The 57,671-nt window shown below is 61.2% G+C and carries 51 protein-coding genes and 1 pseudogene (1 of these 52 running past the window's edge); 39 read left to right on the top strand and 13 right to left on the bottom strand.

Translation table 11 applies throughout. From position 1 onward, the window contains the following. The 3 genes in view from HMPREF2792_RS04475 to HMPREF2792_RS04465 are tightly spaced (at most 50 nt apart) and all read right to left on the bottom strand, a layout consistent with a single transcriptional unit that may run on beyond the window. A protein-coding gene (locus tag HMPREF2792_RS04475; protein WP_070531175.1) for a molybdopterin molybdotransferase MoeA crosses the window boundary here: on the bottom strand, positions 1-138 show its 5' end (the start). Its footprint begins 1,080 nt before the window's first position; the window shows 138 of its 1,218 coding nt (coding positions 1-138); the start codon lies at positions 136-138; its stop codon lies beyond the left edge, outside the window. A gap of 10 nt (positions 139-148) precedes the next feature. Next, positions 149-1,282, bottom strand: coding sequence for a GTP 3',8-cyclase MoaA (gene moaA, locus HMPREF2792_RS04470; RefSeq protein ID WP_070531173.1), 1,134 nt, complete (start codon positions 1,280-1,282; stop codon positions 149-151). 50 nt (positions 1,283-1,332) lie between these two features. Next, positions 1,333-3,084 (bottom strand): long-chain fatty-acid--CoA ligase, encoded by a 1,752-nt coding sequence (locus tag HMPREF2792_RS04465; RefSeq protein ID WP_070531172.1) that lies wholly within the window; start codon positions 3,082-3,084, stop codon positions 1,333-1,335. A gap of 467 nt (positions 3,085-3,551) precedes the next feature. Here HMPREF2792_RS04465 and rho point away from each other — a divergent pair, with 467 nt between their 5' ends. From rho to HMPREF2792_RS04365, 21 genes are all read left to right on the top strand, one after another. Further along, positions 3,552-5,459 (top strand): transcription termination factor Rho, encoded by a 1,908-nt coding sequence (rho, locus tag HMPREF2792_RS04460; protein ID WP_070531170.1) that lies wholly within the window; start codon positions 3,552-3,554, stop codon positions 5,457-5,459. Further along, positions 5,459-6,535, top strand: coding sequence for a peptide chain release factor 1 (gene prfA / locus HMPREF2792_RS04455; protein WP_046648926.1), 1,077 nt, complete (start codon positions 5,459-5,461; stop codon positions 6,533-6,535). Before rho ends, prfA begins: the two co-directional genes overlap by 1 nt. Before the next feature lie 24 nt (positions 6,536-6,559). Continuing rightward, entirely contained in the window at positions 6,560-7,459 is a 900-nt protein-coding gene (gene prmC / locus HMPREF2792_RS04450) for a peptide chain release factor N(5)-glutamine methyltransferase (protein WP_070531168.1), read from the top strand. A gap of 54 nt (positions 7,460-7,513) precedes the next feature. Next, positions 7,514-8,191 carry an L-threonylcarbamoyladenylate synthase gene (locus HMPREF2792_RS04445; protein WP_046648928.1) on the top strand — a complete coding sequence of 226 codons (678 nt, stop codon included), beginning with the start codon at positions 7,514-7,516 and terminating at the stop codon, positions 8,189-8,191. Between the two features lie 10 nt (positions 8,192-8,201). Continuing rightward, the gene (locus tag HMPREF2792_RS04440) at positions 8,202-9,377 is read left to right on the top strand and encodes an MraY family glycosyltransferase (RefSeq protein ID WP_070525174.1); all 1,176 of its coding nucleotides are present in this window, start codon (positions 8,202-8,204) and stop codon (positions 9,375-9,377) included. Positions 9,378-9,393: 16 nt separating this feature from the next. Then, complete coding sequence (locus tag HMPREF2792_RS04435; RefSeq protein WP_070525176.1) at positions 9,394-9,828, top strand: Cg1360 family ATP-synthase-associated protein; 435 nt, start codon at positions 9,394-9,396, stop codon at positions 9,826-9,828. Between the two features lie 447 nt (positions 9,829-10,275). After that, complete coding sequence (gene atpB, locus HMPREF2792_RS04430; protein ID WP_070525178.1) at positions 10,276-11,088, top strand: F0F1 ATP synthase subunit A; 813 nt, start codon at positions 10,276-10,278, stop codon at positions 11,086-11,088. Positions 11,089-11,187: 99 nt separating this feature from the next. Then, on the top strand, positions 11,188-11,430 hold the full coding sequence (locus HMPREF2792_RS04425) for an ATP synthase F0 subunit C (RefSeq protein WP_010187073.1): 243 nt from the start codon (positions 11,188-11,190) through the stop codon (positions 11,428-11,430). A 45-nt stretch (positions 11,431-11,475) separates the two neighbouring features. Beyond that, on the top strand, positions 11,476-12,048 hold the full coding sequence (locus tag HMPREF2792_RS04420; protein ID WP_046648931.1) for a F0F1 ATP synthase subunit B: 573 nt from the start codon (positions 11,476-11,478) through the stop codon (positions 12,046-12,048). Positions 12,049-12,054: 6 nt separating this feature from the next. After that, a complete protein-coding gene (locus HMPREF2792_RS04415) occupies positions 12,055-12,870 on the top strand; it encodes a F0F1 ATP synthase subunit delta (protein ID WP_046648932.1) in 816 nt (271 codons plus the stop codon). Between the two features lie 60 nt (positions 12,871-12,930). Next, positions 12,931-14,571, top strand: a complete 1,641-nt coding sequence (gene atpA / locus HMPREF2792_RS04410) for a F0F1 ATP synthase subunit alpha (RefSeq protein ID WP_070528750.1) — start codon at positions 12,931-12,933, stop codon at positions 14,569-14,571. 56 nt (positions 14,572-14,627) lie between these two features. Continuing rightward, positions 14,628-15,611: a F0F1 ATP synthase subunit gamma gene (locus tag HMPREF2792_RS04405; RefSeq protein ID WP_070531166.1), complete on the top strand. Its 984-nt coding sequence runs from the start codon at positions 14,628-14,630 to the stop codon at positions 15,609-15,611. Between the two features lie 3 nt (positions 15,612-15,614). After that, on the top strand, positions 15,615-17,063 hold the full coding sequence (gene atpD / locus HMPREF2792_RS04400; RefSeq protein ID WP_046648934.1) for a F0F1 ATP synthase subunit beta: 1,449 nt from the start codon (positions 15,615-15,617) through the stop codon (positions 17,061-17,063). 10 nt (positions 17,064-17,073) lie between these two features. Continuing rightward, entirely contained in the window at positions 17,074-17,442 is a 369-nt protein-coding gene (locus HMPREF2792_RS04395) for a F0F1 ATP synthase subunit epsilon (protein WP_046648936.1), read from the top strand. A 197-nt stretch (positions 17,443-17,639) separates the two neighbouring features. After that, positions 17,640-18,125: a DUF2550 domain-containing protein gene (locus HMPREF2792_RS04390; protein ID WP_070531163.1), complete on the top strand. Its 486-nt coding sequence runs from the start codon at positions 17,640-17,642 to the stop codon at positions 18,123-18,125. A 23-nt stretch (positions 18,126-18,148) separates the two neighbouring features. After that, positions 18,149-18,841 (top strand): endonuclease NucS, encoded by a 693-nt coding sequence (gene nucS / locus HMPREF2792_RS04385; RefSeq protein ID WP_010187052.1) that lies wholly within the window; start codon positions 18,149-18,151, stop codon positions 18,839-18,841. Beyond that, positions 18,841-19,125, top strand: coding sequence for a hypothetical protein (locus HMPREF2792_RS13260; RefSeq protein WP_083303765.1), 285 nt, complete (start codon positions 18,841-18,843; stop codon positions 19,123-19,125). Before nucS ends, HMPREF2792_RS13260 begins: the two co-directional genes overlap by 1 nt. Before the next feature lie 10 nt (positions 19,126-19,135). Beyond that, positions 19,136-19,444: a thiamine-binding protein gene (locus tag HMPREF2792_RS04380; protein WP_070531162.1), complete on the top strand. Its 309-nt coding sequence runs from the start codon at positions 19,136-19,138 to the stop codon at positions 19,442-19,444. After that, positions 19,441-20,370, top strand: coding sequence for a tetratricopeptide repeat protein (locus HMPREF2792_RS04375; protein ID WP_070531161.1), 930 nt, complete (start codon positions 19,441-19,443; stop codon positions 20,368-20,370). Before HMPREF2792_RS04380 ends, HMPREF2792_RS04375 begins: the two co-directional genes overlap by 4 nt. A gap of 205 nt (positions 20,371-20,575) precedes the next feature. After that, positions 20,576-22,153, top strand: a complete 1,578-nt coding sequence (locus HMPREF2792_RS04370) for a peptide ABC transporter substrate-binding protein (protein ID WP_070531158.1) — start codon at positions 20,576-20,578, stop codon at positions 22,151-22,153. Between the two features lie 47 nt (positions 22,154-22,200). Continuing rightward, a complete protein-coding gene (locus HMPREF2792_RS04365; RefSeq protein ID WP_070531156.1) occupies positions 22,201-22,599 on the top strand; it encodes an arsenate reductase/protein-tyrosine-phosphatase family protein in 399 nt (132 codons plus the stop codon). 91 nt (positions 22,600-22,690) lie between these two features. On the opposite strand, the gene glgB is transcribed toward HMPREF2792_RS04365, so the two are convergent. Together glgB and HMPREF2792_RS04355 are read right to left on the bottom strand one after the other, a co-directional pair. Further along, positions 22,691-24,811 (bottom strand): 1,4-alpha-glucan branching protein GlgB, encoded by a 2,121-nt coding sequence (gene glgB, locus HMPREF2792_RS04360; RefSeq protein WP_070531154.1) that lies wholly within the window; start codon positions 24,809-24,811, stop codon positions 22,691-22,693. 106 nt (positions 24,812-24,917) lie between these two features. Further along, entirely contained in the window at positions 24,918-26,924 is a 2,007-nt protein-coding gene (locus HMPREF2792_RS04355) for a maltotransferase domain-containing protein (RefSeq protein WP_070531152.1), read from the bottom strand. Positions 26,925-27,056: 132 nt separating this feature from the next. Between HMPREF2792_RS04355 and HMPREF2792_RS04350 the strand changes: the two genes are divergently transcribed. From HMPREF2792_RS04350 to HMPREF2792_RS04300, 11 genes and pseudogenes are all read left to right on the top strand, one after another. Next, positions 27,057-27,854 carry an ABC transporter ATP-binding protein gene (locus HMPREF2792_RS04350; protein WP_369821990.1) on the top strand — a complete coding sequence of 266 codons (798 nt, stop codon included), beginning with the start codon at positions 27,057-27,059 and terminating at the stop codon, positions 27,852-27,854. 50 nt (positions 27,855-27,904) lie between these two features. Beyond that, the gene (locus tag HMPREF2792_RS04345) at positions 27,905-28,732 is read left to right on the top strand and encodes an NUDIX hydrolase (RefSeq protein WP_070531149.1); all 828 of its coding nucleotides are present in this window, start codon (positions 27,905-27,907) and stop codon (positions 28,730-28,732) included. 11 nt (positions 28,733-28,743) lie between these two features. Continuing rightward, positions 28,744-29,895, top strand: a complete 1,152-nt coding sequence (locus HMPREF2792_RS04340) for a THUMP-like domain-containing protein (RefSeq protein ID WP_070531148.1) — start codon at positions 28,744-28,746, stop codon at positions 29,893-29,895. Between the two features lie 34 nt (positions 29,896-29,929). Next, positions 29,930-30,730 (top strand): electron transfer flavoprotein subunit beta/FixA family protein, encoded by an 801-nt coding sequence (locus HMPREF2792_RS04335; protein ID WP_070531147.1) that lies wholly within the window; start codon positions 29,930-29,932, stop codon positions 30,728-30,730. 12 nt (positions 30,731-30,742) lie between these two features. Continuing rightward, complete coding sequence (locus tag HMPREF2792_RS04330; RefSeq protein ID WP_070531146.1) at positions 30,743-31,702, top strand: electron transfer flavoprotein subunit alpha/FixB family protein; 960 nt, start codon at positions 30,743-30,745, stop codon at positions 31,700-31,702. Continuing rightward, entirely contained in the window at positions 31,702-32,838 is a 1,137-nt protein-coding gene (locus HMPREF2792_RS04325) for a cysteine desulfurase family protein (protein ID WP_070531145.1), read from the top strand. Before HMPREF2792_RS04330 ends, HMPREF2792_RS04325 begins: the two co-directional genes overlap by 1 nt. 90 nt (positions 32,839-32,928) lie before the next feature. Next, positions 32,929-34,182, top strand: a complete 1,254-nt coding sequence (locus tag HMPREF2792_RS04320; protein WP_070531144.1) for an alpha/beta hydrolase — start codon at positions 32,929-32,931, stop codon at positions 34,180-34,182. Then, entirely contained in the window at positions 34,163-36,571 is a 2,409-nt protein-coding gene (locus tag HMPREF2792_RS04315; RefSeq protein WP_070531143.1) for a bifunctional lysylphosphatidylglycerol flippase/synthetase MprF, read from the top strand. The genes HMPREF2792_RS04320 and HMPREF2792_RS04315 overlap by 20 nt, the downstream gene beginning before the upstream one ends. A gap of 86 nt (positions 36,572-36,657) precedes the next feature. Next, positions 36,658-41,683: pseudogene (locus HMPREF2792_RS04310) on the top strand (DEAD/DEAH box helicase). 205 nt (positions 41,684-41,888) lie between these two features. Continuing rightward, a complete protein-coding gene (locus tag HMPREF2792_RS04305) occupies positions 41,889-42,341 on the top strand; it encodes a Panacea domain-containing protein (protein ID WP_070531141.1) in 453 nt (150 codons plus the stop codon). A gap of 735 nt (positions 42,342-43,076) precedes the next feature. Beyond that, positions 43,077-44,231 carry a glycoside hydrolase family 25 protein gene (locus HMPREF2792_RS04300; RefSeq protein WP_070531264.1) on the top strand — a complete coding sequence of 385 codons (1,155 nt, stop codon included), beginning with the start codon at positions 43,077-43,079 and terminating at the stop codon, positions 44,229-44,231. Here the strand turns inward: HMPREF2792_RS04300 and HMPREF2792_RS04295 are convergent. Beyond that, a complete protein-coding gene (locus HMPREF2792_RS04295; RefSeq protein WP_070531139.1) occupies positions 44,228-45,070 on the bottom strand; it encodes a spermidine synthase in 843 nt (280 codons plus the stop codon). The genes HMPREF2792_RS04300 and HMPREF2792_RS04295 overlap by 4 nt on opposite strands. Positions 45,071-45,172: 102 nt before the next feature. On the opposite strand from HMPREF2792_RS04295, the gene mnmA reads away from it, so the two are divergent. Together mnmA and HMPREF2792_RS04285 are read left to right on the top strand one after the other, a co-directional pair. Further along, positions 45,173-46,258, top strand: a complete 1,086-nt coding sequence (gene mnmA, locus HMPREF2792_RS04290; RefSeq protein ID WP_070531137.1) for a tRNA 2-thiouridine(34) synthase MnmA — start codon at positions 45,173-45,175, stop codon at positions 46,256-46,258. Beyond that, positions 46,259-47,167, top strand: a complete 909-nt coding sequence (locus HMPREF2792_RS04285; protein ID WP_070531135.1) for a uroporphyrinogen decarboxylase/cobalamine-independent methonine synthase family protein — start codon at positions 46,259-46,261, stop codon at positions 47,165-47,167. On the opposite strand, the gene HMPREF2792_RS04280 is transcribed toward HMPREF2792_RS04285, so the two are convergent. From HMPREF2792_RS04280 to HMPREF2792_RS04255, 6 genes are all read right to left on the bottom strand, one after another. Next, entirely contained in the window at positions 47,164-48,294 is a 1,131-nt protein-coding gene (locus HMPREF2792_RS04280; protein WP_070531133.1) for an ATP-binding protein, read from the bottom strand. The two genes, HMPREF2792_RS04285 and HMPREF2792_RS04280, sit on opposite strands and share 4 nt — an antisense overlap. 108 nt (positions 48,295-48,402) lie before the next feature. After that, positions 48,403-48,666: a FitA-like ribbon-helix-helix domain-containing protein gene (locus HMPREF2792_RS04275; RefSeq protein ID WP_070531131.1), complete on the bottom strand. Its 264-nt coding sequence runs from the start codon at positions 48,664-48,666 to the stop codon at positions 48,403-48,405. Positions 48,667-48,670: 4 nt separating this feature from the next. After that, on the bottom strand, positions 48,671-48,955 hold the full coding sequence (locus tag HMPREF2792_RS04270; protein WP_070531130.1) for a hypothetical protein: 285 nt from the start codon (positions 48,953-48,955) through the stop codon (positions 48,671-48,673). A gap of 9 nt (positions 48,956-48,964) precedes the next feature. Further along, on the bottom strand, positions 48,965-49,963 hold the full coding sequence (locus tag HMPREF2792_RS04265) for a serine hydrolase domain-containing protein (RefSeq protein ID WP_070531129.1): 999 nt from the start codon (positions 49,961-49,963) through the stop codon (positions 48,965-48,967). Further along, complete coding sequence (locus HMPREF2792_RS04260) at positions 49,963-50,478, bottom strand: ArsR/SmtB family transcription factor (protein ID WP_070531128.1); 516 nt, start codon at positions 50,476-50,478, stop codon at positions 49,963-49,965. The genes HMPREF2792_RS04265 and HMPREF2792_RS04260 overlap by 1 nt, the downstream gene beginning before the upstream one ends. A 63-nt stretch (positions 50,479-50,541) precedes the next feature. Beyond that, on the bottom strand, positions 50,542-51,213 hold the full coding sequence (locus HMPREF2792_RS04255) for a 3'-5' exonuclease (RefSeq protein WP_070531261.1): 672 nt from the start codon (positions 51,211-51,213) through the stop codon (positions 50,542-50,544). Between the two features lie 127 nt (positions 51,214-51,340). Here HMPREF2792_RS04255 and ligA point away from each other — a divergent pair, with 127 nt between their 5' ends. The 3 genes from ligA to HMPREF2792_RS04240 are packed head-to-tail and all read left to right on the top strand — an operon-like array spanning position 51,341 to position 54,887. Beyond that, positions 51,341-53,365, top strand: a complete 2,025-nt coding sequence (gene ligA, locus HMPREF2792_RS04250) for an NAD-dependent DNA ligase LigA (protein ID WP_070531126.1) — start codon at positions 51,341-51,343, stop codon at positions 53,363-53,365. After that, complete coding sequence (locus HMPREF2792_RS04245; RefSeq protein WP_070531125.1) at positions 53,362-54,132, top strand: HAD family hydrolase; 771 nt, start codon at positions 53,362-53,364, stop codon at positions 54,130-54,132. Before ligA ends, HMPREF2792_RS04245 begins: the two co-directional genes overlap by 4 nt. Continuing rightward, complete coding sequence (locus HMPREF2792_RS04240) at positions 54,129-54,887, top strand: HAD-IIB family hydrolase (RefSeq protein WP_070531124.1); 759 nt, start codon at positions 54,129-54,131, stop codon at positions 54,885-54,887. The genes HMPREF2792_RS04245 and HMPREF2792_RS04240 overlap by 4 nt, the downstream gene beginning before the upstream one ends. Here HMPREF2792_RS04240 and HMPREF2792_RS04235 read toward each other — a convergent pair. Beyond that, the gene (locus HMPREF2792_RS04235; protein WP_070525255.1) at positions 54,884-55,543 is read right to left on the bottom strand and encodes an ACT domain-containing protein; all 660 of its coding nucleotides are present in this window, start codon (positions 55,541-55,543) and stop codon (positions 54,884-54,886) included. The genes HMPREF2792_RS04240 and HMPREF2792_RS04235 overlap by 4 nt on opposite strands. Positions 55,544-55,744: 201 nt before the next feature. Between HMPREF2792_RS04235 and gatC the strand changes: the two genes are divergently transcribed. Then, positions 55,745-56,047 carry an Asp-tRNA(Asn)/Glu-tRNA(Gln) amidotransferase subunit GatC gene (gene gatC, locus HMPREF2792_RS04230; protein WP_070525257.1) on the top strand — a complete coding sequence of 101 codons (303 nt, stop codon included), beginning with the start codon at positions 55,745-55,747 and terminating at the stop codon, positions 56,045-56,047. 2 nt (positions 56,048-56,049) lie between these two features. Continuing rightward, positions 56,050-57,534: an Asp-tRNA(Asn)/Glu-tRNA(Gln) amidotransferase subunit GatA gene (gene gatA, locus HMPREF2792_RS04225; RefSeq protein ID WP_070531123.1), complete on the top strand. Its 1,485-nt coding sequence runs from the start codon at positions 56,050-56,052 to the stop codon at positions 57,532-57,534. The last annotated feature ends 137 nt before the right edge of the window (positions 57,535-57,671 follow it).

Below are 57,671 nucleotides of genomic sequence, written 5' to 3'. Positions count from 1 at the left end.
GGGAAGACGGGCGAAGAGTGGCTTGGCCAGAACGCGGCCTTGTACAAGGGGAGCGCGCTCAGCAGGCAGGGCGCGAATCAATGCGTGGAGGCGGTCGAAATACTCCTCGATGCTTAAGTCAGTGCCAGTGCTTGTCATTGCACCCAATCTAGCCGCCGATGGCGGACATCGGGCGATCGGGCTGGAGGAATCCTTCATCATCCACACCATGGCCCGGCAGCTTCTTCCACATTTCGCCCGCCCACGCGGCGGCGAGTTCCGCGTCGCTAGCGCCGCTGCGCAACAAGTCCCGCAAGGACGTCTCCGAGTTGCCGAACAAGCAATTACGCACAGCGCCGTCCGCAGTGAGTCGCGTGCGGTCGCAATTGCCGCAGAAAGGCCTTGTCACGGATGCGATGACGCCGATTCGGCCTACCTGTATTAAGCCATCGCGCGCTTGCGCGGTCCACAGTGCGGCGGGGGCGGAGCCTCGGGGCTTCTGCACAGGCGTGAGCTCGAATTCTTCTCCCAAACGAGCCAAAATATCTTCTGCGGTGACCATCCGGGAGCGTTCCCATTCTTCGCGCGGACCTAGTGGCATCTGTTCGATGAAGCGCAGCTGCGCGCCTCGCTCGAGGCAGTAGCGTGCCAAGGGGACGATGTCCTCTTCATTTACTCCGGGCATAACTACGGCATTAACTTTGACCGTGCCCAGACGCCCTTCGCGGTGGGCGGTTGTGGAGGCTTCGATGGCGGCGAAGACATCGCCGAGCCTGTCGCGCCGGGTGAGGCGGGCGTAAAGCTCAGGATCAATGGTGTCTAGGGAGATATTGACGCGGTCCAGCCCCGCCTCAATGAGACCGTCCAGGCGGCGGGGGAGTCCCAAGCCATTGGTCGTCAGTGCGGTGGCGGGGGCCAACTTTTCGTCTGTGCGTAGCTGTGTGGTGGCGGCGATAATCTTCTCTAGCGACTTGCGCAGCAAAGGTTCGCCGCCGGTAAAGCGCACCTGGCGAATGCCCAAATGGGTTACGGCAATCCTGATGAGGCGGATGGTCTCGTCGTCGCTGAGCGTCTGTGCAGTGGGCATCCACTCGAGGCCCTCGGCGGGCATGCAATAAGTGCAGCGGAGGTTGCAGCGATCGGTCAGCGAGACTCGAAGGTCGCGCGCTTGGCGTCCATAACGGTCGAGCAAGTCACGGCGACCATCGCTTAACGCAGGCGGGAGGTCCGGAGGCGTTGCGTCGGCCCCGCCGCGGGTGGTCCCGCGCGGGGAGGGCGTAGGCAGAAAGACGCGATCAGACATTAACCACACTTTAGCCGGAGTAATAGCAGATCTATAGTCGCACGGCCCCTCTACTGCGTGGCGCCCTCTTCGGTATCGAGGCGCTGCGCCTCGCCCGGGCCCTTCAGCCGGATGATGTTATAGGCGCCCTCGGCAAGATGGGCACGAAGATCCTTCTTGTCGAACTTGCCCACCGAGGTCTTGTCGATGGACTTCACGAAGGTCCAGTACTCCGGCAGCATCCACGATGGAAGCTCAGAGCGCATCCCGTCACGCAGGCGCTCGGCGGTCTCAATCGTGGGGCTGATATCCGCCGCAAGAACGGTCACAGCTAGTGGGCGTTCGACCCACTGCTTGTCGGGGTAGCCAATGACGGCGCATTCGAGCACCACCGGGTTGGCCATGATGAGGTTTTCCAACTGGACGGAGTAGATCCACTCGCCGCCGGACCGGATGACATCGCGCGCGCGATCCTCCACGGTGAGGAAGCCATCCTCGTTGACGTATCCGACGTCACCAGTGCGCAGCCAGCCGTCGGCCGTGAACTTGGCGGCGGCGTCTTCGACGTCCTTCCCGCGGAATTCGTGGGCGGCGCCGCCGTCCTCTGAGGTGGGCGAGTGATAGTAGGAGCCGGTCACCAGGTTGCCGCGCACCTGGATCTCGCCGGCATTACGGTCCGTGGTGTTGACCACGTGGCCGTCATTGACCACCCGGTATTCCAGGGAGGAGGGGAAGCGCCCCTGGGAAATGCGGTAGGCCCACCGGGCCTCACCCGAAGCACCTGAGGGCGGGCGCGCCACGGTACCCACCGTGGTGGTTTCCGCCATGCCCCACACGTGAACCACGTCCACGCCATAGCGCTCCTCCCAGCTCTTGATGAGCTGCGGCGGAACGGGCGATCCGCCGGCGAAAATCTCCGTCAGCGTCATGCGCTCCGGCGGATTCTTGAGGTAGTGCACGAAGAGCTGAATCCAGATGGTGGGCACGCCATGCGCCACGCGTGGGGAGGTGGCGGCGATGATCTTGGCCAGGGTAGCGGGGGAGACGTCGGCGTCGGGAAGCACCAGCGGCGTGCCCGTCATCCACGCCGCAAAGGGAACGCCCCAGCTCAACACGTGATAGATGGGGATGCAGCACAAGAAGGTCTCACCATGGGTCACGCACAGGGAGTCGGAAGAACGCAACTGCATCCCCTCCAAAAACAGGGCGCGGTGCGAGTAGAGCACACCTTTCGGCGCGCCGGTGGTGCCAGTGGAGTAGCACAGGGCGGCAGCGGTGTGCTCATCCAACACCGGCCAGTTGTACACGGTGGAGCGCCCATCCAGAAGCTGTTCGTAGCTATAAACCTCAACGTTGCCCGGCAGTGGGGTGCTGGGCTTGTCGACGCCCGTGAATACCACCGCGCGCACGCACTCCACTCCGTCTAATACGCGGGCGAGCTGCTCCGCTAACCGGGCATCTGCGACGATGACGCGAACCTCGGCGTGGTTGATGATGTGCCGGATCTGGTCATTCATGAGCTGCTTGTTGAGCGGCGTAAACACCGCTCCCTTGCAGGCCGTGCCGAAAAGCACTTCGAGGTGTTCGGCGCAATTCCACATCAGGGAGCCCACGCGTTCATCACCAGTGATGCCGAGCGTGTCATGCAGAGCGTGGGCGAAAGCGGCGGCGCGTGCACCGATATCGGCGAAGGTCGTCTCTTCGCGTTCGTTGCCGGGATTGGCGCTGTGCCACGTTACTACCTGAGTTTGGCCGTGGACGGAGGAGCCGTACTCCAGGATGCGGGTGAGGGACAGCGGGATATCCTGCATTGTGGAGAGCATGCGCACCACTTTAGCCGTGTCAGTGTGAGCGCGGTGGATGGATGCGGTATAGTTGTTCGCGACTGGCGGGGAAAGCCTTCCTCGCACCTCCGAGCTCCCTCCACGGTGCGCACACCTGCGGTGAAAAACTCACGGCAGTCCAACGGTGCGCGCGGCAATGAGAGGGTAGAGATACGCTCGCAGTCGCCTTCTTAAAATATCTCCCCGCGATTGACCCGCGGCCGCTTCCTTGAGTTCTTTTCGGAGTTCTGCAAGGAGTTCTTCACGTTCTGCTCCGCAGGGCCGGAGAGGGGGGAGAGCCAAAGAAAACCACCGCCCACGGGGATCGCGGTTGCGTGAACTCGCTGGTGGCGGCGGACCATCTCAATTACACACTGGCTTCCAACGCCCACGTGGAGCGGCACCACGCACAGTGCGGGTGCGGCTGAACAGACGGCGCGCGTTGGTGAAGCGACGAAAGGATATCCGTGAGCGATACGGACAAGACCGCAGCACAGGATCTCGCGTCCCTGAAGCTGCCGGAATTGCGCAAGCTGGCTGCGGAGCGCGGACTTCGCGGCGTCTCCGGACTGCGCAAGGGGGATCTCATCACCGCACTGACCACCGGCCAGGTGCCGGCGCGCGGCGCGAAGGCCGCTGCCCAGGCGGAGCCCAAGAAGGACGAACAGCCGCGCCGCGCTACCCGCAAGGCTTCTCGCCCTGCCGGCGCCGCAGACCAGGAGTCCGAGCAGCCGGAGCAGGATAAGAAGCGCAAGCAGGACCAGCCGAAGCAGCAGAATGATGAAGCTGCCAAATCTGACAAGGCTGATAAGTCCGAGCACAACGACGGTAACGACGAGCACCGCTATGAGTCCCGCTCCCAGGCTCGCCGCGCCCGCCGCAACCGCGCCCGCCGCCAGGAGCGCGAGGCCCGCGAAGAGGCCAAGGGTAACGGCAATGGGAACAACAACGGTGCCGAGGCCAATAACGGCAAGTCCGAGGACAACCAGTCCCGCGGTGGAAACAACTCCGATAACGGTGATCGCGGCAACGGTGGCAATAACGGGGGCGGCCACAACAATAACCGCCGCGACAACCACCGCAACGACGATGACAACAACGGCGGCGGCCGCCGAAACCGCCGTAACCGCCGTAACCGCCGCGGGCGTGACCGTGATGGTGGCGGCAATGGCGGCAACGATCTGCAGATCCGCGAGGGCGATGAAGTACAGGTAGTCGGCGGCATCCTGGAGGTCGTGGACAACAACGTGGCCTTCCTGCGCACCACCGGCTACCGCGCGGCCAGCTCCGATGTCTTTGTCAACAACAACCTCGTGCGCCGCCTGGGTCTGCGCTCCGGCGACGCGCTGACCGGCAAGGTCAAGGTTTCTGGCCCGACCCACACCCACGGCAACGGCCGCAACCGCCGCAAGTACAACCAGCTGGTGGAGGTCGACACCGTCAACGGACTGGATCCGTCGACTGCGAAGGACCGCCCGGACTTCTCCAAGCTCACCCCGCTTTACCCGAACCAGCGCCTGCGCTTGGAGACGGACCCGAAGATCCTCACCACCCGCGTCATCGACCTCATCATGCCGATTGGTAAGGGCCAGCGCGCGCTGATCGTCTCCCCGCCGAAGGCCGGTAAGACGACGATCCTGCAAAACATCGCCAACGCCATCGCCACGAACAACCCGGAGTGCTACCTCATGGTGGTCCTCGTGGACGAGCGCCCCGAAGAGGTCACGGACATGCAGCGCAGCGTCAACGGTGAGGTCATCGCCTCCACCTTTGACCGCCCGCCGTCAGAGCACACCTCCGTGGCGGAGCTGGCCATCGAGCGCGCCAAGCGCCTGGTGGAGCAGGGCAAGGACGTCGTCGTCCTCCTCGATTCCATTACCCGCCTGGGCCGCGCCTACAACAACTCCTCCCCGGCTTCCGGTCGCATCCTGTCCGGTGGTGTGGACTCCAACGCCCTGTACCCGCCGAAGCGCTTCTTGGGTGCTGCCCGCAACATCGAAAACGGTGGCTCGCTGACCATCATCGCCACCGCGATGGTGGAAACCGGCTCCACCGGTGACACGGTCATCTTCGAGGAATTCAAGGGCACCGGCAACGCCGAGCTCAAGCTCGACCGCGCCATCTCCGAGCGCCGCATCTTCCCGGCCGTGGACGTCAACCCGTCCGGCACCCGCAAGGACGAACTCCTCCTGGTTCCGGAGGAGGCGCGCATCATGACCAAGCTGCGCCGCATCCTTTCCGGTCTGGATTCTTTTGCTGCCATCGATTTGCTGATCAAGCAGCTCAAGAAGACCCGCTCCAACGGCGAATTCCTCATGCAGGTGGCCTCGTCTGCGCCCATGGCGGCAGATATGGATGAGGAGGACTACAAATAATGTCGAACCAGGTTTCCCTCGTTGATGACATCGTCTCCGAGTACCAGGGCATCGAGATGCAGATGGCTGACCCGGACGTAGCCGGAGATCAGAAGCAGTTCCGCAAGCTGTCCAAGCGCTACGCTGAACTGCGCCCCATCGTTGCTGTCAACGATGAACTTGTCCAGGCCCGCCAAGACCTGGCCGACGCCAAAGAGATGGCCTATGAGGACCACGAGTTCCAGCCCGAGGTTGAGCGCCTCGAACCGCTCGTCGTGGAACTGGAGGAGAAGCTCGCGGATCTGCTTGCTCCGCGCGATGAGCAGGACTCTGAGGACATCATCATGGAGATCAAGGCCGGTGCCGGCGGCGAAGAGGCAGCACTTTTCGCTGGCGACCTAGCCCGCATGTACGAGCGCTTCGCCGACAAGGCCGGCTTCCAGTGGGAGGTCCTGGGCCTCAACGAGTCCGACCTCGGTGGCGTCAAAGACATGTCCATCTCCTTCAAATCCAAGACCCCGTCTCGTGATGGCGCGTGGAGCGTGTTCAAGTTTGAGGGCGGCGTGCACCGCGTGCAGCGCGTCCCGGTGACCGAGTCCCAGGGCCGCATCCAGACCTCCGCAGCCGGTGTGCTGGTCTACCCGGAGCCGGAAGAAGTCGAAGCAGTCAACATCGATGACAAGGACATCCGCGTCGACGTCTACCGCTCCTCCGGTAAGGGCGGCCAGGGCGTGAACACCACTGACTCCGCCGTGCGCATTACCCACCTGCCCACGGGCCTGGTGGTGACCTGTCAGAAGGAGCGCTCCCAGATCCAGAACAAGGCGCGCGCCCTGCAGGTGCTGCAAGCCCGCCTGGATCAAATGGAGCGCGAGGCACGCGAGGCCGAGGCCGGCGAGCAGCGTGCATCCCAGGTGCGCACCATGGACCGCTCCGAGCGCATCCGCACCTATAACTGGCCGGAGAACCGCATTACCGATCACCGCATCGGCTACAAGGCCAATAACCTCGACTCCGTTCTCAACGGCGACATGCACGACCTCATCGAGGCCCTGCAGGCCCAGGAGCGCGCCGAGCGCCTCGAGGCCGAGGGCTAGAAGGCTAAGGCACGGTTATTAGCGGTGACTTTTTACACCTATAGGGAGGCGCTTCGTGATGCCACGGAGCGCCTTCGCGCTGCCGGGGTGCCTTCACCCGAATGGGACGCGCGCCTGTTGGCCGCCCACCTCATCCACTGCGGGCACATGGACATCCCCCTCGACGAGCAACCGATCCCTGGGTTTGACGTGGCCTATGGAGCGTTGGTGGGGCGTCGTGAAGCGCGCGAACCACTCCAGCACATCTTGGGCGTGGCGTGGTTCGGTCCGCTCGAGCTTGAGGTCGGCCCGGGCGTGTTCATTCCACGCCCGGAAACGGAGGTGCTCGCCGACTGGGGAGTTAAATTTCTAACGAAATTTAACTCGTTGGAGTCGAAGGAATTTAACTCGTCGGAATCTCCCCGCGTCGTGGACTTGTGCGCTGGGTCCGGTGCGCTCGCGCTCTACGTTGCGCACTACGTGCCACAGGCCGAGGTGTGGGCGGTGGAGCTTGCCGACGCCTCCCTGGCCTACACCCGCCGCAACGCCGCAACCGCAGCGCACGGCGGGGCGGGAACCGTACACGTGGTCCAAGGGGATGTCACCGAGGCGGACCTCTTGCCGGAGCTGCACGGCACCGTTGACCTCGTGCTGACGAATCCGCCATACGTACCGGAGACCCCGGACCTGGAACCGGAGGTCTACCAGGATCCTCACGAGGCAGTGTTCGGGGGAGTAGATGGCATGGAAACCATCAACGCGATGATCCCGACCATCGCTGCGCTGCTGCGCCCCGGTGGCCGCGTGGGCATCGAGCACGACGACGACACCTCCCAACAGGTGCAGGAAGCCCTGCGCGCGCATGGAGGATTTAGCCACATCGAGGTGCTCAAGGATCTCACTGGCACCGCCCGCTTTGTCACGGCACAGCGGGGAGTACAGTAGATTGGTCGAAGATTGGTCGACAAGCCGACACGAACGGGATTAAAGGAGAGACCAATGCAGGGACAGATTTATAACTGTGCGGACGCCGCCGAGCGCGAAGAAGGAATGGCTCTTGCCGTCAAAGCAGCCAAGTCGGGGCGGCTTGTAGTGATGCCCACCGATACGCTCTACGGGCTGGGCTGCGATGCCTTTGATAACGACGCCGTGGCTAGCCTGCTGGCCACCAAGCACCGCGGCCCAGACATGCCGGTACCGGTGCTCGTGGGCTCCTGGGATACCGTCAAAGGCCTCGTCGCGTCGTTGGATGATACCGCCCAAACGCTGATCGAGGCCTTCTGGCCGGGCGGACTATCCATCGTCGTCCCGCAGGCGCCGTCGCTTCCCTGGAACTTGGGCGATACCCGCGGCACGGTGATGCTGCGCATGCCGCTGCACCCCATCGCCATCGAGCTTTTGCGTGAGGTCGGCCCCATGGCGGTGTCCTCCGCGAATATCTCTGGCCAAACCCCACCCACCACGGCGATTGCCGCCAAGCAGCAGCTGGGTAAGGCCGTCACCGTCTACCTCGACGGGGGAGAAGCAGAGGTAGGAAAGCCATCCACCATTATCGATCTGTCTGGCTCCCGCCCTTATCTTTTGCGCGAAGGCGCATTGAGCGCTGAGCAGATCGGAGAGGTCATCGGAGTATCCGCAGAGTCCTTGCGCACCCGCCCGAGCGCCCAATCCTCTTAAGGAGACATCAGTGGCTGGAACCGGAGTGCCGCTGCGCGAGCTAGCGTTGGTGATCTTTGTCGCGGCGGCGTTTACCTACCTCACCACCGGACTGGTGCGTACCTTCTTAGTGCGCAGCGGACAGGTGGCGGAGATTCGCCTGCGCGATAGTCACTCCCAGCCAACACCGCAGCTCGGCGGGGTGGCGATGTTCACGGGTTTTGCGGCCGCCGTCTATCTCGCAGGCCAGCTTCCAGCCTTGACTCGCGGCTTTATGCCCGTCACGCCTGAGATGAATGCTGTGCTGTGGTCAGCCGCAGCCATCGTCCTCGTGGGCGTGGTGGATGACTTGGTGGAGCTGAGCGCTCTGGTCAAGCTCATCGGTCAGCTCGTGGCCGCCGCCATCATGAGCGGGTTGGGGTTGACGTGGACGCTTCTCTTCCTGCCTTTTGGTGATGGAACTACGGTCATTTTGGACCAGGTCCAGGGGACACTCTTGACCACATTCTTCACCGTGTTGCTCATTAACGCCATCAACTTCGTCGACGGGCTCGACGGTTTGGCGGCCGGGCTGGGCATGATCGCCGGCGGCGCTATCTTGGTCTTCTCGCTGACGGTTCTGCACGACCAGGGCGGTGCAGTGTCCGCGTATCCGCCGGCGATTATCGCTGCCGCTCTTGTTGGCGTGTGTGCCGGGTTCCTCCCTCACAACTTTGAGCCCTCCCGCATCTTCATGGGGGATAGCGGTGCGATGCTGATTGGTTTGCTGCTCGCCGCGGCGTCGACGTCCGCCTCCGGCAAGATCAACATGTCTTTGTACGGCACCGTGGACATTGTGGCGTTGATGTCGCCCGTTATCGTCGTGGTCGCCGCGGTCTTTATTCCAGTCCTGGACCTTGTCTGGGCCGTGATTCGCCGAGTATCGCAGGGGCGCTCGCCCTTCGCTGCCGATAAGGCACACATTCACCACCGCCTGCTCTCCTTGGGTCATACGCACCGACGCACAGTACTGGTGCTTTATTTGTGGGTCTCCGCGGTGGCGTTTGGGGCCGTCTCCTTTTCTATCGTTCCGGCCCCTGCGGCCGTGGCTTTGGCGGTTCTCGCGCTTGGCGTGGCCTTCGGTGTGACCCTGATTCCGCTGCGCCAGGGCAAGATTGGGCGTCGGCCGCGGGCTACCAGTGTGGTGCTGGAAACTGATCCTTCCTGAGGTAGGGTATGGGGCTGTGACTGATTCAACGACCTCCGAAGAGCTTTCGCCCTACGACGATCATCGTCGCCCCCTGAAGCGCGCCCTGCGCCTCGGGGTCATCGGCCTTATCGTCGTAACCATCGCGTCCTTATCCATCTGGGGTGGCGTTCGCGGGGTGCCCGGAATTTGGGGAGTGCTCGTCGGCGCGGCCATCGGCGGCGGCTTCGTGCTCTTTACCGCGGCCTCGGTGCTTATTACCGCACGCACGACACCCTCGACGACGATGGCTGTGGTCCTAGGTGGCTGGTTGCTTAAGGTCGTCATCCTCATCATGGTGTTGTTGCTGATCAAGGACCTAGAGTTCTACGACACGATGGCCCTCTTCGTCACCGTCCTACTGGCGCTGGCGGTGACGTTGGGAACTGAGGTATGGGGTGTGGTCACCTCCAACGTGACCTACGTGTCTTAGCCTTTCTCGACCTTTTTCAGTGAGCCACTGCTCCCGGTGACCCCGGGAGGGTGGCTTTTTGTGTAGCGAAATAACGCCGCTTCGGGCGCTCATTACCCCCGTCAAGGTGGGAAAACGCGGGTGTGTGACCAAATACACTTAGTAGGGTTTTGGCAGAATGTGGGCGTTTTATGCGGCCGCACGGCGCTGGGCTGTGCCTTTAGGTTCACAACGCTGCCCCCACGTGCGAAAACTTGAGGGCGAACTGATAGCATTCTCTTCGGGTTACCGCGGGTTAGCGTCATGCTATCCCGAAAAAGTACGGTTTATCCTTGCCCTGTTTACGCTGATGTGCGACGGAGTCCGTGAGCAGGGCAAAGAGCTTGAGACGTCCATCGCACCACATAGCCTTCGACAAGCTGTGTGGCCCGAACACGGGAGAGAACGCTGAGCGTTACGACATTGGCCATGAAGGGTGAGTTTCACGCACCCGAACTGGATCCAGAATTTTTCCCGGGGCACGTAACCGAAGATGGTGGAGTCGTCGATCTTCTTTTCGCCGATTTCGCCAACGGTTGGTTCGCTTTGGATCGCATCATGCTGGTCCGCCTGTTTATGGCGGCTATCTTGGTGCTCCTTTTTGTTGTCGCCTTCAGGAACCCGAAGCTGGTTCCTAAAGGATTGCAGAACGTAGCGGAGCATGCGATTGACTTCGTACGAATTCACATCGCAGAAGACATTTTGGGCCGTAAGGAAGGACGTCGTTTCCTTCCGATCCTGGCCACGATCTTCTTCGGTGTTTTGTTCTGGAACGTAGCAACTATTGTTCCAGCCCTAAACATCTCTCCGAATGCTCGTATTGGTATGCCAATCGTGCTGGCAGTCGTTGCGTACATCGCCATGATTTACGCCGGCGCAAAGCGCTTTGGCTTCGGCAAGTTCGTCAAGTCCTCGGTGGTTATTCCTAACCTTCCGCCGTTGCTGCACGTGCTTGTTGTACCGATTGAGGCTTTCTCTACGTTTGTCATGCGTCCAGTCACGCTGGCTCTTCGTCTTATGGCGAACTTCCTGGCTGGCCACCTCATTTTGGTCCTGTTGTACTCGGCAACGAACTTCTTCTTCTTCCAGTTCAACGGTTGGACCGCACTGAGTGGCCTCACTCTGGTCGCAGCGGTTCTGTTCACGCTGTACGAAATTATCGTCATCTTCCTGCAGGCATACATTTTCGCCCTGCTGACGGCGGTATACATCGAACTGTCGCTGCATGCAGATTCGCACTAACAACAACGCGAACCTCGCGGTTAACTAAATACCCCAGAAATCACCACTTCCCCCGCGGAACAATTCGCGGGAAAACATTGAAAGGGAACGACTTTCATCATGAACGAAATCATTCTTGCTCAGGCTGCTGACGAGTCCACCCTCAAGGGCCTCGGCGCTATCGGCTACGGCATCGCAACCATCGGCCCGGGTCTGGGCATCGGTATCCTCGTCGGCAAGACCGTCGAGGGCATGGCTCGCCAGCCGGAGATGGCCGGCCAGCTGCGTACCACCATGTTCCTGGGTATCGCCTTCGTTGAGGCCCTCGCCCTGATTGGCCTCGTTGCAGGCTTCCTGTTCTAAAGAGCGCTTTACACAAAGTAAATCGAACTTTAAGAACGGAGCCCCATGAACAACGTCATTTACTACCTTGCAGCAGAGGGAAGTGAGCACCTGCCGCTGGAGAGCGGCAACTCCATCCTTCTGCCCAAGATGTACGACTTGGTCTGGTCGATCATTCCGTTCGCCATCATCCTGATTGTGTTCTGGAAGCTTGTTCTTCCGGCATACAACAAGATGCTGCAGGAGCGTGAAGACCGGATCGAAGGTGGCCTTAAGCGTGCGGAGGCTCAGCAGGCCGAAGCAAAGGCCGCCCTGGAAAAGTACAATGCTCAGCTCGCTGATGCTCGAGCAGAGGCTGCGGAGATCCGCGAGCAGGCGCGCGAGCGCGGCAAGCTGATCGAGGCAGAGGCTAAGGAAGCTGCAGAGGAAGAGTCTCGTCGCATCCTGACCGCCGGCGAGAAGCAGCTTGAAGCTTCTCGTGCACAGGTCGTGTCTGAGCTGCGTTCCGACATCGGACAGAACTCCATCAACCTGGCAGAGAAGCTGCTCGGCGGCGAACTTTCGGACGCCACCAAGCAGTCCTCCACGATTGATAACTTCCTGTCCGAGCTCGACACTGTGGCACCGGCCGGAAAGTAGGCAACGATGAAGGCAGCTAGCCGCGAAGCACTCGCTACCGTTGAGTCCAAGCTGGATGAGTTCCTCTCCGGCGACCGCTCGGTGGCGACTGCTACCCAGGCAGGCCAGGACCTCTTCGAGGTGGTCCGCGTCCTCGACGGTGACCGCGAACTGCGTGTCGCGCTGACCGACGACGCCGCTACCTCCGAGGAGCGCAAGTCCCTGGCCCAGACCCTTTTCGGCGGAAAGGTCACCCCGGTTGCACTCCAGGTGCTGCAGGAGGCCGCCGCCGCACAGTGGTCGTCGCCGCGTGATATCGCCCGTGGCCTCATCATCCTCGGCCGCCGCGCACTGCTGCGTGGCGCTGAGTTTGAGGGCAAGCTGGGCCAGGTGGAAGACGAGCTCTTCTCCCTGTCGCGCGTGCTTGACCGCGAAGGCGAACTGACCCAGCTGCTTTCAGACCGTACTGCTACGTCCGATCGTAAGGTCGGGCTGCTGGCAAGCGTGCTCTACGGCAAGGTCACGATGGTTACTGAGGCGCTTGCGCTGCAGGCCATTGGCCGCCCGGAGCAGAACCCGATTGATGATCTCGCCGGTTTGGCGGACACCGCAGCCAAGCTGCAGGGCCGTACCATCGCGCGAGTGACCACCGCGGGTGAGCTGAACGATAGCCAGCGGGCAGCACTCGCTGAAAAGCTGGGCAAAATTTATGGTCGTGCGATGTCCATCCACTCTGAGGTTGACACCAGCCTCCTCGGTGGTATGACCATCCGCGTCGGCGACGAAGTCATCGATGGCTCGACGGCAGGCAAGATTGCTCGCCTTCGTGCGCAGATGGCATAAGCCGAAACGACAGAAACGATTAAGTAATTGCTGGAAGATACTACCGAGAGCAGGAAGAACATGGCGGAGCTGACGATCTCCTCCGACGAGATCCGTAGCGCGATTGCGAACTACACCTCGAGCTACTCCGCGGAGGCCTCCCGTGAGGAGGTCGGCGTGGTCATTTCGGCAGCTGACGGTATTGCGCAGGTTTCGGGCCTGCCGTCCGTCATGGCGAATGAGCTGCTCGAGTTCCCCGGCGGCGTGATTGGCGTCGCACAGAACCTTGACACCAACTCCATCGGTGTCGTGGTCTTGGGCAACTTCGAGTCGCTTAAAGAAGGCGACGAGGTCAAGAGGACCGGCGAGGTTCTCTCCATCCCCGTGGGCGAGGAATTCCTCGGCCGCGTAATTAACCCCCTGGGCCAGCCGATCGACGGCATGGGCCCGATCACCGCTGAAGAGGACCGCGTCCTCGAGCTGCAGGCACCGTCCGTGCTGCAGCGCCAGCCGGTGGAAGAGCCGATGCAGACCGGCATCAAGGCTATTGACGCGATGACCCCGATTGGTCGCGGTCAGCGTCAGTTGATCATTGGTGACCGTAAGACGGGTAAGACCGCTGTCTGTATCGACACCATCCTGAACCAGAAGGCTAACTGGGAATCTGGCGACAAGAACAAGCAGGTTCGCTGCATCTACGTCGCCATCGGCCAGAAGGGCTCCACCATTGCTGGTGTGCGCCACACCCTGGAGCAGCACGGCGCACTGGAGTACACCACCATCGTGGCGGCTCCGGCATCCGACGCCGCCGGTTTCAAGTGGCTGGCACCGTTCTCCGGTGCAGCTCTGGGTCAGCACTGGATGTACCAGGGCAACCACGTCCTGATCATTTACGATGATCTGACCAAGCAGGCTGAGGCCTACCGTGCGATTTCCCTTCTTCTGCGCCGTCCGCCGGGCCGCGAGGCTTACCCGGGCGACGTCTTCTACCTCCACTCCCGTCTGCTGGAGCGCGCTGCGAAGCTCTCCGACGACATGGGTGCAGGTTCCATGACCGCACTGCCGATCATCGAGACCAAGGCGAACGACGTCTCCGCCTTCATTCCGACCAACGTTATTTCTATTACCGACGGCCAGGTCTTCCTGGAGTCCGACCTGTTCAACCAGGGCGTCCGTCCGGCAATTAACGTCGGTGTGTCGGTCTCCCGTGTTGGTGGTGCCGCACAGACCAAGGGTATGAAGAAGGTCGCCGGTAACCTGCGTCTTGAGCTGGCTGCCTACCGCGATCTGCAGGCCTTCGCGGCCTTCGCATCCGACCTGGATCCGGCCTCCAAGGCTCAGCTGGAGCGCGGTGAGCGTCTCGTCGAGCTGCTCAAGCAGTCCGAGTCCTCCCCGCAGCCTGTCGAGTACCAGATGGTGTCCATCTTCCTCGCAGACCAGGGCATCTTCGACGTCGTTCCCGTCGAGGACGTACGCCGCTTCGAGAAGGAGCTGCACGATCACCTCAACTCTGCAACCCCGCAGGTGTTCGAGCAGATCCAGGGCGGTACCGCTCTGACCGACGAGTCCAAGGATGCACTTGTTGCAGCTGCTAAGGACTTCATTCCGTCCTTCCGCACGACCGAGGGCAACAACCTCGGCACCGAGGCACCGGTTGACCCGCTCGCCGCGGATGACGTGAATAAGACCGAGCTCAACGTCTCCCGCAAGACGGCCAAATAGAGTTTCGCACGCTCTAAGAATTAACCGTCTAGATAAAGAAGGGAGGAGCGAACACCATGGCTAATCTTCGTGAACTGCGTGACCGCATCCGGTCCGTCAATTCCACCAAGAAGATCACCAAGGCACAGGAGCTCATTGCTACCTCGCGCATTACCAAGGCTCAGGCCAGGGTAGAGGCGTCGCAGCCTTATGCACGTGAACTGTCCAACGTGCTCAACAAGCTGGCGGCGCACACGTCCCTGGATCACCCGATGCTCCGGGAACGCGAAGATGCAAAGGTGGCCGCCATTCTCGTGGTCTCTTCGGACCGCGGTATGTGCGGTGGCTACAACAACAACATCTTCAAGAAGGCGGCCGAGCTGGAAGCCCTGCTCAAGAGTGAGGGTTTCGAGACCGTCCGCTACGTGACCGGCAACAAGGGCGTTGGCTTCTACAAGTTCCGTGAGGCCGAGGTCGCAGGCAGCTGGACTGGATTCTCGCAGGATCCAACCTGGGAGAAGACGCACGACGTGCGCCGCCACATCATCGACGGCTTCGTTGCCGGTTCGAATGGCCAGGCCAAGACCCGCGAGGGTATTCACGTGGAGGGCGAGACCGTTCGCGGTTTCGACCAGGTCCACGTTGTGTACACCGAGTTCGAGTCCATGCTGACCCAGACCGCGCGTGTGCAGCAGCTGCTGCCGGTGGTACCGGTTATTGAGGAAGAGGACTACAACATGGGTGAGTCCGCGCTTTCCGACGCCGAGCCGAACAATCAGATCACTCCTGATTACGACTTCGAGCCGGATGCGGACACCCTCATGGACGCACTGCTTCCGCAGTACGTGTCCCGCCTCCTGTTTGCGATGTTCTTGGAGTCCTCGGCCTCCGAGTCCGCCGCACGCCGTACCGCAATGAAGTCTGCAACTGACAACGCAACCGAGCTGGTCAAAGACCTCTCGCGTGTGGCCAACCAGGCCCGTCAGGCGCAGATTACCCAAGAAATCACAGAGATCGTCGGTGGCGCTGGGGCGCTCGCCGAAAGCGCAGAAAGTGACTAGATTATGACTACAGCTCTGCAAGAGCAGAACACACAGTCGTCGGCTACCGCCGGCCGTGTGGTGCGTGTCATCGGTCCGGTCGTCGACGTGGAGTTTCCGCGTGGCGGGCTGCCGGCACTGTACAACGCACTGACCGTCGAGGTTTCCCTCGAGGCTGTTGCAAAGATCGTCACCCTTGAGGTCGCTCAGCACCTCGGTGACAACCTCGTCCGTGCCGTGTCCATGGCTCCGACCGACGGCCTCGTCCGCGGTGCAGCCGTGACCGACACCGGCAAGCCGATTTCCGTCCCGGTGGGCGATGTGGTCAAGGGCCACGTCTTCAACGCCCTCGGTGACTGCCTTGACCAGCCGGGTCTGGGCCGCGATGGCGAGCAGTGGGGCATCCACCGCGAACCGCCGGCATTCGACCAGTTGGAGGGTAAGACCGAGATCCTGGAGACCGGTATTAAGGTCATCGACCTGCTGACCCCGTACGTGAAGGGCGGCAAGATCGGCCTCTTCGGTGGTGCAGGTGTGGGTAAGACCGTTCTTATCCAGGAAATGATTACTCGTATCGCACGCGAATTCTCCGGTACCTCCGTCTTCGCCGGCGTCGGCGAGCGCACCCGTGAGGGCACCGACCTCTTCCTCGAGATGGAGGAGATGGGCGTTCTTCAAGACACCGCACTTGTCTTCGGCCAGATGGATGAGCCGCCAGGAGTCCGTATGCGCGTGGCTCTGTCCGGCCTGACCATGGCGGAGTACTTCCGCGATGTTCAGAACCAGGACGTGCTGCTGTTCATCGACAACATCTTCCGTTTCACCCAGGCCGGTTCTGAGGTGTCGACCCTGCTGGGCCGTATGCCTTCTGCCGTGGGTTACCAGCCGACCCTGGCTGATGAGATGGGTGTGCTGCAGGAGCGTATTACGTCCACCAAGGGTAAGTCCATTACCTCCCTGCAGGCCGTGTACGTGCCGGCCGATGACTACACCGACCCGGCTCCGGCGACCACCTTCGCCCACCTCGATGCCACCACCGAGTTGGACCGCGGTATTGCTTCGAAGGGTATTTACCCGGCAGTGAACCCGCTGACCTCTACCTCTCGTATCCTGGAGCCGTCCATCGTGGGCGAGCGCCACTACGAGGTGGCACAGCGTGTCATCGGTATTCTGCAGAAGAACAAGGAGCTCCAGGACATCATCGCCATCCTTGGTATGGACGAGCTGTCTGAGGAAGACAAGATCACCGTTCAGCGTGCTCGCCGCATCGAGCGCTTCCTGGGCCAGAACTTCTTCGTCGCAGAGAAGTTCACCGGCCTGCCGGGCTCCTACGTGCCGCTGGCCGATACCATCGATGCTTTCGAGCGCATCTGCAACGGCGAATTCGACCACTACCCGGAGCAGGCCTTCAACGGCCTGGGTGGCTTGGACGACGTCGAGGCTGCGTACAAGAAGCTGACCGAGAAGAAGTAGGGAGAGGCACATGGCTGACATCACCGCCGAATTGGTTTCCGTCGAGCGCCTGCTGTGGACCGGAAAGGCCACCATGGTGACGGCTGAGACCACCGAGGGTGAGATCGGCGTGCTTCCTGGCCATGAGCCCATGGTCGGTCAGTTGATCGACAATGGTGTAGTGACCATCCACCCGGCGGACGGCGAGCGTCGTGTCGCCGCTGTCCAGGGTGGCTTCCTCTCCGTGTCCGAGAACAAGATCACCGTCCTCGCCGATTGGGCCATCTGGGCCTCGGAGGTCGATGAAGCACAGGCACAGGAAGACCTGAAGTCTGAGCGCGAGCTGACGAGGTCCCGTGGCGATGCCGCATTGCGCGCCGCCCGCCGCTTCAACAGCTAACGGATGAGCGGAGAGGGAAACGACGGGCAGCAATGACCGCCCTTCCCACTCTCACTTAGGAACCCCACAACCTCGCTAAGAGGGGGTGGGGTTCCTTCGTGATATGCGCCAAAGGTCAAGCAAGGACTAGCATTGTTTCCTCCGCGAGCGGTAGAATCAACGCAACGTTTCTTACTCGCGGTGAAGGAAATCAACCCATGAACTCTCAGGTGCTCCAAGGGCTATCTATTCTTTTAGGTCTGTGCGCACTGATTCTTCTGGTTGTCGTCATTCTGGCCGCAGTTCGGTTTTTTACGGTGCGTTCCCGCGGAACGAGCATCCTTCTGCGTCGGCTTCCTTCGAAGGACTCCCATACGTGGCGCCACGGCCTCGTGCGTTATGACGGCGAGTATATGGAGTACTTCAAGCTTCGCTCCGTATTGCCGCGCGCCAACAAACGCTTTAATCGCCTCGACATCGAACTGGGCAGCACCCGCCCAATGGATGATGACGAGGCTTCTTTTATGCCCTCTGGTCACCAGATCATCCGGATTAGCATCGATGGGCGGGACTATGAGATTGCCTCTGATGCGCACGGAATCATGGCCTTGAATGCGTGGGTGGAATCGGCGCCGTCGAAGCGCCAACAGAAGTTGGATTATCGCCAGATGCGCCAGCGAGCTACCCGCTTACCAAAGAAGTAGCGCCCAACGATAGGGTAGAGGGCATGCGTGTTGTCATCGCCCAATGCTCCGTAGATTACGTAGGCCGCCTCGACGCCCACCTTCCCATGGCGGACCGTCTCATCCTCATCAAAGCCGATGGTTCGGTGTCCATCCATGCGGATGACCGTGCCTATAAGCCGCTGAACTGGATGACTCCGCCGTGCACCTTTGAGGAGTCGGCGATTGAGGATATCGACGGCGAGGACACAGGAGAGAAACTGTGGCTGGTAGAAAATCCGAAAGGTGAGCAGCTGCGCATCACCATCGCTCAGATCCACCAGGAGATTGACATGGATCTGGGAGAAGACCCCGGCTTGGTCAAGGATGGCGTGGAAGCCCACTTGCAGGAGCTGTTGGCGGAACATATCGAAACGTTGGGGGAGAAGTACTCACTGGTGCGCCGCGAGTACCCCACCGCGATTGGTCCGGTAGACATCATGGCCAAGAACTCCAAGAATGAATTCGTAGCGGTCGAGGTCAAGCGCCGCGGCGGAATTGATGGCGTCGAGCAGCTCACGCGCTACCTTGAGCTGCTCAACCGCGACGACTTGCTAGCACCGGTCCACGGTGTGTTCGCAGCGCAGGAAATCAAGCCCCAAGCGCGGACCTTGGCGGAAGACCGCGGTATCCGTTGCGTCGTCCTGGACTACCAAGAGCTGCGCGGCATCGAGTCCAACGAGCTGCGGTTGTTCTAGTGCCGCGCCGCAATCGTAGGATCCGCGAAGAGGCACGGTCACTGCCGCGCGACGGCAGTGCCTTCCTCGGCTCGCAGACGGTACCAGGGCCGAGCTGGACCCATGGCGAGCCTTTCGTTATGAGACACGTCGGCAGCGCGGCCGCTCAGAAGTACTACGTGTGCCCGGGATGCAACCAGAACATACCTCCTGGGGTAGCGCACATTGTGGCGTGGCCGCGGGATACCGGTGGGCGCGCTGACGACCGTCGCCATTGGCACCGGCACTGCTGGGAGCGGCGGTAGGATAGCGGGCATGATTGTTGCCTTTTCCGTAGCCCCCACCATCGTGGGTGATGAACGCGCCGAGATGTCCGAGGCCGTCGCCGAAGCCGTGCGTGTGGTCCGGGCCTCCGGCCTGCCCAATGAGACCAATGCCATGTTTACCCTTGTGGAAGGCGAGTGGGATGAGGTCTTCGCGGTTATCAAGGAAGCCACCGATGCCGTGCGCGCGGTTTCGCCTCGTACCAGCCTGGTGATTAAAGCCGATATCCGCGAAGGCGTGACCGGGCAGATAACCCAAAAAGTAGATTCCGTTAATCGTTACCTGGAGGAGAATAAGTGACCGGACCGTACGTAGGAGGAGCCCTCGACCTCGGCGCCATCAAGCAGCAGGCGGAGGCGCGGGCGCAAGCTCAATCCGCAAATGCCGGAGCTGCTAACTCCGGCGGAGGAATTGCCCCTTTCTTCGAGGTCACCGAGCAGAACTTTGAGAATGACTTGGTGCGCCGTTCCGCGGAGGTGCCGGTTATCGCTCTGATCGGCTCGCCTCGCTCTCCGGCCTCCGAGCAGCTCAAGAAGGACTTCGAGGAGATGGCGGCCGCCGGTGGGCTGAAATTCATCGTGGGCTATATCAACGCTGATGTCGTGCCCCAGGTGGCGCAGGTCTTCGGCGTGCAGAATCTGCCGACCACCGTTGCCATCGCAGCCGGCCAGCCCGTCACCAACTTCGAGGGCGGACAGCCGCGCGAGAACCTGGAGCAGTGGGTAGCGGCGATCGTCGACAAGCTCGGCCCCCAGCTCAAGGGTTTGCCTGACCAAGATGTGGTGGGGGAGAGCGCAGAGGAAGAAGCAGCTGATCCGCGCCTGAGCCTGGCTGAGGATGCGCTCAACCGTGGCGATTTCGACGCTGCCATCGCTACCTACGAGGAGATTCTGGCCGCCGAGCCGGATAATGCGGAGATTAAACAGGCGCGCGACACCACTCTGCTGCTCAAGCGTTTGGACCCGGCTAACCGTAGCGAGGACCCCATCGCCGCCGCCGATGCCGCCCCAGAGGACGTGGCAAAGCAGCTCGACGCCGCCGACGCGGAGGTCGTCGCCGGTGCCCCTGACCGAGCTTTCGAGCGCCTCATTGAGGCCATGAAGCGCACCGCTGGGGATGAGAAGGAACAGCTCAAGACCCGCCTCTTGGAGCTCTTTGGACTCTTTGATTCCGGTGACCCGCGCGTACTGGCCGCGCGCACGAAACTGGCCAGCGCGTTGTACTAAAGACGGCGTAGTAAAAGGGGCCAGGTTGTGCCGGGCCCGAGAGCGACCTTCCCGAATTGTCGCGGGCTGGACCCTCAGGGTGACTCAGTTGAGTCCTCTCCTGAGGGTCTTTTTGCGTTTAAGCAATGATGTGAAGTACAGCATGTTAAATTCCTTTTTGTGTGATACAACACAATGGTTGTTTGACTCTTTCAGGAGGACTCTCATGCGCAAGCTCCTCGGCGCCGTTGGCGCCGCCTCTCTTGCTCTTACCCTTGCCGCCTGCGGAAGCGATAGCTCCGATAGTGCCGGCGGATCAAACTATGTTCGCGTGCTCGGTACCGAACCGCAGCAGGGGCTCATTCCCGCGATGACGAATGAGAACGGCGGCGGACGCATCGTCGACATGCTGTTTTCCGGATTGGTGTACTACGACGCCGACGGCAACGTGCACAACGAGATGGCGGAGTCCATCGACAAGGAAGGGGAGAAGACCTACAAGGTCACGCTCAAGCCGGACCTGAAGTTCTCTGATGGCTCAGCCGTGACGGCCGATTCCTTCGTCGATACGTGGAACTACGCGGTGGCCAATGAACAACTTAATGAGAGCTTCTTCTCCTCCATCAAGGGCTACGGGGAAGGCGTCAAAGAAATGGAAGGCCTCAAGGTCATCGATGAGCGCACCTTCACCATCGAACTCACCCAACCGGAGAGCGACTTTCCGAGCCGCTTAGGCTACAACGCTTACTTCCCAGTCCCCGCGGCCGCGCTGGAGGACCCACAGGGCTTTGGCGAATCCCCGGTGTCGAACGGCCCCTACAAGATCAAGGAATGGAACCACAACCAGAACCTGATCATCGAGCCGAACCCGGAGTACAAGGGCGACCGCGCAGCGCAGAACGACGGCATCGAATTCGCCTTCTACGCCGATTCCAGCGCGGCCTACATGGACCTGTTGGCGAATAACCTCGACGTGCTCGAAGCCATTCCTTCGTCTGCCTTCGGCAGCTATGAGCAGGACCTGGCCGGCCGTCAGGAGACCAAGCCGGCCGCTACCTATCTGGAGATGTCCATCCACATGGAGACCCCGCACTTTAGTGGGGAAGAAGGCACGCTGCGCCGCAAGGCAATCTCGATGGCTATCAACCGTGAGGAGATCGCGGAGACCATCTTCCATGGCACCCGCACACCGGCCCGCGAGTTCACGTCACCGGTGCTGAACGGATACAACGACAGCCTGCCCGGTTCGGAAAACCTGGACTATAACCCGGAGGAGGCGAAGAAGCTGTGGGCGGAGGCCGATAAGAAGTACGGTGCGTTTGAAGGCACGTTCCCCATCAACTACAACACCGATGGTGACAACAAGGACTGGGCCGATGCCGTGGCTAACAACATCAGCAATACGCTGGGAATTCAAGCCGTGGGGAACCCCTACCCGGACTTCAAATCCTTCCGCGATGCCTACCGCACCGAGCGTATGGACGGCGCCTACCGCACGGCGTGGTTCGCCGACTATCCCTCGATGGGTAACTTCCTTGGGCCAAACTTCACCACGGGTGTGGCTTCCAATGACTCGAAGTACTCCAACCCGGAGTTCGATGAACTGATTGTGAAGGCCAACGGCGCCGCAAATGAGGAGGAAGCCGCGAAGCTCTACAACCAGGCACAGGAGCTGCTGCTGCGTGACCTTCCTTCAATCCCGCTGTTCTACCCAAACGTGGTCGGCGGCTGGTCCGAGAACGTCCAGGACGTGACGTTCAACTGGAAGTCCCTGCCGGTGTACTACGCGGTGAAGAAGAACTAGGGATCTGGCCCTACAGGCACACCGAAATATGACTAAAGTGCGGAGGCATGACCTCCGTACTTTTCCTTTGCAATACCAACCGCGGTAAGTCTCAGATGGCGGCTGCCTTAGCTAAGAAGCATGCGCCCGATTGGGAAGTTCACTCCGCAGGCGTAAAGACCACTGAACAGCATCGTGCGCAGGGCGTGAACGCCGAGGCGCAGGCCTCTCTTGCAAAGGTCGGCGCCGACATGTCAGGAACGCCAACGTTGCTTGATGCCGGCCTCGCGTCTTCGGTGGATCACGTCATCATCGTTGGTGATGCCGACTATGACGGAGTGGCTGAGCGTTGGGAGATTGAGGACCCGTCCGTGCGTGGTCTAGAGGGAGGGGAGCGAATGGATGCGTTGCGCGATGACATTGATGCTCGCGTAAGAGCTTTCCTCGATACTCACGCACAAGACTGAAAACTGCAACTGCCCGAGTTGCCAAAACTAGCGGCTGGAATTCGATCTCAGCGGTGATCTTTGGCAGGTCGGGCAGTTGTGTTCTTAGAAACTAGCCGCGGAAGGCATACCACTGCACCGAGTTGGCCGGCAGGTGTAGCTGTACGTGGTTGTCTTCGGAGCGCACGCGGTGGGCAAGGTCGTTGCCAGCACCTTGGTAGACGGCGTCGTCTGTGTTGATGACTAGCTCCCACTCGCCATCGCGCGGTACCCAGAGGTCGTAGTTCGGCACCGAGCTGCCGGAGAAGTTGCACACTGCCAACACGGCGGAGCCGTCCTTGCCATAGCGGACGTAGCCGAGCATGTTGTTGTTGGCGTCGTCAGCCTTCACCCACTGGAAGCCATCCTGCGTAAAGTCCTGTGTCCACAGGGCCGGCTGTTGCTTGTACACCGCGTTGAGGTCGCGCACCAGACGCTTGATGCCGTGGTGCCACTCGTTGCCCCAGCCCTCCAAGTTGGCCCAGTCTACGGAGTGGCCCTCTGCCCATTCGGTGGTCTGGCCAAACTCCTGTCCCATGAACATCAGCTGCTTGCCCGGGTGGGAGAACATGTAGCCGTACAGCGCGCGCAGGCCCGCGGCCTTGTTCCAGTCATCGCCCGGCATGCGCTCCCACAAGGAGCCCTTGCCGTGGACCACCTCGTCGTGGCTAAACGGGAGCACGTAGCGCTCCGAGTAGGCGTAGACCATAGAGAAGGTGAGCTCGCCGTGGTGGTAGCGGCGGTGAATCGGCTCGTGCTTGAAGTACTCCAGGGTGTCGTTCATCCAGCCCATGTTCCACTTCAGGCTAAAGCCTAGGCCGCCCTCATGCGTCGGGGCGGTCACACCTGGCCAGGAGGTGGATTCCTCGGCGATGGTCAGCACGCCCGGGTGGTTACGGTTCAGCGTGGCGTTGGTCTCCTGGAGGAATTGGACTGCCTCCAGGTTCTCGCGCCCGCCGTAGATATTGGGCAGCCATTCCTCGCGGGAGTAGTCCAGGTAGAGCATGGAAGCAACGGCGTCGACACGCAAGCCGTCGACGTGGAACTCCTCGGCCCAGTACAGGGCGTTAGCCACGAGGAAGTTGCGAACCTCGTTGCGGCCGAAGTCGAAGACGTAGGTGCCCCAATCGGCCTGCTCACCGCGGCGCGGGTCGGGGTGCTCGTAGAGTGCCTGCCCATCGAAGCGGCCCAGCGCCCATTCGTCCTTGGGGAAGTGCGCGGGCACCCAGTCGATGAAAACGCCGATGCCAGCGTTGTGCAATTCGTCGATAAGCGCGCGCAGCTCATCCGGGGAGCCCCAGCGCGCGGAGGGAGCGTAGTAGCCGGAGACCTGGTAACCCCAGGAACCGCCGAAGGGGTGCTCGGCCACGGGCAGCAGCTCCACGTGGGTAAAGCCGTGCTCAACCAGGTAAGGGATGAGTTCCTCACGCAAGCTGTTGTAGTTGGCGCCTACCTTCCAGGAGCCGACGTGGAGCTCGTAGACGCTCATCGGGACGTCGAGGTCCCCGGTGCGCTTGCTCATCCACTCCTCATCACTCCACTTGAAACTGGAGCGGGCTACAACGGACGCGGTTTCCGGCGGGGCAATGGTGCGCTTGGCCAGGGGATCCGCCTTATCAATGCGCGGGGAGTTCTTGCCGTGGACCGCAAACTTATAGCGCTCGCCTTCGCCCACACCGGGGATGAAGACCTCCCAAATGCCCGTGGAGCCGAGGCTGCGCATGGGGTATTGGGTAGGGTTCCAGCCGCAGAAGTCACCGACCACGGCCACGCCCTCCGCGTTGGGCGCCCATACGGCAAATGCGGTTCCTTCGACCTCACCCAGGTCGGTGGTGTAGCTCTTGAGATTTGCGCCCAGTACTTCCCAGAGGCGCTCGTGGCGGCCTTCCCCGATGAGGTGCTGATCCAATGTGCCCAAGGTGGGCAGGAAATGATAACCGTCCGCTACCTCGATGGCGGGCTGGCCCGGGTAGGTGATGCGCAGGCGGTAGTCTGCTTCTTCGGCGAGCGGGGCCTCCCAGATATCATCCCCAACCGCGCGCATCGCGGTGGTGCCGGAAGCAGTGACGAGCTCGACGGCTTCGGCACCGGGGCGGCGAGTGCGGACGGTTCCGTCGTGCCAGCCATAAAAATCATGGGGCGCGTGGTGGCGGCAGTGGTTAAGGCGTTCGAGGTCTGAGGCCGGGATGTTCATACAGACCAAATTACCCAAGAACACCCGCTCGCGGGGCCGAAAAGAAACCCCGCGCTACCCAGAAAGGGGGACGGAATCAGCGCGGGGTATCTACTGGCCTGAGAGCTTAAGCGCGGTAGTCGTTCACGCGGCGCCACGCGATGCGTTCTTGCAGGTCATGGTGGGCTGGCGGAAGGATGAAAACGTGGGCGACGTCGCGAAGCGGTTCCAAGCGCACGAAATTGCGGTCGGACCACTCGTAGGCGGCACCACTGATGGTGTCCTGCACTGTGAAGTGATCACCCGGGTGGCGGCCCACGGCGGCCAGATCGAGGAAGACCGTGGCCTCCTGCGCGTTGCGCGGGTCTAGGTTGACCACCACGAGCACCACGTTGCCGGTGGTGGGATCGGCCTTGGAGTAGGCGATGATGGCCTCGTTATCCGTGTTGTGGAAGCGCAGCGTGCGCAGCTGCTGGAGGGCCGGGTTTTCGCGGCGGATGAGGTTGAGCAGGCGGATATAGGATTCCAGGGAATCACCGGACTTGACGGCGGCCTGGAAGTCGCGCGGGCGCAGCTCGTACTTCTCCGAGTCGAGATATTCCTCGCTGCCCGGCTTGACGGCCTGGTGCTCGTAGAGCTCGAAGCCCGAGTACACGCCCCACAGCGGGGAGAGAGTCGCAGCCAGCGTAGCGCGAATGGCGAACATGGCGCGCCCACCGGTCTGCAGGGATTCGTGGAGAATATCCGGGGTATTGACAAAGAGGTTGGGGCGGCAGATATCGGCCTGCTCCACGTGCATCTGCGCGAATTCGGTGAGCTCGTGCTTGGAGGTCTGCCACGTGAAGTAGGTATAGGACTGCGTAAATCCAGCCTTGGCCAGGCCAAACAGGCGTGGGGCGCGGGTGAAGGCCTCGGCGAGGAAGATGACCTCCGGGTGAGTCACATGCACCTTGGAAATTAGCCAATTCCAGAAGTTAGCCGGTTTGGTGTGCGGGTTGTCCACGCGGAACGTATGCACGCCGGCCTCGATCCAGATCATGACGATGCGATAGATTTCCGCGTAGATGGCATCCGGGTCGTTATCGAAGTTCAGCGGGTAGATGTCCTGGTACTTCTTCGGCGGGTTCTCCGCGTAGGCAATGGTGCCATCGGCCAGGACGGTGAAAAATTCCGGATTGGTCTTAGCCCACGGGTGGTCCGGGGAGGCCTGCAGCGCCAGGTCCAGCGCCACCTCCAGGCCCAAGTCGGCGGCCTTCTTAACCAGCTCCTTGAAGTCCTCCATGGTGCCCAGGTCCGGGTGCGTGGTGGAGTGATCTTGGATGGCCCACGGCGAGCCCACATCACCGGGCTCAGCCACCACCGAGTTATTGCGGCCCTTGCGGTGCACCTCGCCAATGGGGTGAATGGGCGGGAAGTAGACGGTATCGAAACCCATGGCTGCCACACGCTCGAGCGCCTGTGCCGTGGTCTTAAACGTGCCGTGCACGGGGTTGCCCTCGTCATCCCAACCGCCGGTCGAGCGTGGGAAGAGCTCGTACCAGGAGCTGTAGAGGGCCTCGCGGCGTTCCACGAGGACCTCGTGAATGTCACCCTCCACCAGCAGGTGGCGCAGGGGGTGGTGGTGGAGGACGTCCGCGACCTCGTCGGACAGCGCGGTGCGCACGCGCTTGTCGACGTCCCCCGTTTCATCCTTCAGCTCCTTCGCCGCCTGAAAGAGCAGATCCGCCTTGTCGCTCGGGCACTGGATTGCCGCCTCCTCGAAGAGCTCAGCGCCGTGCAAGAGATCGTTGCTGAGCTCCTGTGCGGATTGACCGGCCTCCATCTTCTTGACCACCGCGTTGCGCCAGGTGGACATCGGATCCGACCAGGCGTCGACGCGGAAAAACCAGCGGCCGGCGGTGGCCGGGCTAAACACGCCGTGGACCCGATCCGGGTTCTCCGGATCCACCGTCATGGTCACGGCAGAAGTGGACGGGGAGTCAGTGTTCCACACCGATAGCGTCGCGGCGACGGCATCGTGGCCCTCACGCCACACCAGCGCGGTAACAGGAACGACCTCTCCGACAACGGCCTTCGAGGCTGCATTTCCGGAGAGGGAGGGGCGGACATCGTCGATACCAAGGCGTTGAGTCATGCCCATAGAATAATGCAGCTGTGGCAGTTTCACCGGGGAAGGCTGTGTCAGTTTCACCGGGGGCGGAAGGTTTCGGCCACAATGGTGCGTGTGAACACTCCAGAGCAACAAAGCCAGCAAAACCCTGAACTTATGGACACCGACGAAGATTGGTTGATTGACTTCCGCGGCGTCGAACTGCGACGGGGTGGGCGCACGCTGGTGGGGCCCATCGACTGGCAGGTGGAGCTCGACGAACGCTGGGTCATCATCGGCCCCAACGGCGCGGGCAAGACCTCGCTGGTGCGGATTGCCGCCGCCGAAGAGTTTCCCTCCGCCGGCGTGGCATACCTGATGGGAGAGCGCCTAGGTAAGACGGATATGCGCGATCTGCGCGCCGCCATCGGCATTTCCTCCGCCGCTGTCCAACACCGCATCCCGGACAATGAGCGCGTCGATGACCTTGTGGTCTCCGCCGGCTATGCCGTGCTCGGCCGCTGGCGTGAGGATTACCAAGACATGGATTTCTCCCGCGCCGATGACATCCTGGATCAGGTCGGCGCATCCCACTTGGCCAAGCGCACCTGGGGCACCCTTTCTGAAGGCGAGAAGAAGCGCGTCATCCTCGCCCGCGCGCTCATGGCCAACCCGGAGCTGCTCATCCTGGATGAGCCCTCCGCCGGCATGGACTTGGGTGGACGCGAGGACCTGGTGGGCTACCTCGGGGACCTAGCGCTCGATGCGGATGCCCCGGCGATTGTCATGATCACCCACCACGTGGAGGAAATACCTTACGGGTTTACGCATGCGATGCTCCTGGATGAGGGTAAGGTCGTGGCCAAAGGACTCATTAATTCTGTCCTGACGTCGGAAAACCTCTCCAAGGCCTTCCACCAGCCCATCCAGGTGGACCGCATTGGGGAGCGGTACTTCGCCCGACGCACCCGCTAATCTCTAGTACACCCTAAAAATTCTGCTCCTTCGCGGACACGGAAAGTTGCATGAGCCAGTCCATCCACGACAGCCTTGACGCCATCGACCCTGGCGAAACCACCGGCTTCAATGGGGCACGCTTGGCCGCTACCGTCCTCCTGTTGCGCGATACCGCAGAGGGTCTGCGCGTGTGGATCCAGGAACGCGTGCGCACCATGCGCAATTACCCCGGCCACGTCGTGTTTCCCGGCGGCGGGGTAGACCCGCGTGACTTCCCACCCCGCACCTGGGACTCCGGCGAACTGTGGGCAGGCCGCTCAGTGGTTTCCATGGCACGCCGCATGGGTGTCACCAAGTACAAGGCCCACGCCCTTGTCTTCGCCGCCGCCCGGGAACTCTTCGAAGAGGCCGGCACGTTGCTGGCCATCCGCGAAGACGGCCTAGTCTCCGATGCCTCGCGCTATCACCGCGAGCGCGAGCTACTGGAATCCCACGAGATTTCTTTTACCGAATTCCTGGAACACAACGGCATGCGTGTCGACGCCGACATGTTCCTTCCCTGGTCCCGCTGGGCAGGTGAGGACAATAACCACTGGTTCGACACCTTCTTTTTCATCGGTGTGCTTCCCGAGGGCCAAGAACCGGATGGCGAAACAGGGGAGGCCGATGACGCCGGTTGGTTCGACCCACAACTGGTACTCGACGGCTGGCGCGCCGGGCTGGTACGCCTAGCCATCCCCACCTGGGCGCAGCTCAAGCGCCTCACGTCCTATTCCAGCGTCAAGGAAGTCTTGGACGATGCCTCCTTCTCCGATCTGCGCCCCATCATCGGGGATCCCCGGGACGATGAACGCTACCGCGAGTACTTCACCACATTCCCCGTCAACCGCATTTAGAAAAGCACACCATGAGCTACACGCTGGACGAAGTCGCCTTCCTGCGCGAGAATGCAGCCGCCATCGACGCCGCCGCGGCGGACCTGGAGGGAACAAAGAAGGCACACCTGAGGGACGTCGCCAAGCTGCAGGCCCAGTTCGGTGATTATGGGCGCGCCGTAGCTGAGCTCATCCAAGCACGCAGTTCCGGAAAGCTGCCGCAGGATTGGCTCATGGACCACGACTCTGCACAACAGGCCACGCCACCTGCGGTGGCGGCTTACCGCGCACAATTCCTCCAGGAGCGCAACGTGGACCTCGTCCACGACCTCACGTGTTCCATCGGCACCGAGGGGCAGGCTTATCGTCCCGGCGCTTATGTGGGCAGCGACCTTGACGCCTCGCGCGTAGCCATGGCGCGGCACAACATTGAGCACCCCGTCTTTCGCGCAGATGCTCTGACCACCACGACCACCGCCCAGGTCTGCATCGCCGATCCCGCCCGGCGCCAAGGCGGCAACCGCATCACCCGGCTTGACCAACTGCTACCACCACCGGCAGACCTGCTAGCTACCCACGGTGAGATGGCCATCAAATGCGCGCCGGGAATCGACCACTCCGAATGGGAGGGGCTGGCCTGCGTGGTCAGCCTCGACGGCGGGGTGAAGGAGACCTGCCTGTACACCCCGGGGCTGGGAACGGGGAAGAGGGCAGTGGTCCTCACCACCACGCCCGAAGGAATACACACGGACGTCATTGATGACGGCATCGCAGAGCACGAGCTTCCCGACGCCGGCCCCATCGGCCGCTTCCTCATCGACCCCGACGGCGCCATCGTGCGCGCCGGGCTGGTGCGCCACTACGCCGCGCGGGAAGGCCTGCACCAACTGGACCCGCGCATTGCCTACCTCACCGGTGACCGCCTGCCTCACGGCACGTCCGGATTTGAATTCATCGAGATGGTCCCCATGAAAAAGCTCAAGGCGGCCATGGTTGCCCATGATGTTGGCTCGCTGGAAATCCTGGTACGCGGGCAAGATGTCAACCCGGATCAGTTGCGCAAGAAGCTCAAGCTGAAGGGTTCAACGGCCAAGACCCTCGTGGTCACGCGCATCGGGGCGAAGGGAGTCGCGGTGTTGTGTGGACCGCGAGTAGTATCGTCCGAAGGTAATTACGCACCCTAATAGTTTCAAAATTTACGGAAGGGGAAGTGCCCACATGCCAGTCATTGTGGCTCTGGTCAAGCACGTACCGGATACGTGGTCAACGAAGACCCTCGAGGCGGACCACACCTTGGACCGCACCTCGGTGGATAACGTCATCGACGAGGTCAACGAGTACTCCGTCGAACAGGCCCTGCGCCTGCGCGACGATAACGCTGATGCCGGCTATGAGGTCGTGGCGCTTACCATGGGCCCGGCCGCTGCCGATGAGGCCCTGCGCAAGGCCCTGGCCATGGGCGCGGATCACGCCGTGCACGTGACGGACGACGCCCTCGCTGGCGCCGACGCCCTGGCTACCGCCTGGGCCCTCAACGCAGCCATCAACAAGGTGGCCGAGAAGTTCGGCGAGGTCCAGGTCATCACCTTGGGCAATAATTCCTCGGATGCCTCCACCGGTCTTATCGCAGGACTCTTGGCCGAGTACCGCCAGCTGCCCGCGCTTACTGAGCTCAAGGCAGCCTCCCTGGCTGGGGCCACCGCCACCGGCACCCGCGAGGACGCCCACGGCCACTGGGAGCTTAGCGCTAACCTTCCGGCCATCCTGTCCTTTACCGACAAGGCTGACAAGCCGCGCTTCCCCAACTTCAAGGGCCTGATGGCCGCCAAGAAGGCTGAGGTCACCACGCTCGCCGTGGCGGACCTGGGCATCGACGGCGTGCCGTCCACCACCACGGTTACCGCCTCCGCGCAGCGCCCGGCCCGCACCGCCGGTGAGGTCATCACCGATCCTGATCCGGCCGTGGCTGCCGCCAAGGTCGCGGACTTCCTGGCCGCCAAGAATCTCATCGAGGGTTAAAGGAGAAAAGATATGTCTCACGTTTATGTCCTGGTTGAGCACGAAGCAGAGCAGCTCAGCCCCGTTACCGGCGAGCTCATCACCGCCGCCCGCGCACTTGGTACCGTCTCCGCCGTGGTCGTGGCCAAGGACGCCGCCACCGCCGCCTCCTTCGACGCCGAGTTGGGCAACCTCGGTGCAGCCCAGGTAGTTCAGGCCACCGCCGCGGACTATGAGCAGCGCATCGTTACTCCGGAGGTCGACGCCCTCCACGCCCTGGCCGCCAACAACCCGGCGCCCATCGTGCTGGCCGCCACCCCGACCAACAACGAGATCGCCGGCCGCCTCGCCGCCCGCCTGGGCTCGGGCGCCCTGGTCAACGTCGACGGCATCAACGCTGACGGCACCGCGCACCACACCATCTTCGGCGGCTCCTACGAGACCTCCTCCACGGCCACCGGCTCTGTGGTCTACACCCTGCGCCCTGGCTCCGTGGCTGCTGAACCCCAGCCGGTCACCGCGGCACCCGCTCCCTTCGAACTGCCCGCCGCCACCGCGAAGGACGTCATCGTCACCACCTTCACCCCGGCGGAGAAGACCGCCCGCCCGGAGCTGACCTCCGCGAAGGTCGTCGTCGCCGGCGGCCGCGGCGTGGGCGACAAATTCGCCGACGTGGTGGAGCCGCTTGCCGACGTCCTCGGTGGCGCCGTCGGCGCCACCCGCGACGCCGTGGATGAGGGTTTCTACGACCCGGCCCACCAGGTGGGCCAGACCGGCGTGACCGTCTCCCCGAAGCTCTACATCGGCCTGGGTATTTCCGGTGCAATCCAGCACACCTCCGGCATGCAGACCTCGGAGACCATCGTTGTGGTCAACCAAGACCAGGACGAGCCGTTCTTCCAGATCGCCGACCTCGGCGTGGTGGGCGACCTCCACGAGATCGCCCCGGCGCTGGTCTCCGAGCTTGAGTCCCGCAAGGGGGCCGGCAACTAATGCCTCGCTACCTCGATTACGCAGCTACCCAACCCATGCGCCAGTGTGCCATCGACGCCTGGGTCGACGCCGCCGGGTCCCTGAACCCCGGCTCTGCCTATGGCTCCGGGCGCAAGGCGCGCTCCGTGTTGGATGACGCCCGCGAGACCGTCGCCGAGCTGCTGGGCTGCGAACCCATCGAGGTAGTTTTCACCTCCTCCGGCACGGAGGCCGACAACATCGCAATCCAGGGTCTCTTCCGTGCTGCGCAAAGCGCAGCACCGGAGGCGGAGAAGCACATCATCTCGACCCCCATCGAGCACCCCGCCGTCCTCGAGACCGTGGACAAGCTGCGCGCTGAGCATGGCGCTACCGTTGACCTGCTTCCGGTTGATTCCACCGGCCACGTCAGCGACCTCGCAGCCCTGGATACCCCGGCCGCGGTGGCCACCTGCATGTGGGCCAACAACGAGACCGGCGCCATCCAGCCGGTTGGGGACATTATCCAGCGCGCCGCCGCGCAGAACACCCCTGTGCACATCGACGCCGTGCAGGTCACCGGTAAGCTGCCCATCAATTTCCATGAGCTGGGTGCCACCACATTGGCGGCCAGCGCCCACAAGTTCGGCGGGCCGCGCGGGATTGGCCTGCTGCTCGCGCGCCGCACCCCGGCGCCTCAACCCATCGCCTTCGGTGGCGGCCAGGAGCGCGGCATCCGCCCCGGAACCGTGGACGTGGCCAGCGCGAGCGCACTCGCCGCGGCCCTGCGTGAATCTGTCGCGGACATGGAGCAGGAGACCGCTCGCCTGAGCGCACTCCGCGACAAGCTCAAGGCCGGCATTGAGGACAGTATCGACAACGTCATCATCAACTCCGTCGAGCCCACCTTGGCTTCCCACCTGCACGTGTCCTTCCCTGGCACGGATGGGGACAGCCTCATCATGCTGCTGGATGCCGCCGGTATCGAAGCCTCCGCCGGCTCCGCCTGCCACGCGGGTGTTAACCGCATGTCCCACGTGCTCGAGGCCATGGGCATCGACGAGGAACACGGACGCGGCTCCCTGCGCTTTAGCCTGGGACGCCTCACCACCGAAGAGGACATTGACGTGGTCCTGGCAGAGCTTCCGGAGATCATTCGTCGCGCTCGTTCGGTTTAGCGCAAGTATTCAATCAAGATCACAGCTATTCGGGCATATTCACAGGGAGACTACAGCGCTTTCGCCACGGCGTGGGTCTATGTTTAATCCGTGAATAACTTCATCCAGTCTGTGCTAGGCCTACCGCTGACGGACCCCGTGAACGGTGGGATCTACATTGCTATCTTGGTCATCAGTGCGCTGCTCATTGCGTGGCGCCTGCGCAAACGCGATGTCGTGTCCTTCCTTCTCGCCGCAGTCATTGCCACCGTGGCATTCTTCGTGCTCAAGCACTGGGACGTCCCGTTCTACCTCTTTGTTGCCGGGCTTGTCCCCATTGCAGCGCTCATCTCCCTCATTCACCATGCGGGCCGACGAGTCCTCATGGCCGTGATTGCGGCATTCTCGGCACTTGCGGTAGCCGGTCTGGCCAATATGGAGTACCAGTCCTATCCGGACATCGCCTCGCTCGATCCCACGCCGGTGGCCCAAGAGATGGACTACAGCCAATTCAAGGCCATGAAATCCTCGGATTCCGCTGTGATTGTGCACGTGGATCTTCCGGGTGCCATCTCAGGGTTCAGCGCGCGCCAGGCCATTGCCTACATCCCGCCGGCCTATTGGAGCAAAAAGGATATAAACCTTCCCGTTCTAGTCCTGCTCCACGGCAACCCGGGTGGTCCGGAGCAGTGGTTCGGCTCCGGCGAGGCGGCCGAAACCGCCGATGCCTTCCAACGCGCCAATGGGGGACTAAGCCCCATCGTCGTGGCGGTCGATGCCACCGGCAGTGAGACCGCCAACCCCATCTGCGCGGACACCTCCGTGGCCAAGGTCATGACCTACCTAACGACCGACGTGCCGACAGGAATCAAGACCGCTTTCCGTGTCGACGAGAATCAACAACATTGGACCGTCGCTGGTTTGTCATACGGAGGGACGTGTTCACTACAGATCCTCACCAATCATCCCGAAGCCTATGGCCAGGCAGTGGACATCTCCGGCGAGGCCGAACCCACTATTGGAAACCACGCCGCCACCGTGTCCAAGTTCTATGGTGGCGATGAAGCCGCCTACCAAGCCGCTAATCCTGCACACCTGCTGGCGACGAAAAAGTACCCCGATCACCAGGCCATCTTCATCGCCGGTAACCGGGATACTGCTGCGGTGAAAGCGCTCGGCCAACTGAACGACGCCGCACGAGGCGCCGGCATGGCCACCTACTACACTTCCCGCCCGGGCGGCCATTCCTTCGAGGTGTGGCGTCCCGCCCTGCGCGAAGTATTTGCCTGGGTTGCCCGCCGGGGCGGGCTGGCAGACCTCACCGATTCTTTCGATGGAGTACAAGATGCAGATCTTCAGCGCTAACAACCTCCGACACCTCGCGCGGCGCATTCCGGTGACGTGGGTGTTGATCCTTCTGATGTGGGTATTGGTCATCGTGACCTACGCGGTTCCAGGGCTGGCGGGCATTACGCAAACCATCGGCCTGACCGGCCGTACTTTCGGCGCAGTTGTGGCACTCACCCTCATGGCCCTAGCTTTCGTTCTTCCTTCGGAATACCGGTTGGGCTCCGTGCGGACACTTGCCGTTGGTATTGCCGCGCAGCTTATCTCCGTTCCCGTGGCCTATGTGGCCGCCCACGGGATCGAAGAAATCGGCCTCAACCGCTGGGGTGATGATCTTCTGAGCTCCACTGATTTATCACCCATCGGTTTCATAGTGGGCACAGCCGGCTTCGCTTCTGCGTGGATGCCGCGCCTCTGGCAGCGCCGCGTACGCCTCAGCATCCTCGCCCTGACGCTCACCATGGCCCTGTATGGCGGTACTTTGAGCGATGTCCTCGGCGTGAGCGCCTCGGTGCTGTCCATCGCGGCCGGTATCGCATGGAGTGTCTTTGTGCCCCGCACGAGCGCGCAGCGCCCAGCCGCTTTCCATCGTGCCTCGGTGCCCGAGCGCCGAGTTCTCACCGCGCTCATCGTGGGAGTGGTAGCCATCGGCCCAGCCTTCGTGGCGCTCGACCCACTGGCGGAAGGGCCCTTCAGCCCAGTCACCCGGCTGATGTGGTCCTTCAACTCTGCTGCTTATCACGCCACTGAGATCTGCCAGGCTGACCCCACAAGCCAGGCCTGCCAAGCTGCCCTTGATTTCGCCCGCGTCCACGGCGTGGGTCCGGCCATCGCCAGCGTCATGCCGCTCATCATCCAACTCGTACTGTGCTTCGGCCTCATCCGCGGACGCCGTCTTGCGTGGTTGCTATCCGTCCTTACCCAGGTACTCGTCATCGCTGTGCTTCTAGCTCAGCTGTGGGACTTTAGCCAAGAAGGCCTTGTGCTCTACGGCGTGAATCTCGCCGCTGTGGTCCTGCCCTGGGCCACCTGCTTCGTCGTGCTCATCTGGAACCGCCGCGTGTTCCACATCCACGAAAGTGTGCGCGCGCTGGGCCGAGCCGCAGGAAAGATCGCAGCTGCCTTTGTCATCACGGCCGCTCTTTGGGGCGTTGGCGCACTACTTTTCAAGGACGGCTTCGTCGAGACAGCCACTGCCGGATCGATCCTGGCCGAACTCCCTCTGCGCTATGTCCCGCCAGTCGTGGCTACGCTACTTCCGCTCAAGCTCGCGCCGACCACCTGGTTGACGTGGGCTTTCTACGAGTGGGTCGGCACTCTGTTCTGGATGTACACCTCCTGGGTGGTCTATCGCATGTTCGCTACTCCTGCGAACCCCGAGGCCGCTGAGGTTCGTGACCACGCTCGCGCCATCCTGGAGCAGGGCAGTGGTGACCACCTCTCCGCTATGACCCTGTGGAAGGGGAACCGCTACTTCTTTAACGACAGCAACTACGTGGCCTACCGCGTCCACAACGGCATTGCACTCAGCCTCGGCGAGCCGGCGGGCAATGACCCGCAGGCCACCGCAGCGGCCTTCGAAGAATTCGCCCGCGAACAAGGCTGGCGCCCGGCCTGGTACTCGGTACGGGAAAGCTTTACCCGTCCCGGCTTCCGCCGCCTCGAAGTAGCTGAGGAGGCCGTCCTGGACACCTCTAACACGGAGTTCAAAGGCAAGAAATTCCAGAACATTCGCACCGCCCGCAACAAGGCCGGCAAAGAGGGCGTCACCACGCTGTGGACGGAGTGGAAGGACCTCGATCTTGCCACCCGCAACAAAATTGCCGAGCTCTCCGAAGAATGGGTCTCTGACAAAGCTCTCCCAGAGATGGGCTTTACTTTGGGCGGTGTTAACGAGCTGCGGGAGGAAGGCACCAAGCTACTGCTCGCGCTGGGGGAGGACGGCACGCTGCACGGCGTGACATCTTGGCTCCCTGTTCGTGAGAACGGAAGCGTGGTGGGCTACACCCTCGACGTCATGCGCCGCGCCGACCACGGCTTCAAGGGGGCAATCGAGCTACTCATCTCTGAGGCTATGATCATCGCCGCCGGCGAAGGCTGCGCCTGGATTTCGCTCTCCGGCGCGCCCCTGTCAGGTACACCAGAGGAACCCGGGCTTCTCGACGCCCTCCTCACCCGCCTCGGCGAAGAAATGGAACCCCTCTACGGCTTCCGCAGCTTGGCTGCCTCCAAACGCAAGTTCCAGCCGGAAGAGCACAAGTGGTACCTGGCCTACAACGATGAGCTGGCACTGCCCGCCATTGGACTCGCCGTCGTTCACGCCTATGTGCCCGACATGCGCGCAGCCGACGCCGCCCGAGCTGTGAAGACCTGGCTGGCTGAGCGTAAACAAGCCAAAGCGGAGTAAAGCGCAACGGAACCCAGCAAAGCAGATCCACGCTAAGACCAGTGTGTTGACAGAACCTCGTGCACACCTTCGGGCACAATGTTCTCATGTCGAAGTTCTCTGAGGTCCTAGACCAGCTGCGTGAAAACCAACCGAAGGCAAAGTACGGCATTGCCTTTGAGAAGCTGATGGTCAACTATTTCAAGACCGACCCGACCTTAAAGAACCAGTTCGATGAGGTCTGCCGCTGGACGGATTGGCGCTACAACGGCGGCAAGGCTGACACCGGCATCGACTTGGTGGCCCGCCGCGTGGATGACGGCACGTGGACCGCCATCCAGTGCAAGTTCTATGACTCTAAGGCGCGCATTCAGAAGTCCCACCTGGATTCCTTCTTCGAAGCCTCTGGTCATTCCTTCCAAACGGAAGAAGGCCGCCAGCACTTCGGCAGCCGCCTGATTATTTCCACCACGGACCACTGGTCCTCCCATGCGGAGGACGCCCTGTCCAACCAGATCATTCCAACCAGCCGCATTGGCATCTCCGCCATCGCGGAATCACCCATCAACTGGGACGTGGCCTTCCCTGGCTCGGAAGTGCGCGATAAAACCATCCAGATCAACCTCTCCCAGCGCGAGACCTTTGAACCCCGCCCACACCAGCAGGCGGCCATCGACAAAGCCATCGAAGGATTCAAGACCCATGACCGCGGCAAGCTCATCATGGCCTGCGGCACCGGAAAAACCTTCACCGCCCTGCGCCTGGCGGAACGCGTCGCTGAGGACAACGGCGGCAAGGCCCGGATTCTCTTCCTCGTGCCGTCCATCTCCTTGCTCTCCCAAACCTTGAAGGAGTGGACCGCCCAGGGCCGCCTCGACATGCGCGCCTTCGCGGTGTGCTCCGACAGCAAGGTCTCCAAGAAGGCCGAGGACATCGCCGTCTATGACCTTGAGGTCCCAGTTTCCACCGAAGGCAAGGACATCACCACGCGCTTTGAATCCGGCAAGCGCGCCAAGGGCCTCAATATCGTCTTCTCCACCTACCAGTCCATCCAGGCAGTACAAGATGCCCAGCAGGTAGGCCTCGATGATTTCGACCTCGTCATCTGCGATGAAGCCCACCGCACCACCGGCATCACCTTGGCCGGTGAGGACGCCAGCAACTTTGTCCGCGTCCACGATGCCGACTACATCAAGGCAGCCAAGCGCCTCTACATGACAGCCACCCCGCGCCTTTATGACGAAGCCGTCAAGGGCAAGGCCGAAGAGCACTCCGCGGAGCTGGCCTCTATGGATGATGAAGCCATCTACGGACCAGAGTTCTTCCGCCTCGGCTTTGGCGAAGCCGTGGACAAGGGGCTGCTTACTGACTACAAGGTGCTTGTCATGACCGTGGATGAATCCGTGGCCGCCCAAGCCATGGCCCACAGTGAGAACAACCAGGTCAACCTTTCACTCGCCTCCGCCATGATTGGTGCCTGGAACGGCTTGGCCAAGCGCTCCGGTGAATTGCAGGGCAAGAAGGGCGGCTTTGAGGAAGACGCCCAGCCCATGCAGCGCGCCGTGGCCTTTGCCAAGGACATCAAGACCTCCCAGCTCATTGCGGAGACCTACCCCTCACTCATCGGCACCCACCAAGAACTGCTCAAAGAAAAGGCAGTGCTTAACGACGTCTCCCTCACCAACGTCGATCTCCACGTCGCCGCCCAGCACGTCGACGGCGGCATGAATGCCATGGAGCGCGGCACCAAGCTTTCGTGGCTGGAGGCTCCTTCAGGGGGGGGGGCAACAGTCGCGCATGCTCACCAATGCGCGCTGTCTTTCTGAGGGTGTAGACGTCCCGGCGCTGGACGCCGTTATCTTCTTCAACCCCCGCAACTCCATGGTGGACGTGGTCCAGTCCGTTGGCCGCGTCATGCGCAAGTCGGAGGGCAAGGACTACGGCTACATCATTCTGCCCGTGGCCGTGGCCAGCAATGTCTCTCCAGCAGAAGCTCTCAACGACAACCAGCGCTTCAAAGTGGTCTGGCAGATCCTCAACGCTCTGCGCGCCCACGATGACCGCTTTAACGCGAAGATTAATTCGATTGCTCTGAATGGCGACCCCAACGAGCTCCCGATCATCCCAATTCCGGTGAATCCGATTCCTGACGATCCAAACGATGTCAAGAAGGAAGAAGACCCTCGGGAGAAGCTCAATAGCAGCGACGCGAATACCGGTGGCGGCGATATTGACGAAGCAGAGCGACGCAGGGATCTCGCTAAACAGATGGCACTGTTTCCGCTGGAACAGTGGCAAGAAGCGATCTACACCAAGCTGGTGGACAAGGTCGGCACCCGCACCTACTGGGAAGACTGGGCTGATGATGTTGCCACCATCGCAGAAAACCAAATCACCCGCATCAAGGCGCTTCTCGACGGCGCCGATGGCTCCCTCCGCACCGAATTCGACAGCTTCGTTGAAGGCCTGCGCAATAACCTCAACGACGGCATCAGCGAAGAAGATGCCATCTCGATGCTCTCGCAGCACCTGATTACGGCACCGGTCTTCAACGCACTCTTTGAGAATCATGACTTCATCACCCACAACCCCGTGGCTCAGGTCATGGAGAAGATGGTCAAGGCCTTGTCCAAGGCAAACCTCGATACTGAGACCGAGTCCCTGGAGAAGTTCTACGAGTCCGTCCGCGTCCGTGCTTCTGAGGTGAATTCCGCTTCCGGCAAGCAGCAGGTCATCAAGGAGCTTTACGAGCGTTTCTTCCGCAAGGCCTTCAAGAAGCAATCTGAGGCCCTCGGCATTGTCTACACCCCAGTCGAAATCGTCGACTTCATCCTGCGTGCCGCCGATGACGTGTCCAAGAAGCACTTTGGCAAGGGATTGACCGATGAGGGCGTGTGCATCCTCGACCCCTTCGCTGGCACCTCGACCTTAACGGTCCGCCTGCTGCAGTCCGGCCTCATTAAGCCGGAGGACCTCGCCCGCAAGTACGCCAACGAGCTCTTCGCCACCGAGATCATGCTGCTGGCCTACTACGTTTCAGCGGTGAATATTGAGACCACCTACAACGCCCTGCGCGAAGAGGCAGCCCTGCGCAATGGCGAACCCGCACCCGAGTACGTGCCCTTCACCAACATAGCCCTGGCCGATACATTCCAGATCCACGAGGAAGGTGACATCCCAGACCTCAATATCTTCCGCGAGAACAATGAGACCATCGAGCGCCAGAAGCAAGCGCCCATCAACGTTGTGATTGGTAACCCGCCGTATTCGGCAGGGCAGAAGTCCGCGAACGACCTCAATGCAAACCTGAAGTACCCGAGCCTAGATAAGCGCATTGCGGAAACGTACGCCGCAAAGTCCACCGCGACCAATAAGAACTCGCTGTACGACTCCTACCTAAGAGCTTTCCGCTGGGCCACTGACCGCATTGGCGACCAGGGCGTCGTTGCGTTCGTCTCTAACGGCGGATGGATCGACGGCAACACCGGCGACGGAGTGCGCCTGTCGATGGCGGAAGACTTCACCGACCTCTATGTGTTCAACCTTCGTGGCAATATGCGTAACTCCAATTGGCGAGCAGAGGGAGGTCAGATCTTTGGGGCCGGTTCACAGACGACGATCGCAATCTTTATCGGAGTAAAGGACCCGAACAAGACGCGCTTTGATTTGCACTATGTACAGACCCCCGATTGTGCTACCCGTGATGAGAAACTTGAGATCGTTGAAAACTCAACCGTGGAACGCATGGAATGGCAACAAATTTCGCCGAACAGGGAAGGCGACTGGCTTAATCAGCGGTCGGAAGAGTTCGAGAAATGGCCAGTTGTTGGCGAAAAGAATGGTGCCGCGGTAAAGGTTTTCGAAGTATATTCTCGCGGCCTGTCAACTGCTCGTGACGCTTGGGCCTATGCGCAGACCGACGGCCAATTGCTCTCTAAGCTGGGGATCTTGACTGGTACATACACTGAAGCAACAACTTCGCTTCAAAAATGGTTAGTTGACCAAGGGATCACTAAACCCAAGGAACAGGATGTAACGGCTTTCCTGCGAGTGCATCCACAATACGCAGATATAACAAAGGTGTCTTGGAATCGCACGCTAAAAAATTTAGCTGCAAAAGGCGCTGAGATTCTCGTTCAGCCTGATCGTATTTACGGTTCGCTCTACCGCCCGTTTATGAAACAGCGAGGGTATTTTGAGCAGTCGCTGAACGACATGACGTACCAGCTCCCGTCGATGTTCCCGACCCCAGTGCACCGAAACATCGGGTTCTATCAAGTTGGAAATGGTTCAGCTGTTCCTTTCTCTGTGATCGCAACGAACTTGCTGCCTGATCTACATGTGACTGGTGCAGGGTCGGGCGGCCAATTCTTCCCCCGCTTCACCTGGGCCGCCGTCGAAGCCGACGACGGTGGGCTGTTCGGTGAGGGGACCGCGGTCAAGCAGGGAGAAGCCAGCATCTACGGTTCGATTGGTGAAGTCGTCGACGGCTACGTGCGCGTGGACAACATCACTGATGAGATAAAGGCTCTCTACCGTGATGCGTTGGGTGCGGACATCACGGGCGATGACATCTTCCACTTTGTCTACGGCAAGCTGCATGACCCTGTCTATCGCACGAAGTACGCGGCTGACTTGAAGAAGATGCTCCCGCATATTGAGACGCCGAGCTTGCGTGCGGAGTTCGACACGTTCGCGGCTGCTGGCCAAGAGCTGATGGACCTTCACGTCGACTATGAGACCGTGGAGCCGTGGACACTGGACATTCAAGTCAAGGGCGATGAGACCGACCGTGAGACGTGGCGCGTGCTCAAGATGAAGTGGGCCAAGCGCAAGGATCCGGAGACGGGAAAGAACGGCAATGACGTGACGAAGCTGATCTACAACAAGCGCGTGACCATCGCCGGTATCCCGGAAGAAGCGGATGAGTACATGCTGGGCTCGCGCTCGGCAGTCGCGTGGCTGATTGACCGATACCAGGTCAAGAAAGACAAGGCTTCGGGCATCGTCAATGACCCGAACGATTGGGCCGACGAGGTAGGCAATCCGCGCTACATCGTGGACCTGATCGGGAAAGTCGTGCGCGTGGCCATGGAGACGGTACGGATTGTGGATGGATTGAATTCCAAGTAGTCGGGAGCCAAATTTGTCCGCCAGATGTATGGTAATAAGGAGTCAAGTGGTGTTTGTAAAGCGAGTAGGCTCTTTGCCTATGCCACACTGATGGGGGGACGCACACGAGACTTCTCGTGTATCTGTTGGTGCACGCACAGTCTGGTGGATAATAGAAAGTGAAGGGTAGAAACATGCACCAGGACAAGGGCGAAAGGAGCTGGATATGGCGCGCGTCAACGATGTAGCTCGTTACATTCTGGAAAACGTTGATTCTGGTGTAAGCACTATGAAGCTCCAGAAGCTCGTTTACTACGCCCAAGCATGGAGTCTCGTGTGGGATGAAAAGCCCTTGTTCAATTCCCGCATAGAGGCATGGGCTAACGGTCCTGTTTGCCGTGACCTTTATAAGTGCCACCGCGGAGAATTCACCGCGAGCACTGACATGTTTCCCGGTGACTCTACTCAGTTAAATGCAGATGAGAAAGACACCATTGATGCAGTCTTAGCTGCTTATGGTCACTTGAACGGTCAGCAGCTGAGCGATTTGTCTCATAATGAACGTCCGTGGCGCGAGGCGCGCGTGGGCGTTGCAGATGGCGCTCCCTCCACGAACGAAGTCAGCCTAGAGGTCATGCAAGACTTTTACAGTGCCATGCAATCTGCGGCTAGCGCATAACGATGGGAAGCGGAAAGCGTAAGAAAAAGAAGCTTGCGCGCCAAAGGAATAACGCTGGTGGAAAATACGTGCCGCCTCTGGTTGCCACGGCTGATGATAAAAAGGTTCCGGTGAGCGCAACACTAGATGCCTCATATAAGAACGAATTAGTTCGTTGGACGGCTAGGGAGATAGACGAAGTTCCCGGTGCTGGTGACGGGCGCCGGTGGGATTTGAGTGCCAACGAGACAGTGGAACTACTAAAGTTCCTTGATGATCTAACTAAGAAGACTTGGGCGGAGTGTGAAAACGAAGGATCCAAGGGGCACCGACGCAACCATGATCACGCAATAAACGAATTGAGTAAAGCTGCGCAGAATCGACTACGACAGCTGGACCAAAATGAAGAACGAGTCTTCCGTTTTAGATTGAGTGGTGCCTGCCGGTTGTGGGGGTTCCGCTCAGGAAGCCTGTTTCGTGTGCTTTGGTACGACCCGGAGCACAAGGTTTATCCGGTCAAAAAGCGACACACATAACTGGAGCGGCTCCAGTCTTCCGATTGCTGACAACTTTGTTGAAGCTCTTAGTCCTGATGACCGGACCTTTCGTAGGGGCGTCGCCAAGCATTGCCCGTTCCTTCGCTGCACCGGTTTATCGGGACGGCGTTGGTGGCGGTGTTAAAACTGTGGCAAACGAGTTTAAAGTTTTGCGTGTTGCATCTGTTACTCATGTTGTTAAAGCGGTAGTGTGGCGCGCATGAGCCATGCACGTCGCCTTGTTACCGCCGCCGTTACCGCAGTAGCGGCCGTGGCACTGTCCGTATCCACCGCCGTTGCCATCCCGTCCTACGCGCCTTCCGGTGTGGACGTCTCCGGCAATAACCACGCGTCCCTTCGCGGAATCGATTGGGACGCTGTGAAGTCTGATGGCCAGTCCTATGCCTTTGTGAAGGCCACTGAAGGCGTTGGGTTTGTTAACAACCACTTCGTACGCGATGCCAATGCCGCCGCAGCGGCTGGTCTGAAGGTCGGCGCTTACCACTACGCGCGCCCGGCTGGTGATGCCAAGCAGCAGGCAGCGAGCTTCGCCTCCCAGATTGCGCTGGTGCCGACGCAAACCTTGCCGCCGGTGCTGGACATTGAGGTCGATGAGGGCCTGAGCGCAGCTCAGCTGGAGGAGTGGATCGACACCTTCATGACTGAGGTGAAAACCCTAACCGGCCGCACGCCGATGCTGTACACCTACAAGTACTTCTGGATGGGCCAGATGGGCAATTCCACACGCTTCTCCGAGTACCCGCTGTGGCTGGCCGCCTACCAGGACACCGCGCCGGACCCAGTCGGAGGCTGGGACAAGTTGGCCTTCTGGCAGCGCTCCGGCAGCGGCCGCGTTGCCGGTATCGAAACCGATGTTGACATGAACCTCTTTAACGGTACTGAGGCACAGCTGCAGTCCTTCTCCGGTGGCAATTACATCGACTTCGGCGGCATCTTGGATGACATGGTCATCCCGGGTATTGACCTAGGCGACGACGCCGGCGTGCTGATCGCTGGAATCCTGGCTCTGGCAGCGGGTGCTGTGGCCGTGCCGGCCGTCGCCGATGCCGCCAAGAACGCGGGGCTCGATGTCGATGCGACCGGTCTTATCAAGCAAGCGGAAAAGCTGCTTAACGACGGCGTTATTAGCGCCGATGACCTCAAAGACATGTCCAACAATGACGCTAGCGTTGGTGACTTGGCCATCTTCTTGGACAATGCGCAGCACCTGCAGGATGTTGATGCCGATAATGTCAGCCAGCAGGACGTGGAGAACGCCGACCGCGCCGCGCGCAGTGCGGGTCACGCCGCAGGCGTTGCGGTGCCGAATCTCGACTCCAAGCAAGTGGCGGATCTGCTCAATAGTCTGCGTTAATCGCTACGCGGTGATGGGGCGTCGTGGCGCGGATTAGCCCCCTTAAAGAAGCGGCGGGTCCAGGACTCGTCGCGGAAGTGCGCGGGCACCGCACCGGACAGCAGTGGTTTAGCAAGCGCGGCGGCTTGCGGGGAGCCGTCGCCAGGCAGCTCGGTGTCTGAGCCGATGAGGATGATGTTGCCGTAGCGCCGGCCTTTGAGCATGGGAGGGTCGGCAATAACGGCGACGTGTGCAAAGACTTCTGCCATTCCGGCGAGTTCTGCCTTCGCCCCTTGCAGGTCGGAGTGGTCACCGCAGTTGGCAACGTAAAGCCCGCCCGGAGTGAGCGTGGCGTGGGCGTGCTGGAAGAACTCTTGGGTGGTGAGAGGCTCCGGCGTGACGGCGCCGGCGAAGACGTCGCGGATGATGACGTCGAAGCGATTCGGAGGGAAGCCTTCCGTCACCGCGCGTGCCTCACCGGCGCGGATTTTCACGCGGGGAGCGGCAGGGATATCGACTAGCTCACGGATGAGCTCGGCCAGTTTCGCGTCGAGCTCCACCACCGTGTTGTGGGAATCCGGCCACAGGTCTGCGAAGTAGCGGGGGAGAGAACAGCCACCGCCGCCCAGGTGGAGCAGGCGCTTGCCAGGCGCTAGGTTTTCTACCGCTGCAGCAATCCAACGCATGTACTCGAATTCGAGGGTGCGTGGCTCTTCGGGGATGAGGTGTGAGGAGGGTACGCCGTTGATGTTGAAGATGAAGGCGCCATCGCGGAACGGGTCGGCTTCGACGACAAGCTCCCCCGTGGAAATCTCGTAGGTGCCCGCGATTGAATCGGTCTTGTTGCGCTTTCTTCCCATAATGCCTTTTAGCTTAGGGAATAGAGCGTGAGTTCAGTGTGTTGGGGTATGGGGTACACCGCGACTAGCCTAAGTGGACGAAAGAAGGAAGAAGGGGAAAGCATGCGAGTATTGGTAGCCATGTCCGGCGGCGTCGATTCCTCGGTCGCAGCCGCACGCGCGGTGGAGGCGGGCCACGAGGTCATTGGTGTGCACCTGGCCCTGCACAAGGATGCGCAGCAGACTCGTGAGAAGGCGCGCGGCTGCTGCTCCTTGGAGGATTCCGCCGATGCCCGCCGTATTTGTGACAAGCTCGGCATTCCTTTCTACGTGTGGGACTTCTCCGAGGAGTTCAAGGAAGCCGTTATTGGTGACTTCGTTGACTCCTACGCCCGCGGCGAGACCCCGAACCCCTGCTTGCGGTGCAACGAGAAGATCAAGTTCGCAGCTCTCCTGCGCAAGGGCATGGCACTCGGCTTTGATGCGGTGGCCACGGGCCACTACGCCACTATCGATGACGACGGCTACATGCGCCGCTCCCTGGATGAGAATAAGGACCAGTCCTATGTGCTGGGCGTTATTACCAAGGAAGAGCTGGACCACTGCTTTTTCCCGATTGGTGATACCCCGAAGCCGCAAATCCGCGAGGAGGCCAAGCGCCATGGTTTCTCCACGGCGGCGAAGCCGGATTCTTATGACATCTGCTTCATCCCGGACGGCAATACCCAGGCCTTCCTGGGTCGTTCCATCGGCCTGCGTCCAGGCATGATCGTGGACACCGAGGGCAATGAGCTCAAGGAACACGATGGCGCGTGGAACTATACCATCGGCCAGCGCAAGGGCTTGGACATCAAGACGCCGACTGCCGACGGCTCCCCGCGCTACGTCACCGACATCGACGCGGCCACCGGCACCGTCACCGTCGGGTCGCGCGCAGACCTGGCCGTGACCCGTATCGAGGCCGACCGCCTGAAGTACCTGCACCCCGCGATGGAAGGTGACTTCGACTGCGAGGTGCAGGTGCGCGCCCACGGTTCCGTCGTTCCCTGCCACGCTCACGTGGACCGCGAAGCCGACCGCATGACGCTGGACCTGAAGGAGCCTCTTTCCGGTGTGGCTCGTGGCCAGGCTGCCGTGCTTTACCTGCCGAGTCCGGACGAGCTGGGCGATATTGTCCTGGGCTCCGGCACAATCTGCGGGACCGAGTAGATGACGGGATTTGCCCTTGGCCCCATGCCCGGCACCTCCATGGCGGAGGCCGCGGACATCATCATGGGGGAGACCGAACTTCCTGCCATCCCGCAGCTGCCCGAGCGTGGCCTCGGTTCCGACGCGGTGGGCCGCACGGCCAGCATGCTGGAGGCCATCTCCATCGACCGCGGCCCGCGCTCGTGGCGCATGACTGCGCGCCCGCAGCTGCTGACCCGCCGCACGTGGGACCGCTTGGAACGCGACCTCGACGAGGTCCAGGAAGTCTGGGGCGAGACCGTGCCTCGCGTCAAGGTGCAAGCACTCGGCCCCTGGTCGCTTGCGGCGAGCATTGAGCTTTCCGATGGTCACCGCGTGCTCACCGACCGCGGGGCCTTCACCGAGCTTGCCGACGCCCTCCGCCACGGCCTCCATGCACACGCCGAGGACGTCGCTAGTCGCTTCCACGGGGAGGTCGTCGTCCAGCTCGACGAGCCCCTGCTTGCCGATATCATCGCCGGCCGAATCCCCGGCACTACCGACTTCGACACCATCTCGGCGGTCCCGGATGAGGTCGCGCTCGATCTCCTGCAGTCTTTCGAGGCGGACTACCTGCACGCCCCGCCACTGTGGTCGCTTGCGCCGGCCGCTACCACTTTCCTCACGGATTTCCGTGGTCTGGAGACCCCGCGCCACCTTGACGGACTGGGTGAGCACCTCAACGCGAACCACCGCATCGGTCTGGGCATTGAAGGTTCCGATGCCCGCGCGGAGGCTATCGCGTTGGCCCAGCACCTCGACCGCATCGGCATGCCGCGCGACCTGCTCGTCGACCGTTTCGACGTCTATCCCGTCAAGGCCTCCGCCAGATCCCTGCGCTCGGTTACCGAGACCGCCGGCATCCTCACTCGCGATGCCGGTGACCTTTAGTCAACCCGCCCCAAGCTATCCGTCGCGGTGAAAAAAGACTCCATATACGGGATGACGAACTGGAGCTGGCCGTGGGCGGTGGGTTCGATGAGGTCGGCGTCGATAAGCCGCTGGCGCGTGGCCGACAAGGACCGCACCGTCCGGTCCTGGTGCGCGGCGATGTTCTTGATTTCTGCCGTACCGTCCTCCATGACCGCGCTCATCGCCTCGAGGAAGAGGCGCTGGGCCGGTGGAAGCGAAAGGGTAGCAGGCTGGTGGACTTGGGCACCCAAAACCGAGATAGCCTCGGCTGACACCGCTGCGACGTCACTCTCCTCGATACTGCTCCCACCCTCGCGCTGCGCCTTTCTCCAAGCCAGTGAGCCCACCAGCTGCACCATGTAGGGGTAGCCGCGCGACAGACGCACCGCCGCTGCTACCGCATCATCGGTGAATTCAAGCCCGGACTGTGCGGCGGTCTCGGTGAAGGCCACCTCGGCGTTCGCGGGGGAGAGCGGGCCCAGAACGAACCTTTGCGCGCGGCGTAGGAAGGTCACGCCCGGCAGGTCCAGCAGTCGGTTGACTCCCTGCGGAAGGCCCGCGGCGACAATAGCGACATCGAGCTCATCGCGCACCAAGTCTTGGTAGGTCACGGCCAGGGAAGTTAGGTCCTCCGCGTATGCGTCCTGTACCTCGTCGATGGTCAACAGCACGCCAGTGCCTTTGAGCATGCCTAAAAGCTCGCGCAGGCGGGTGTTCAACGTGGGTTTGTAGGCTTCCTCAGTGTTGTGCTGGATGCCAATGGTTGCCACACCACCAATGCCGACGCGGTTGACCTTGTGCTTGTCCGCCGGGGCCAGCTTGTCCATGATGCGCGGGATGGTGGTGTCAACGAGCTCGTCAACCATGGAGCTGCGTCCCGAGGCACGCAATGTGATCCACCCGCGACTAGAGGCGATATCTTCTATCTCGTTGAGCAGGACCGTCTTGCCGATACCGCGGGCGCCGCTGATGATGAGCGAGCGGCCCGGGCTGCCTGGTTGGGAGTCAAGCGCTGCGCGGAAGGTGTCGAGCACTGCCGTGCGGCCGACCCAGAATAGCGGTGGAACGCCGAAGGTGGGGCGGAAGGGATTCTCGTGCGGGGACATAGCTTCATCCTAGAGTATTGGGAGATTTGGGAGACTTTTATAAAGGTGGAGATTTGGGAGACTTTTCTGAGGGTGTCGACTAGAGAGACCAACGATCTCCCTAGTCCTCTATGCGTCTCGTCCGGCGCGGATTGCGGCGACGACGTCGAAGTCTCCCTTCATATCGATAGGTGCACGACGGGAGAGTTTGGCCGCCTTTTCTTCGATGGACTTTCTGTTGGCAGTGGATGGGGATGACGCGGCCATAGTGAGGATGTTGCGCACGTAGTCTTCGAGGGAAACACCAGCGTTAGCGGCGCGGTGTTGAAGAGTTGCGATGGTTGTACTGTCTACGTCTGGGATTTCAACGGTGCAGGTAGGGGAGGAGCTCATAGTGCTATCGTACGGGAGCTTCTTGACCAGCGTCTGCGTGGCTAGAAGGCTGCACGGCCTGCCAAGCTACCGCGCCGATGTGTAGCGAGCAGGCTGCGACAAGGGCGTACCACCAGCCAAAACTGACCGAGGTATGCCAGGGCATGACGTAGCCGATGAAGAGTATGGCGAGGATCGCAATCGTTGCGGTGACGAGGCGATTTGCCGTGGAAAGGGGCTTTCGCAGGGCCTTCCATGCGGCCCAGAGCTCCGAAGCGGTGATGACGGCGAGCGCTACGGTGAGGAACATGCTTACTCCTTAGGATGCGAGCTCGTCGAATAGAGCTTGGGCAAGGTCTTCGGTGCCGGCGAGGGAATCGTTGTTGGCGAAGGCGGCGCGTTTGGTTTCCGGATCGATGATGAGCATGGTCGAGTAACCGTAGGTGCCGCCGTTGTGCCAGTACCCAACATTGTCCTCGCTGGGAGGCTGCCAGCCGTAGTCGATATCGCCGTTCTTCATAAACCACTCAGCGAATTTGGCCATGTCACTCGCCGTGGAGCGGATCGCTCCCGCAGGTGCGGAGCCTTCCATCTCCCAGGGGGCAGCGTGGCGGCCGGTGGCGGTAAGTCCCCGTGGAGCGTCGGCAGGCACAGAGCCCGGCGTCATGAGGTAGGTCTCCGTCATGCCGGCCGGTTTGAAGATGCGCTCCTTGAGCATCTGCTCATAAGGCTGTCCAGCGGCGGTTTCCACCATGTGGCCCAAGAGTCCGTATCCAAGATTGGAATAGGACTCTTCGCCGCGGCCCTTCAACTTAGACTTCGTGGCTGCATCCATGATGTCCTCGGTGGTTTCGCCCTCATAAGGGTTGGCGCCGGTAATGGCCGAAATGAGGCTGCCTAGAACATCGTTGCTGGCCAGCCGAGGAAGGCCAGAGGTGTGGTCGAGTAGCTCCCTTACGGTGACGTCGGCGACGGGTGCATCGCCAATCTCGAGGACTTCGCCGACGGTCGTGTCGGGGCTCAGCTTCCCCTCTTCAACGAGCTGGTGGGCTAGCTCGCCGGTAAACATCTTGGTGACGGAGCCAATTTCGACCTCCGTGTGCTCGTCGCTGCCCAGTCCTGCGAAAGTGGCCTTGCCGTCCTGGAGGGTGAAGGCGGTGAGGTTGTGGAAGCCGGACTCTGAGTGCTGTTCCAGCTGGGTGGCTAGGGCTTCGTCGCCAGTCTTGTCTTGTGCCAGCGTAATCCTTTGTGGGCCTGCGACAAGCAGGACGGCGGCAACGGCAATAGCAGTGATAACGGCTAAGACAATTTTGCGCATTAATGGTCCTCGCTTGCGGTGATAATAGTGAGCAGGGGAATGACGCGGGGCGGGCGGATGGAGTATTCGCCGCCAGACTTCGTGGTCCAGCCCACATGAGTTAGAGCGCTCAAGTGGTGGTAAGCGGTGCCAGTGGAGGAGACGATGTTTTCTTCGACAAGCTCGGCGGCGGTGGCGGGTGCGGCGAGGAGGCGGCGGAGGATTTCGCCGCGGACGGGATGGGCCAGCGCGGAGAGGCGCTCGAGATTCTCCGCCCAGCTCTCATCGGTAACGAACGTGGTGGGGCGCTGCCATTGATAGGCGTACGAGCGCTTGCCGACGTTTATGTTGCCGCCAAAGATGACGGAACCGTCGGGAAGCTGCTCGTTGGGTGCGAGGGCGTCGACCAGCCAGTAGGTCGAGTCTTCTTCATTGCTGGCGGGTGTGGGCCTGGCGTCGGCAGTGTTCGTGCGCCTCTCGAGCGCGGCGACGCGCGCTTCAAGCTCGGCGAGGCGTGCTTCGACTGTTGTGTCCATGGAATCTAGAATTCCAGAATGCTAGAAACGTGGCAAGAGCTAGTTGAGGATTGGGTACTGGAGTTAAGAAATCATCGGCCACGCGGTGGAGACATCCGAGGCATCCCGACCGCGTCCTTCCAGGTACTTCTTGAAGGACGCGCGGTCCTTGTACCACTCGACGGCCTGGTATTCCATGAGCTCGTTGGTATCCATCTGTGCTAGCTCGGGGAAGTGCTGGCGCACTTGCTTCCAGGCCACGCGGGCGGCCGCGAGGGCGTCGGCAGTAGCCTCATGCGCGTTACTCAACTCCACGCCGTAATGGGCGGAGACCTCCTCCAAAGTGCGCTTGCCCTTGCGCCACTTGTCCTTCACCCGGTCGATGACGAAAGGATCGAACACCGGACCATTGACCGTGAACTCCCCGGTCAGCGCACGCAGTACGGAGAGATCGTAGGCGGCATTGTAGACAATGAGCGTAAGACCTTCCTCCCAGGCCTGGTAGATGGCATCGACCGTCTCCTTGAGGACTTCTTCGTGCGGGCGACCCTCCGCGCAGGCCTTCTCAGTAGTGATGCCGTGAATCTTGGCGGCTTCCTCGGGGATCTCCACGCCGGGGTCGGCGAGCATCTCCCGCTTATCTACCTCGCGCCCGTCGATACGAACCAGGGCAGAGGTGACGATGCGGGCTTCTTTGGGCTTTACGGAGGTGGTCTCGAGGTCGAAGGAGAGCATACGGGTGGCGTCGAAGTTCATGGACAACACTCTAGCGCCCGTCTCGGACACGCACTGTGGAAGTCCTGCAGAATGACGGACGAACCCTTGCAGAATGACCATCCGCAGGTCATAGGCATGTCCGGCAGCCCCGCTACACTAGTGACTCGTGAGTGATGCAGTAGATATCCAACGCGAATGGTCCGAGCTTGCCCAAGAAGTGCGCAAGCACCGCGAGCTGTACTACAACGGCGAGCCGTCGATTCCGGATGCGGACTTTGACGCGCTCTTCCAGCGCTTGCTGGCCTTGGAAGCAGAACACCCGGAGCTTCAAACTCCGGATTCGCCTACCCAGCAGGTGGGCGCTGCCCCGGAGGGCGCCGTTGACATTGAGCACCTGGAACGCCTGTACAGCTTGGACAACGTCTTTAGCGCCGAGGAATTGCAGGATTGGCTGGACCGCACCCCGGCAAAGGCCTATCTCACCGAGCTCAAGATTGATGGCCTGTCCATCGACTTGGTCTACCGTGATGGCAAGCTTGCCACGGCCGCCACGCGTGGTGATGGTCGCGTCGGCGAGGATATCACGGCTAATGCGCGCGTTATTCCCGATATCCCACGTGAGCTGACGGGCAGCGAAGAATACCCGGTTCCCTCCCTGGTAGAGGTCCGCGGCGAGGTGTACATGCGCCCGGATGAATTTGAGGAAATTAACTCCGCACGCCGCGAGGATGGCAAGCCGACCTTTGCCAATCCCCGTAACGCGGCCGCGGGCGGGCTGCGTATGAAGGACCCGGAGGACGTCAAGAAGCGCCGGCTCCACATGGTCTGCCACGGCATTGGCGCGCGCGAAGGATTCCAACCAGCCTCGCAACACGACGCCTACCAGGCCTTGGAAGCGTGGGGATTCCCGGTGTCGCCTTATACCCAGCGGGTCACCACCGCCAAGGAGGTTCAAGAGCGCGTGGCCTACTGGGAGGAACACCGCCACGATGCTTACTTCGAGATGGACGGGCTCGTCATCAAGGTCGACGACCTGGCCAGCCAGCGCTCCTTAGGCGCGACTTCACGTGCGCCACGTTGGGCCATCGCGTATAAGTACCCACCGGAGGAAGTCACCACCAAGCTGCTCAACATTGAGGTTGGCGTCGGTCGCACCGGGCGCGTGACGCCTTTCGCCATCATGGAACCAGTCTTTGTCTCCGGCTCGACGGTTTCCATGGCCACCCTGCACAACCAGTTCGAGGTCAAGAACAAGAACGTCCTCATCGGGGACACAATTGTCATCCGCAAGGCCGGAGAGATCATCCCTGAGGTACTCGGCCCCGTTCTAGACAAGCGCGATGGCAGCGAGACCGAATGGGTCTTCCCGGAGAACTGCCCTGCATGCGGCACGAAGCTGGCTCCGCAGAAGGAAGGCGACCAGGACTGGCGCTGCCCGAATACCCGCAGCTGCCCAGCGCAGCTGGCGGCGCGTCTGGAATACCTGGCTTCCCGCAAGGCGCTCGACATTGGTGAGCTGGGGGAGAAGGCGGCGGCGGACTTGATTTCTTCCGGAGTGCTCGTGGACGAGGCAGAACTCTTTGATCTCGATGAAGAAGCACTCCTTAAATCCTCGGTCTACACCACCCAGAAGGGCGCGCTCAACGCCTCGGGCAAGAAGCTGCTGGAGAACCTCAAAACCGCCCGCCAGGCTGAGTTCTGGCGAGTGCTCGTAGCGCTGTCCATCCGCCACGTTGGCCCCATTGCCGCGCGTGCGTTAGCCACGCGGTTCGGCTCCATGGAGGCGCTGCGCGCGGCATCGGTGGAGGAGCTGGCGGATACCGATGGCGTGGGTGGCATCATCGCGGAATCCTTTAAGCAATGGTTCGAGGTGGACTGGCACGACAACATCGTGCAGAAGTGGACCGCCGCCGGGGTGACCATGGAGGAAGAATCCAGCGATAAGCCCGCGCAAACGCTGGAGGGAATCACCGTGGTGGTGACCGGAACCCTAGAGAACTACAGTCGCGATTCCGCTAAGGAGGCCATCATCTCCCGTGGCGGCAAGGCCTCCGGGTCGGTGTCGAAGAAGACCAACTATGTCGTCGTCGGAGAAAACGCCGGTTCAAAGGAACAGAAGGCCCGCGACCTTGGCTTGACCATCTTGGATGAGGAAGGCTTCAACCGTCTCCTTGAAACGGGCGAGGCATGAAGCTAGCCGCCTTCGACCTGGACGGCACTATCTACTTTGATGGCCACATGCCCGAAGACGTGCCGGAGGCGATCGCCCAGTGGCGCGCTGCGGGCAACCTTGCCGTCGTGGCCACGGGCAAATCTCCTCATTCTGCTCGGCGTGCACTAGAGCCTTTTGGCGTTGACTTCGACTACTACCTGCTCTGCAACGGCACCGTCATCATGGATGGCTCTTATGAGTTGCTCTACGAAAACCATGTACCGCCCGAGGTGGTTCGTGCCGTGTATGAGCGGGTGCACGACACACCAAAGCTCGACCTCTATTGCACACGCTTGACAGGACCGGACGGCCACCTCGTGCGCAACGTGGTGGGCGTGCACAACCCCATCATCAGTGAGCCCGTGCCGGTTCCGCCGTCACGCATTGAGGAAGAGGTCTTTCCGCTTGTTGCCGCTTGGACCCCGAGCAATCCAGATCTGCAGAGCCAGATCGCGCAGTGGGTTACGGAACGCTTTCCTGTCGGTACCGCGATGAACCGCAACTTCTTCGACATCATGCCGCCCGGTCACGACAAGGGCTTTGCCTTGACCTGGCTGTTTCGTCACCTGGAAGTTGAGCGCTCCGACATTGAGCTCATCACCTTCGGGGACGGGCACAATGACCTGCCCATGCATGCGCTTGCCGACGTCTCCCTCACCTTCCCCTGGGCACAACCCGACATCCAGAAGGCGTGCACCGCGGTGGTGGACTCGGCCGTGAAAGGTCTAATACACTACGGTTCATGAAGATTGCGGCTTTAGACATGGATGGCACCGTTTACGTCAACGAAGACATAACAGAGGCCACACAAAAAGCCATCGCCGCCTGGCGTGCCGCTGGCAATCTCGCTATCTCCGCGACGGGCAAGTCCATCGCCAATGCACGCAACACACTCGAGCCCTTCGGCGTGGAGCTGGACTACCACGTGCTCTACAACGGCACCGTCATCACGGACGGCGGTTACTCCATCCTCCACGAGGAGCACTTACCCAGTGATATCGTCCAAGCCGTTATCAACCGTTTCACCGGCCTACCGTTGAATATCTACCTCACAGGGTTGTCTGGAGCCGACCAGGTAGCGTGGGATGGCCTCGCAGGCCGAGAGTCCTCCATGGTGGCGAATGCGGAGGCGGTGGATCCGGTGGACGTCGCCAAGCGCAGCACTGTTCTCATGTCCCTGTGGATTCCTGGCAACCCTGAGTTGCGCCGCGAGGTGGACGAGTGGGTCCGAGAAAACTGTGATGTCGAATCATCCTTTAACTGCGATTTCTACGACATCATGCCACCTGGCCATAACAAGGGTGAGGGCTTGACGCGGTTGCTTGATTATCTCGGCCACGAAAATGCTGAACTCTATACCTTCGGTGATAGCTTCAATGATCTCTCGATGCACTCCATCGCCACCGAGTCCTTCACTTTCCCGGGAACGCAGATCGCCGAAGAGGTGGACCACGTGGTCCCCGATGTCGCCGCGGGACTCAACTCGTTGCTCGCCCGCTAAGTAAGAAACGCGCCCAAGATGGCGCCCAAGTCACCCAGGTGCTCAACTTCGGAAGCGAGGTAATCGGGTCCGCCAACGCGGCCCATGACCACGACGTAGTTCGTTCCCACGAGGGGAGCGGCGGCCAGCGCGGATTCGATGAGCGTCCAGGATTCCGGGATCCACGTGTCCTTTTCAGGGTTGAGCACGCGAGCCGTTGTGATGTTGAGGTCGGTGGGGATCGAGCCGTCGTCGGCAGGCGCCGCGTCCGACGCGGCGATGCGGCTGATGTTCTCGTCGTTCGCGATGACAATGGCCCAATTGGACGTCAGCGCCTTGGGGATGGCGGCGCAGACTTCGCTCATTGCGGCCGTCACGTTGCGTTGTGCGGCAACCTTGGCCAGCACGTGGATTTGCCCGCGGCGGTCGACGCGACCGCTGAAGGGGCGAATGGAGTCGACCTCTACGCCTTCCACGGTCTGTGCTGCCGTGATGATCTCATCCGCCATGGTGGACTGGGGGAGATCCAAGACGATGTCATCCATGACCGTACCGTCTGGGAAATTCTCTACAATGTCGACGGAGCGGATATTGGCCTCGATGCTGCCCATCGCGTTGGCAAGGAGGCCAAGGCTGCCGGGGGTGTCAGGGAGAAGGACACGGACGAGGTACGACATATCGTTCTTTCTGGGGAAGGTGAATAAGTAGGGAGGGGATATTTGGCTTTCTAACTCGATCGATGTTACCCAACCTGTCGAATACTATTCAATAGTATGAGCTTCACTTAGGGGAGGAGTGGTGGTGGCGCGGCAACAGCTGTGCAGTACCATGGGTGCTTAGCTATCAACCGTCTCAATGAATAAAAGGATGGAGTTCGCGTGTCTGATATTTCGCGTGACGAGGTCGCGCACTTGGCAAAGCTGTCGCGATTGGCCCTGAGTGAGGAAGAACTGAAGCAGTTCGCCGCGCAGATCGACGAAATCGTGGACTCGGTGTCCGCGGTGGGCAAGGTCGAGGCTGAAGGTGTGGAGCCAATGTCGCACCCGCACTCCGTACATGCTCCAATGCGTGAGGACGTTATTGTGCGCACCCTCACTGCCGAGCAGGCCCTGGACCAAGCGCCGGCAGCTGAAGATGACCGCTTCATGGTTCCGCAGATTCTGGGTGGAGGAGACGAATAAGAATGGCACAATTCATTGCGCCCACCGAGGGCATTACCGCACTGACCGCCGCCGAGCTGGCTGAGAAGATTCACTCCCGTGAGCTCACCTCCCGCGAAGTTACTCAGGCATTCTTGGATCGCATCGCGGAGACCGATGGCGAGCTCAACGCCTTCCTCCATGTTGGCGCGGAGGAAGCACTGGCGGCTGCCGACGCCGTCGATAAGTCCCTCGACGCCGGCGAAGAACCCGCCTCTGCCTTGGCTGGCGTGCCGCTGGCGCTCAAGGATCTCCTCGTTACTACCGACGCCCCCACGACCGCTGCCTCCAAAATGCTGGAGGGCTGGGTGTCACCTTATGACGCCACTCTGGTGACCAAGCTGCGCGAGGCAGGTATTCCGATTCTGGGTAAGACAAACCTCGATGAGTTCGCGATGGGCTCCTCCAATGAGAACTCTGCTTATGGCCCTGCACACAACCCCTACGACACCGAGCGCACCCCGGGCGGCTCCGGCGGCGGCACTGCTGCGGCTCTTGCCTCGGGCCAGGCTCCGCTGGGTATCGGTACTGACACTGGTGGCTCGATCCGCCAGCCTGCTGCACTGACCAACACCGTTGGTGTCAAGCCGACGTACGGCACGGTGTCGCGTTACGGCCTCATCGCAGCTGCAAGCTCTCTGGACCAGGCAGGTCCGACTGCCCGCACGGTCCTCGATACCGCACTGCTGCACGAGATCATTGCCGGACACGATTCCTTTGATGCCACCTCCGTGGATAAGCCGGTTGCCCCGGTAGTCGCCGCCGCTAAGGAAGGCGCCAATGGCGACCTTTCCGGCGTCAAGGTTGGCCTGATCAAGCAATTCGAGCGCGACGGCTGGCAGCCGGGCGTGATGGAGGCCTACCACGCCGCGGTTGAGCAGTTGAAGAACCAGGGCGCGGAGATCATCGAGGTCGACTGCCCGCATTTCGACGACGCACTGGCTGCGTACTACCTCATCATGCCGTGTGAGGTCTCTTCCAACCTGGCCCGCTTCGACGGTATGCGCTACGGCCTGCGCGTGGGCGATGACGGAACCCACTCCGCGGAAGAGGTCATGTCTCTGTCCCGCGCTGCTGGTTTCGGCCCTGAGGTTAAGCGCCGCATCATGCTGGGTACCTACGCGCTATCCGTCGGATATTACGACGCCTACTACCTTCAAGCACAGCGTGTGCGCACCCTCATCGCACAGGACTTTGAGCGCGCTTTCGAACAGGTCGATGTCCTTGTTTCCCCGACCACGCCGACCACAGCCTTCAAGCTGGGGGAGAAGGTTGAGGATCCGATGGAGATGTACAACTTCGACCTCTGCACCCTGCCGCTAAACCTTGCCGGCGTGTGCGGCATGTCTGTACCCTCCGGCTTGGCATCTGACACCAACCTGCCGACCGGCCTGCAGATCATGGCTCCGGCGTTCAAGGATGACCGCCTGTACAAGGTTGGTGCCGCCTACGAGGCAGGACGAAAGTAGCGCGCAGAACTACACCTTGTAGTGCTCCTCAGCCGGTGACCGTTCACGGAAACGTGGGAGGCCGCCGGTCTTCGTCGTTTTCTTCGACCGTGGGTGTGTTCTTGTCTTCTTGTCCTTTCGGTTGTTTGGAGTGTGGT

Source organism: Corynebacterium sp. HMSC068H04, assembly GCF_001811255.1.
Taxonomy (GTDB): domain Bacteria; phylum Actinomycetota; class Actinomycetes; order Mycobacteriales; family Mycobacteriaceae; genus Corynebacterium; species Corynebacterium hesseae.
This window is presented reverse-complemented; position numbering and strand designations above follow the sequence as displayed.

Coding starts and splice junctions, on each gene's coding strand:
- moaA (WP_070531173.1), bottom strand. CDS start 1,282: ATGTCTGATCGCGTCTTTCTGCCTACGCCCTCCCCGCGCGGGACCACC.
- HMPREF2792_RS04465 (WP_070531172.1), bottom strand. CDS start 3,084: ATGCTCTCCACAATGCAGGATATCCCGCTGTCCCTCACCCGCATCCTG.
- prfA (WP_046648926.1), top strand. CDS start 5,459: ATGTCGAACCAGGTTTCCCTCGTTGATGACATCGTCTCCGAGTACCAG.
- HMPREF2792_RS04445 (WP_046648928.1), top strand. CDS start 7,514: ATGCAGGGACAGATTTATAACTGTGCGGACGCCGCCGAGCGCGAAGAA.
- atpB (WP_070525178.1), top strand. CDS start 10,276: ATGAAGGGTGAGTTTCACGCACCCGAACTGGATCCAGAATTTTTCCCG.
- HMPREF2792_RS04425 (WP_010187073.1), top strand. CDS start 11,188: ATGAACGAAATCATTCTTGCTCAGGCTGCTGACGAGTCCACCCTCAAG.
- HMPREF2792_RS04420 (WP_046648931.1), top strand. CDS start 11,476: ATGAACAACGTCATTTACTACCTTGCAGCAGAGGGAAGTGAGCACCTG.
- HMPREF2792_RS04415 (WP_046648932.1), top strand. CDS start 12,055: ATGAAGGCAGCTAGCCGCGAAGCACTCGCTACCGTTGAGTCCAAGCTG.
- atpA (WP_070528750.1), top strand. CDS start 12,931: ATGGCGGAGCTGACGATCTCCTCCGACGAGATCCGTAGCGCGATTGCG.
- HMPREF2792_RS04405 (WP_070531166.1), top strand. CDS start 14,628: ATGGCTAATCTTCGTGAACTGCGTGACCGCATCCGGTCCGTCAATTCC.
- atpD (WP_046648934.1), top strand. CDS start 15,615: ATGACTACAGCTCTGCAAGAGCAGAACACACAGTCGTCGGCTACCGCC.
- HMPREF2792_RS04395 (WP_046648936.1), top strand. CDS start 17,074: ATGGCTGACATCACCGCCGAATTGGTTTCCGTCGAGCGCCTGCTGTGG.
- HMPREF2792_RS04390 (WP_070531163.1), top strand. CDS start 17,640: ATGAACTCTCAGGTGCTCCAAGGGCTATCTATTCTTTTAGGTCTGTGC.
- nucS (WP_010187052.1), top strand. CDS start 18,149: ATGCGTGTTGTCATCGCCCAATGCTCCGTAGATTACGTAGGCCGCCTC.
- HMPREF2792_RS04380 (WP_070531162.1), top strand. CDS start 19,136: ATGATTGTTGCCTTTTCCGTAGCCCCCACCATCGTGGGTGATGAACGC.
- HMPREF2792_RS04370 (WP_070531158.1), top strand. CDS start 20,576: ATGCGCAAGCTCCTCGGCGCCGTTGGCGCCGCCTCTCTTGCTCTTACC.
- HMPREF2792_RS04365 (WP_070531156.1), top strand. CDS start 22,201: ATGACCTCCGTACTTTTCCTTTGCAATACCAACCGCGGTAAGTCTCAG.
- glgB (WP_070531154.1), bottom strand. CDS start 24,811: ATGAACATCCCGGCCTCAGACCTCGAACGCCTTAACCACTGCCGCCAC.
- HMPREF2792_RS04355 (WP_070531152.1), bottom strand. CDS start 26,924: ATGACTCAACGCCTTGGTATCGACGATGTCCGCCCCTCCCTCTCCGGA.
- HMPREF2792_RS04350 (WP_369821990.1), top strand. CDS start 27,057: ATGGACACCGACGAAGATTGGTTGATTGACTTCCGCGGCGTCGAACTG.
- HMPREF2792_RS04345 (WP_070531149.1), top strand. CDS start 27,905: ATGAGCCAGTCCATCCACGACAGCCTTGACGCCATCGACCCTGGCGAA.
- HMPREF2792_RS04340 (WP_070531148.1), top strand. CDS start 28,744: ATGAGCTACACGCTGGACGAAGTCGCCTTCCTGCGCGAGAATGCAGCC.
- HMPREF2792_RS04335 (WP_070531147.1), top strand. CDS start 29,930: ATGCCAGTCATTGTGGCTCTGGTCAAGCACGTACCGGATACGTGGTCA.
- HMPREF2792_RS04330 (WP_070531146.1), top strand. CDS start 30,743: ATGTCTCACGTTTATGTCCTGGTTGAGCACGAAGCAGAGCAGCTCAGC.
- HMPREF2792_RS04325 (WP_070531145.1), top strand. CDS start 31,702: ATGCCTCGCTACCTCGATTACGCAGCTACCCAACCCATGCGCCAGTGT.
- HMPREF2792_RS04315 (WP_070531143.1), top strand. CDS start 34,163: ATGCAGATCTTCAGCGCTAACAACCTCCGACACCTCGCGCGGCGCATT.
- HMPREF2792_RS04305 (WP_070531141.1), top strand. CDS start 41,889: ATGGCGCGCGTCAACGATGTAGCTCGTTACATTCTGGAAAACGTTGAT.
- HMPREF2792_RS04300 (WP_070531264.1), top strand. CDS start 43,077: ATGAGCCATGCACGTCGCCTTGTTACCGCCGCCGTTACCGCAGTAGCG.
- HMPREF2792_RS04295 (WP_070531139.1), bottom strand. CDS start 45,070: ATGGGAAGAAAGCGCAACAAGACCGATTCAATCGCGGGCACCTACGAG.
- mnmA (WP_070531137.1), top strand. CDS start 45,173: ATGCGAGTATTGGTAGCCATGTCCGGCGGCGTCGATTCCTCGGTCGCA.
- HMPREF2792_RS04285 (WP_070531135.1), top strand. CDS start 46,259: ATGACGGGATTTGCCCTTGGCCCCATGCCCGGCACCTCCATGGCGGAG.
- HMPREF2792_RS04280 (WP_070531133.1), bottom strand. CDS start 48,294: ATGTCCCCGCACGAGAATCCCTTCCGCCCCACCTTCGGCGTTCCACCG.
- HMPREF2792_RS04275 (WP_070531131.1), bottom strand. CDS start 48,666: ATGAGCTCCTCCCCTACCTGCACCGTTGAAATCCCAGACGTAGACAGT.
- HMPREF2792_RS04270 (WP_070531130.1), bottom strand. CDS start 48,955: ATGTTCCTCACCGTAGCGCTCGCCGTCATCACCGCTTCGGAGCTCTGG.
- HMPREF2792_RS04265 (WP_070531129.1), bottom strand. CDS start 49,963: ATGCGCAAAATTGTCTTAGCCGTTATCACTGCTATTGCCGTTGCCGCC.
- HMPREF2792_RS04260 (WP_070531128.1), bottom strand. CDS start 50,478: ATGGACACAACAGTCGAAGCACGCCTCGCCGAGCTTGAAGCGCGCGTC.
- HMPREF2792_RS04255 (WP_070531261.1), bottom strand. CDS start 51,213: ATGAACTTCGACGCCACCCGTATGCTCTCCTTCGACCTCGAGACCACC.
- HMPREF2792_RS04245 (WP_070531125.1), top strand. CDS start 53,362: ATGAAGCTAGCCGCCTTCGACCTGGACGGCACTATCTACTTTGATGGC.
- HMPREF2792_RS04240 (WP_070531124.1), top strand. CDS start 54,129: ATGAAGATTGCGGCTTTAGACATGGATGGCACCGTTTACGTCAACGAA.
- HMPREF2792_RS04235 (WP_070525255.1), bottom strand. CDS start 55,543: ATGTCGTACCTCGTCCGTGTCCTTCTCCCTGACACCCCCGGCAGCCTT.
- gatA (WP_070531123.1), top strand. CDS start 56,050: ATGGCACAATTCATTGCGCCCACCGAGGGCATTACCGCACTGACCGCC.